At 45.5% G+C, this 57,671-nt stretch carries 58 protein-coding genes and 4 tRNA genes (2 of these 62 cut by a window edge); 20 read left to right on the forward strand and 42 right to left on the reverse strand.

Annotation, left to right across the window (positions count from 1 at the left end):
- From ASC49_RS01710 to ASC49_RS01720, 3 genes are all read left to right on the forward strand, one after another.
- Nucleotides 1-23, forward strand: partial view of a hypothetical protein gene (locus ASC49_RS01710; RefSeq protein ID WP_055461476.1) — the 3' portion only. It extends 505 nt beyond the left edge of the window; 23 of the gene's 528 nt are visible here — the last part of the coding sequence; its start codon lies beyond the left edge, outside the window; the stop codon is at nucleotides 21-23.
- Nucleotides 24-109: 86 nt separating this feature from the next.
- Nucleotides 110-760, forward strand: coding sequence for a 5,6-dimethylbenzimidazole synthase (bluB, locus tag ASC49_RS01715; protein ID WP_055461477.1), 651 nt, complete (start codon nucleotides 110-112; stop codon nucleotides 758-760).
- 98 nt (nucleotides 761-858) lie between these two features.
- Nucleotides 859-1,059, forward strand: coding sequence for a hypothetical protein (locus ASC49_RS01720; RefSeq protein WP_055461478.1), 201 nt, complete (start codon nucleotides 859-861; stop codon nucleotides 1,057-1,059).
- A 241-nt stretch (nucleotides 1,060-1,300) separates the two neighbouring features.
- On the opposite strand, the gene ASC49_RS01725 is transcribed toward ASC49_RS01720, so the two are convergent.
- Nucleotides 1,301-1,783, reverse strand: a complete 483-nt coding sequence (locus ASC49_RS01725; RefSeq protein ID WP_055461479.1) for an FKBP-type peptidyl-prolyl cis-trans isomerase — start codon at nucleotides 1,781-1,783, stop codon at nucleotides 1,301-1,303.
- A gap of 166 nt (nucleotides 1,784-1,949) precedes the next feature.
- On the reverse strand, nucleotides 1,950-2,303 hold the full coding sequence (locus ASC49_RS01730; protein ID WP_055461480.1) for a DOPA 4,5-dioxygenase family protein: 354 nt from the start codon (nucleotides 2,301-2,303) through the stop codon (nucleotides 1,950-1,952).
- A gap of 202 nt (nucleotides 2,304-2,505) precedes the next feature.
- Here ASC49_RS01730 and ASC49_RS01735 point away from each other — a divergent pair, with 202 nt between their 5' ends.
- Nucleotides 2,506-5,973 (forward strand): hybrid sensor histidine kinase/response regulator, encoded by a 3,468-nt coding sequence (locus ASC49_RS01735; protein ID WP_055461481.1) that lies wholly within the window; start codon nucleotides 2,506-2,508, stop codon nucleotides 5,971-5,973.
- On the opposite strand, the gene ASC49_RS01740 is transcribed toward ASC49_RS01735, so the two are convergent.
- The 14 genes from ASC49_RS01740 to ppsR form a co-directional block, all read right to left on the reverse strand.
- The gene (locus tag ASC49_RS01740) at nucleotides 5,970-6,602 is read right to left on the reverse strand and encodes a TetR/AcrR family transcriptional regulator (RefSeq protein WP_055461482.1); all 633 of its coding nucleotides are present in this window, start codon (nucleotides 6,600-6,602) and stop codon (nucleotides 5,970-5,972) included. The genes ASC49_RS01735 and ASC49_RS01740 overlap by 4 nt on opposite strands.
- Before the next feature lie 21 nt (nucleotides 6,603-6,623).
- Nucleotides 6,624-7,124, reverse strand: coding sequence for a HugZ family pyridoxamine 5'-phosphate oxidase (locus ASC49_RS01745; protein ID WP_055461483.1), 501 nt, complete (start codon nucleotides 7,122-7,124; stop codon nucleotides 6,624-6,626).
- Between the two features lie 28 nt (nucleotides 7,125-7,152).
- A complete protein-coding gene (locus ASC49_RS01750) occupies nucleotides 7,153-7,530 on the reverse strand; it encodes a DUF2750 domain-containing protein (protein WP_055461484.1) in 378 nt (125 codons plus the stop codon).
- Between the two features lie 42 nt (nucleotides 7,531-7,572).
- Nucleotides 7,573-8,286 carry a pseudouridine synthase gene (locus ASC49_RS01755; protein ID WP_245624605.1) on the reverse strand — a complete coding sequence of 238 codons (714 nt, stop codon included), beginning with the start codon at nucleotides 8,284-8,286 and terminating at the stop codon, nucleotides 7,573-7,575.
- Nucleotides 8,287-8,437: 151 nt separating this feature from the next.
- Nucleotides 8,438-9,055 carry a YitT family protein gene (locus ASC49_RS01760; RefSeq protein WP_055461485.1) on the reverse strand — a complete coding sequence of 206 codons (618 nt, stop codon included), beginning with the start codon at nucleotides 9,053-9,055 and terminating at the stop codon, nucleotides 8,438-8,440.
- 190 nt (nucleotides 9,056-9,245) lie between these two features.
- Nucleotides 9,246-9,701: a hypothetical protein gene (locus ASC49_RS01765; protein ID WP_055461486.1), complete on the reverse strand. Its 456-nt coding sequence runs from the start codon at nucleotides 9,699-9,701 to the stop codon at nucleotides 9,246-9,248.
- Nucleotides 9,702-9,782: 81 nt separating this feature from the next.
- Nucleotides 9,783-10,394 (reverse strand): cob(I)yrinic acid a,c-diamide adenosyltransferase, encoded by a 612-nt coding sequence (cobO, locus tag ASC49_RS01770; protein ID WP_082443658.1) that lies wholly within the window; start codon nucleotides 10,392-10,394, stop codon nucleotides 9,783-9,785.
- 3 nt (nucleotides 10,395-10,397) lie between these two features.
- Complete coding sequence (locus ASC49_RS01775; RefSeq protein ID WP_055461487.1) at nucleotides 10,398-11,018, reverse strand: trimeric intracellular cation channel family protein; 621 nt, start codon at nucleotides 11,016-11,018, stop codon at nucleotides 10,398-10,400.
- A 9-nt stretch (nucleotides 11,019-11,027) separates the two neighbouring features.
- On the reverse strand, nucleotides 11,028-11,609 hold the full coding sequence (locus ASC49_RS01780; RefSeq protein ID WP_055461488.1) for a histidine phosphatase family protein: 582 nt from the start codon (nucleotides 11,607-11,609) through the stop codon (nucleotides 11,028-11,030).
- Nucleotides 11,609-12,382: an adenosylcobinamide-GDP ribazoletransferase gene (locus ASC49_RS01785; protein WP_055461489.1), complete on the reverse strand. Its 774-nt coding sequence runs from the start codon at nucleotides 12,380-12,382 to the stop codon at nucleotides 11,609-11,611. The genes ASC49_RS01780 and ASC49_RS01785 overlap by 1 nt, the downstream gene beginning before the upstream one ends.
- Complete coding sequence (gene cobT, locus ASC49_RS01790; RefSeq protein WP_055461490.1) at nucleotides 12,372-13,427, reverse strand: nicotinate-nucleotide--dimethylbenzimidazole phosphoribosyltransferase; 1,056 nt, start codon at nucleotides 13,425-13,427, stop codon at nucleotides 12,372-12,374. The genes ASC49_RS01785 and cobT overlap by 11 nt, the downstream gene beginning before the upstream one ends.
- A 37-nt stretch (nucleotides 13,428-13,464) precedes the next feature.
- The gene (rlmB, locus tag ASC49_RS01795; RefSeq protein ID WP_055461491.1) at nucleotides 13,465-14,229 is read right to left on the reverse strand and encodes a 23S rRNA (guanosine(2251)-2'-O)-methyltransferase RlmB; all 765 of its coding nucleotides are present in this window, start codon (nucleotides 14,227-14,229) and stop codon (nucleotides 13,465-13,467) included.
- Between the two features lie 30 nt (nucleotides 14,230-14,259).
- On the reverse strand, nucleotides 14,260-16,848 hold the full coding sequence (gene rnr, locus ASC49_RS01800) for a ribonuclease R (protein ID WP_055461492.1): 2,589 nt from the start codon (nucleotides 16,846-16,848) through the stop codon (nucleotides 14,260-14,262).
- A 318-nt stretch (nucleotides 16,849-17,166) separates the two neighbouring features.
- A complete protein-coding gene (gene ppsR / locus ASC49_RS01805) occupies nucleotides 17,167-17,970 on the reverse strand; it encodes a posphoenolpyruvate synthetase regulatory kinase/phosphorylase PpsR (protein ID WP_055461493.1) in 804 nt (267 codons plus the stop codon).
- A gap of 182 nt (nucleotides 17,971-18,152) precedes the next feature.
- Here ppsR and ppsA point away from each other — a divergent pair, with 182 nt between their 5' ends.
- Nucleotides 18,153-20,546: a phosphoenolpyruvate synthase gene (gene ppsA / locus ASC49_RS01810; protein ID WP_055461494.1), complete on the forward strand. Its 2,394-nt coding sequence runs from the start codon at nucleotides 18,153-18,155 to the stop codon at nucleotides 20,544-20,546.
- Nucleotides 20,547-20,678: 132 nt separating this feature from the next.
- Here the strand turns inward: ppsA and ASC49_RS01815 are convergent, their stop codons facing one another.
- The 10 genes from ASC49_RS01815 to ASC49_RS01860 all read right to left on the reverse strand — a co-directional run bounded on the left by ASC49_RS01815 (nucleotide 20,679) and on the right by ASC49_RS01860 (nucleotide 26,527).
- A complete protein-coding gene (locus ASC49_RS01815) occupies nucleotides 20,679-20,945 on the reverse strand; it encodes a DksA/TraR family C4-type zinc finger protein (protein ID WP_055461495.1) in 267 nt (88 codons plus the stop codon).
- Nucleotides 20,946-21,166: 221 nt separating this feature from the next.
- A tRNA-Cys gene (locus ASC49_RS01820) sits at nucleotides 21,167-21,240 on the reverse strand.
- 40 nt (nucleotides 21,241-21,280) lie between these two features.
- Nucleotides 21,281-21,367, reverse strand: a tRNA-Leu gene (locus ASC49_RS01825).
- A gap of 13 nt (nucleotides 21,368-21,380) precedes the next feature.
- Nucleotides 21,381-21,454, reverse strand: a tRNA-Cys gene (locus ASC49_RS01830).
- Between the two features lie 21 nt (nucleotides 21,455-21,475).
- Nucleotides 21,476-21,550 (reverse strand) — tRNA-Gly (locus ASC49_RS01835).
- Nucleotides 21,551-21,688: 138 nt separating this feature from the next.
- A complete protein-coding gene (gene pgsA / locus ASC49_RS01840; protein WP_055461496.1) occupies nucleotides 21,689-22,249 on the reverse strand; it encodes a CDP-diacylglycerol--glycerol-3-phosphate 3-phosphatidyltransferase in 561 nt (186 codons plus the stop codon).
- A 49-nt stretch (nucleotides 22,250-22,298) separates the two neighbouring features.
- Nucleotides 22,299-24,116, reverse strand: a complete 1,818-nt coding sequence (gene uvrC / locus ASC49_RS01845) for an excinuclease ABC subunit UvrC (protein WP_055461497.1) — start codon at nucleotides 24,114-24,116, stop codon at nucleotides 22,299-22,301.
- 8 nt (nucleotides 24,117-24,124) lie between these two features.
- Nucleotides 24,125-24,766 (reverse strand): response regulator, encoded by a 642-nt coding sequence (locus tag ASC49_RS01850; protein ID WP_055461498.1) that lies wholly within the window; start codon nucleotides 24,764-24,766, stop codon nucleotides 24,125-24,127.
- 215 nt (nucleotides 24,767-24,981) lie between these two features.
- Complete coding sequence (locus ASC49_RS01855) at nucleotides 24,982-25,785, reverse strand: replication protein P (RefSeq protein WP_245624606.1); 804 nt, start codon at nucleotides 25,783-25,785, stop codon at nucleotides 24,982-24,984.
- Nucleotides 25,694-26,527 (reverse strand): DnaT-like ssDNA-binding domain-containing protein, encoded by an 834-nt coding sequence (locus tag ASC49_RS01860; RefSeq protein ID WP_055461500.1) that lies wholly within the window; start codon nucleotides 26,525-26,527, stop codon nucleotides 25,694-25,696. The genes ASC49_RS01855 and ASC49_RS01860 overlap by 92 nt, the downstream gene beginning before the upstream one ends.
- Nucleotides 26,528-26,774: 247 nt before the next feature.
- On the opposite strand from ASC49_RS01860, the gene hpf reads away from it, so the two are divergent.
- The 6 genes from hpf (at nucleotide 26,775) to ASC49_RS01890 (ending at nucleotide 29,326) form a co-directional block, all read left to right on the forward strand.
- Nucleotides 26,775-27,092, forward strand: a complete 318-nt coding sequence (gene hpf, locus ASC49_RS01865; RefSeq protein ID WP_055461501.1) for a ribosome hibernation-promoting factor, HPF/YfiA family — start codon at nucleotides 26,775-26,777, stop codon at nucleotides 27,090-27,092.
- 144 nt (nucleotides 27,093-27,236) lie between these two features.
- Nucleotides 27,237-27,893, forward strand: a complete 657-nt coding sequence (locus tag ASC49_RS01870; RefSeq protein WP_055461502.1) for a Bax inhibitor-1/YccA family protein — start codon at nucleotides 27,237-27,239, stop codon at nucleotides 27,891-27,893.
- Nucleotides 27,894-27,972: 79 nt separating this feature from the next.
- Nucleotides 27,973-28,365 carry a sulfurtransferase complex subunit TusD gene (gene tusD, locus ASC49_RS01875; protein WP_055461503.1) on the forward strand — a complete coding sequence of 131 codons (393 nt, stop codon included), beginning with the start codon at nucleotides 27,973-27,975 and terminating at the stop codon, nucleotides 28,363-28,365.
- A gap of 1 nt (nucleotide 28,366) precedes the next feature.
- Nucleotides 28,367-28,708, forward strand: a complete 342-nt coding sequence (locus ASC49_RS01880) for a DsrE family protein (RefSeq protein ID WP_055461504.1) — start codon at nucleotides 28,367-28,369, stop codon at nucleotides 28,706-28,708.
- A 10-nt stretch (nucleotides 28,709-28,718) separates the two neighbouring features.
- Nucleotides 28,719-29,003: a DsrH/TusB family sulfur relay protein gene (locus tag ASC49_RS01885; protein ID WP_055461505.1), complete on the forward strand. Its 285-nt coding sequence runs from the start codon at nucleotides 28,719-28,721 to the stop codon at nucleotides 29,001-29,003.
- Between the two features lie 8 nt (nucleotides 29,004-29,011).
- Entirely contained in the window at nucleotides 29,012-29,326 is a 315-nt protein-coding gene (locus ASC49_RS01890) for a TusE/DsrC/DsvC family sulfur relay protein (protein WP_055461506.1), read from the forward strand.
- 34 nt (nucleotides 29,327-29,360) lie between these two features.
- Here ASC49_RS01890 and cobA read toward each other — a convergent pair whose 3' ends face one another.
- The 7 genes from cobA to ASC49_RS01925 all read right to left on the reverse strand — a co-directional run bounded on the left by cobA (nucleotide 29,361) and on the right by ASC49_RS01925 (nucleotide 37,660).
- Nucleotides 29,361-30,128 carry a uroporphyrinogen-III C-methyltransferase gene (gene cobA / locus ASC49_RS01895; RefSeq protein ID WP_055461507.1) on the reverse strand — a complete coding sequence of 256 codons (768 nt, stop codon included), beginning with the start codon at nucleotides 30,126-30,128 and terminating at the stop codon, nucleotides 29,361-29,363.
- Between the two features lie 67 nt (nucleotides 30,129-30,195).
- A complete protein-coding gene (gene serS, locus ASC49_RS01900; RefSeq protein ID WP_055461508.1) occupies nucleotides 30,196-31,491 on the reverse strand; it encodes a serine--tRNA ligase in 1,296 nt (431 codons plus the stop codon).
- A gap of 54 nt (nucleotides 31,492-31,545) precedes the next feature.
- Complete coding sequence (gene crcB / locus ASC49_RS01905; RefSeq protein ID WP_055461509.1) at nucleotides 31,546-31,917, reverse strand: fluoride efflux transporter CrcB; 372 nt, start codon at nucleotides 31,915-31,917, stop codon at nucleotides 31,546-31,548.
- On the reverse strand, nucleotides 31,917-33,266 hold the full coding sequence (locus ASC49_RS01910) for a replication-associated recombination protein A (protein ID WP_055461510.1): 1,350 nt from the start codon (nucleotides 33,264-33,266) through the stop codon (nucleotides 31,917-31,919). Before ASC49_RS01910 ends, crcB begins: the two co-directional genes overlap by 1 nt.
- A 3-nt stretch (nucleotides 33,267-33,269) precedes the next feature.
- Nucleotides 33,270-33,875 carry an outer membrane lipoprotein chaperone LolA gene (gene lolA / locus ASC49_RS01915; RefSeq protein ID WP_055461511.1) on the reverse strand — a complete coding sequence of 202 codons (606 nt, stop codon included), beginning with the start codon at nucleotides 33,873-33,875 and terminating at the stop codon, nucleotides 33,270-33,272.
- Between the two features lie 24 nt (nucleotides 33,876-33,899).
- The gene (locus ASC49_RS01920) at nucleotides 33,900-36,677 is read right to left on the reverse strand and encodes a DNA translocase FtsK (protein WP_055461512.1); all 2,778 of its coding nucleotides are present in this window, start codon (nucleotides 36,675-36,677) and stop codon (nucleotides 33,900-33,902) included.
- A 104-nt stretch (nucleotides 36,678-36,781) separates the two neighbouring features.
- Nucleotides 36,782-37,660: a hypothetical protein gene (locus tag ASC49_RS01925; RefSeq protein ID WP_055461513.1), complete on the reverse strand. Its 879-nt coding sequence runs from the start codon at nucleotides 37,658-37,660 to the stop codon at nucleotides 36,782-36,784.
- A gap of 449 nt (nucleotides 37,661-38,109) precedes the next feature.
- Here ASC49_RS01925 and aat point away from each other — a divergent pair, with 449 nt between their 5' ends.
- Both aat and infA read left to right on the forward strand, forming a co-directional pair.
- Entirely contained in the window at nucleotides 38,110-38,895 is a 786-nt protein-coding gene (gene aat / locus ASC49_RS01930; protein WP_245624607.1) for a leucyl/phenylalanyl-tRNA--protein transferase, read from the forward strand.
- Nucleotides 38,896-39,022: 127 nt separating this feature from the next.
- On the forward strand, nucleotides 39,023-39,241 hold the full coding sequence (gene infA, locus ASC49_RS01935; protein ID WP_055461515.1) for a translation initiation factor IF-1: 219 nt from the start codon (nucleotides 39,023-39,025) through the stop codon (nucleotides 39,239-39,241).
- A gap of 90 nt (nucleotides 39,242-39,331) precedes the next feature.
- Here the strand turns inward: infA and clpA are convergent, their stop codons facing one another.
- The gene (clpA, locus tag ASC49_RS01940; protein ID WP_055461516.1) at nucleotides 39,332-41,593 is read right to left on the reverse strand and encodes an ATP-dependent Clp protease ATP-binding subunit ClpA; all 2,262 of its coding nucleotides are present in this window, start codon (nucleotides 41,591-41,593) and stop codon (nucleotides 39,332-39,334) included.
- A gap of 20 nt (nucleotides 41,594-41,613) precedes the next feature.
- Nucleotides 41,614-41,961, reverse strand: a complete 348-nt coding sequence (clpS, locus tag ASC49_RS01945; RefSeq protein ID WP_072242016.1) for an ATP-dependent Clp protease adapter ClpS — start codon at nucleotides 41,959-41,961, stop codon at nucleotides 41,614-41,616.
- A gap of 271 nt (nucleotides 41,962-42,232) precedes the next feature.
- On the opposite strand from clpS, the gene ASC49_RS01950 reads away from it, so the two are divergent.
- From ASC49_RS01950 to ASC49_RS01975, 6 genes are all read left to right on the forward strand, one after another.
- Nucleotides 42,233-42,478: a cold shock domain-containing protein gene (locus ASC49_RS01950; RefSeq protein ID WP_055461517.1), complete on the forward strand. Its 246-nt coding sequence runs from the start codon at nucleotides 42,233-42,235 to the stop codon at nucleotides 42,476-42,478.
- A 103-nt stretch (nucleotides 42,479-42,581) separates the two neighbouring features.
- Nucleotides 42,582-43,286, forward strand: coding sequence for a pseudouridine synthase (locus tag ASC49_RS01955; RefSeq protein WP_055461518.1), 705 nt, complete (start codon nucleotides 42,582-42,584; stop codon nucleotides 43,284-43,286).
- Nucleotides 43,231-43,608, forward strand: coding sequence for an NUDIX domain-containing protein (locus ASC49_RS01960; RefSeq protein ID WP_245624608.1), 378 nt, complete (start codon nucleotides 43,231-43,233; stop codon nucleotides 43,606-43,608). Before ASC49_RS01955 ends, ASC49_RS01960 begins: the two co-directional genes overlap by 56 nt.
- An 85-nt stretch (nucleotides 43,609-43,693) precedes the next feature.
- Nucleotides 43,694-44,803 (forward strand): tRNA 2-thiouridine(34) synthase MnmA, encoded by a 1,110-nt coding sequence (mnmA, locus tag ASC49_RS01965; RefSeq protein ID WP_055461520.1) that lies wholly within the window; start codon nucleotides 43,694-43,696, stop codon nucleotides 44,801-44,803.
- Between the two features lie 25 nt (nucleotides 44,804-44,828).
- Nucleotides 44,829-45,458 carry a high frequency lysogenization protein HflD gene (gene hflD / locus ASC49_RS01970; protein ID WP_055461521.1) on the forward strand — a complete coding sequence of 210 codons (630 nt, stop codon included), beginning with the start codon at nucleotides 44,829-44,831 and terminating at the stop codon, nucleotides 45,456-45,458.
- A 244-nt stretch (nucleotides 45,459-45,702) separates the two neighbouring features.
- Nucleotides 45,703-47,922: an NADP-dependent isocitrate dehydrogenase gene (locus ASC49_RS01975; protein WP_055461522.1), complete on the forward strand. Its 2,220-nt coding sequence runs from the start codon at nucleotides 45,703-45,705 to the stop codon at nucleotides 47,920-47,922.
- A gap of 175 nt (nucleotides 47,923-48,097) precedes the next feature.
- Here ASC49_RS01975 and gbdR read toward each other — a convergent pair whose 3' ends face one another.
- The 4 genes from gbdR to ASC49_RS01995 all read right to left on the reverse strand — a co-directional run bounded on the left by gbdR (nucleotide 48,098) and on the right by ASC49_RS01995 (nucleotide 53,344).
- Nucleotides 48,098-49,198, reverse strand: a complete 1,101-nt coding sequence (gbdR, locus tag ASC49_RS01980) for a choline metabolism transcriptional regulator GbdR (protein WP_055461523.1) — start codon at nucleotides 49,196-49,198, stop codon at nucleotides 48,098-48,100.
- 389 nt (nucleotides 49,199-49,587) lie between these two features.
- On the reverse strand, nucleotides 49,588-50,298 hold the full coding sequence (locus ASC49_RS01985) for a 3'-5' exonuclease (protein ID WP_055461524.1): 711 nt from the start codon (nucleotides 50,296-50,298) through the stop codon (nucleotides 49,588-49,590).
- A gap of 9 nt (nucleotides 50,299-50,307) precedes the next feature.
- Nucleotides 50,308-52,188, reverse strand: a complete 1,881-nt coding sequence (locus tag ASC49_RS01990) for a DUF294 nucleotidyltransferase-like domain-containing protein (protein ID WP_055461525.1) — start codon at nucleotides 52,186-52,188, stop codon at nucleotides 50,308-50,310.
- Nucleotides 52,189-52,210: 22 nt separating this feature from the next.
- The gene (locus ASC49_RS01995) at nucleotides 52,211-53,344 is read right to left on the reverse strand and encodes a hybrid-cluster NAD(P)-dependent oxidoreductase (RefSeq protein ID WP_055461526.1); all 1,134 of its coding nucleotides are present in this window, start codon (nucleotides 53,342-53,344) and stop codon (nucleotides 52,211-52,213) included.
- A gap of 315 nt (nucleotides 53,345-53,659) precedes the next feature.
- Here ASC49_RS01995 and ASC49_RS02000 point away from each other — a divergent pair, with 315 nt between their 5' ends.
- Nucleotides 53,660-54,931 carry an aromatic ring-hydroxylating oxygenase subunit alpha gene (locus ASC49_RS02000; protein ID WP_055461527.1) on the forward strand — a complete coding sequence of 424 codons (1,272 nt, stop codon included), beginning with the start codon at nucleotides 53,660-53,662 and terminating at the stop codon, nucleotides 54,929-54,931.
- 102 nt (nucleotides 54,932-55,033) lie between these two features.
- On the opposite strand, the gene ASC49_RS02005 is transcribed toward ASC49_RS02000, so the two are convergent.
- From ASC49_RS02005 to ASC49_RS02015, 3 genes are all read right to left on the reverse strand, one after another.
- A complete protein-coding gene (locus ASC49_RS02005) occupies nucleotides 55,034-56,905 on the reverse strand; it encodes an Lnb N-terminal periplasmic domain-containing protein (protein ID WP_141656770.1) in 1,872 nt (623 codons plus the stop codon).
- 50 nt (nucleotides 56,906-56,955) lie between these two features.
- Nucleotides 56,956-57,435 (reverse strand): DUF3015 domain-containing protein, encoded by a 480-nt coding sequence (locus ASC49_RS02010; RefSeq protein WP_055461529.1) that lies wholly within the window; start codon nucleotides 57,433-57,435, stop codon nucleotides 56,956-56,958.
- A gap of 227 nt (nucleotides 57,436-57,662) precedes the next feature.
- A protein-coding gene (locus tag ASC49_RS02015) for a BCCT family transporter (protein ID WP_055461530.1) crosses the window boundary here: on the reverse strand, nucleotides 57,663-57,671 show its 3' end. The gene runs 1,569 nt beyond the window's last position; only the last 9 of its 1,578 coding nucleotides appear in the window; its start codon lies beyond the right edge, outside the window — the gene reads right to left on this strand; its stop codon occupies nucleotides 57,663-57,665.

A 57,671-nucleotide genomic window follows, 5' to 3' on the forward strand; every position in this document is an offset into this window, starting at 1 on the left:
TTTGTGACGGTCGCGCTTCTTGAAAGGAACTCAGTAGTAAGCGCTAAACTCTCATTTGCGCCGCCAACACTTTTTCCTGAAAATATAGGGCTTCAATTCGGAGCCCTTTATGCATTTCCAAGCCCACCAGCGTGACGCCTTATACGATATTATTTTTAACCGTCGCGATGTACGTCGAGATTTCCTACCTACCCCCGTTCCTGAAGACGTCGTTCAACGTTTGCTAACCGCCGCACACCACGCTCCAAGCGTTGGGTTTATGCAACCGTGGGATTTTATTGTGATAAAAAATCACGCCACGCGAGCCAAGATCAAAAACGGCTTTTTGTCTGCCAATGAAGCATCAGCACAGATGTTTGAAGGCGAACGTCAAACGCTATACCGTTCGTTGAAATTGGAAGGCATTGAAGAGGCACCACTGGGTATTTGCATTACCTGCGACAGGTCTCGAACTGGGAATGTGGTGCTAGGTCGCACCATCAAACCTGAAATGGATCTCTATAGTGCGGTGTGTGCCGTGCAAAATCTATGGCTTGCTGCGCGTGCGGAAAACCTTGGTATGGGTTGGGTAAGCATTTTAGAAGACCAAGTTCTGTATGACACACTCAATATCCCTGAGCATCTAGATATCATCGGATATTTCTGTATTGGCTACGTAAAAGCTTTTCAAGCCAGCCCAGATTTAGAGCAAGTAGGTTGGCAAAATCGTCGCTCACTTGAAGATGCGATTCATTACGAAAGCTGGCAACCAGATAGTTGAGTTTTTTTCAACAAACCAGCAAATTTATATCGTTTGTGCTAATAAAGCCCCTTATCTATCATAGGTACTGTAAGTTAAATCCTTAAAGGAGCTATATTATGAAAGCCAAAACTCTTATTGAACTACTAGACTCAATCGACACTTCTTACCTAACAGAATCAGAAAAAGCAGAAGCGATTGCTCGCGCTCAAGCTGCCGAATATACCGTTGAATTGATTGCTTCAGCCTTTGCTTGGGTTAAAAAAGCACTCGTTGGCAATCGCACTGTCATGAACACAGCTAATCATTCTCACGCTTAATCCGCTACGGCTTAACGATTAGGTTATAGGCGCTGAAAATAATATAAAAATGCGCTTACCTAGCCTCTTCTTTAATATCTTTTCCTTTTCTTCTTTATTTCTTCTTCCCTAAAATAGCACCTTCCATCTTGTCTATTTCAATAGATCGTTACGTTACCACGATCACCCGTGATTACATTTACTATTTCGCGCATAAAAAAGGCCACCTCGTGAGGCAGCCCTTCTTATCGATCATACGATCTTAGTGGTGGTGACCACCTTCGCCGTGTACGTGACCGTGCTGAATTTCTTCTTCAGTTGCTTCACGAACTTCAACGATTTCAACTTCAAAGCTTAGTGGCTTACCCGCTAGTGGGTGGTTACCATCCAATACAATACCGTCTTCTTCAACACCTACTACCACAACTGGTTGTTGACCGTTTGGTGTTTGCGCCATGAACTGCATACCAACTTCGATAGAATCAACGCCTTGGAAGTTTTCACGTGGCACTTTTTGGATGAGTTCTTGATGAACTGGACCGTAACCTTCTTCTGGTGTTACGTCTACTTTCAATGCATCGCCAGCTGATTTGCCTTGTAGTGCGTTATCTAGACCATCAATGATGTTGCGTGCACCGCTAAGGAATACTAGAGGCTGTTGGCCTGCAGATGAATCTAGAACTTCACCTGATTCATCTGTCAAAGTGTAGTGCATGCTCACAACTGTGTTTTGCGCGATTTGCATTGTTTTCTCCTAAGTTAGATTTCAGGAACAAAATCTGATAATGCGAGCTAATACCTGCCTTAACAGCTCTTTTGAACCCTAAGTTTGAATACAACACCATGGTAACTAAGCCAAACTTAGATGACCACCATCTAGGGCGTTTTCTCTTTAAAATCTGCATATTTGCTTAGATTTTAGGCAAAAATTGGCGTATATCCAGCTCATGAGACTTGCCTAGCCAAGACGCCCCTTGAGTATGATCATACAACTCATCGCCACTTAGTGGATGAAATAACACATCCAGATCACCACGATTAATCATTAACCATGGAATCACTTTTTCAAAAATATCTGCTGTAAAAGCAATTTGTACGCTCCACATCGGATGTGGTCCGACCTTTTTCTCGTGAAAACGACCAATGGTCACGTCAAACAAAGAGGACAGTTGCTGAGCAATCTGCTGTGCAAAGGCGCGCCCCTCTTGATCATCGTAATAAAGGTGGGCATGGTACGCTTTGATATCTTCAACCTTCATAGTCATCACTTCTCTTCTAGTCTCATCTTTCAAACGTTCTATAGAGCTATCTTAACATTCCCATTAGAGGAAACAGACAGGAGAGCAAGCAACTCAGTATTTCAATTACTGAAATGTTAAAGTCACGACCATAGTCTAAAGGCAAGCCCCTAAGGCTGTGCTAAATTAAGCGGAATATCATTTAGTTACTGACGATAAGAGTGCCAGCATGACGGCTTTTTGGGTAATACTCGCCATTCTTTATATCTTAGGCCTGTTTTGGATTGCTAATTGGGGCGATAAAGACAGTCCGATTGCTCAACGACTGACTCGTCATCCCTTGGTGTATAGCTTGTCACTGGCCATATACTGTACCGCTTGGACTTTCTATGGCGCTATTGGTGAAGCAACCCGTTCGGGCTGGAGCTATTTGCCGATCCTACTTGGCCCTGTACTGCTTTATGTGTTTGGCTTTGGTCTATTGCGCAAGATGATCTTCGTCAGTCGCAGACAAAACATTACTTCCGTTGCCGACTTTATTTCTTCCCGTTACGGAAAGCGACCACTGACAGCACCCGTTGTCATCCTGATCTGTATGTTGGCAGTCATTCCTTATATTGCCTTACAGCTCAAAGCTATTGGTTCGAATTTCGCGTTGTTTGTAAATCAGGATGAAAGCTCAGCTAGCCTAGTGGTCTTTATTGCAACGGTTCTAATTGGCATCTTTGCCATGCTATTTGGTACGCGAAAAGTGGAGGTCACCGAATACCGATCCGGCATGATGCTAGCCATCGGTAGTGAGTCTTTATTTAAGCTTATGGCGATTATTGCAGTCGGTATTGTAGCGATTTTCGCCGTGCCTCATAGCAGCTTTGAGGAGTTCTTTGCCAGTGCCAATTTAGAGGCTTGGGACATTAGCACCTTTTCCTCCTTCCCATTTATTATGCAAACCGCGATGGCGGCCGCAGCGGTTATTTGTTTACCACGTCAATTCCACGTTACTGTGGTCGATCATCAAAATGAGCGCCAATCGAATACCGCACGCTGGATCTTTCCACTCTATTTAGCCATTTTTGCAGCACTGATTCCCCCCATTGCCATTGCTGGCCAAAGCCTGTTCAACAGTAATATCAATGGCGATACCTATGTTATTCAATTGGCCTTGGAATCCGAGAACCTACCATTACAAATTTTGATGTTTCTAGGTGGCATGTCCGCGACCACCGCCATGGTCATCGTCGCGACATTCGCGCTAAGCATCATGATCAGCAATGATGTGATCCTGCCTCTGATGCTGGCGCGCAATAATAACCAAAAGCAGGGTCTACCCACGTACAACCGCAAAATACTGCAGGTACGACGTATCGCCATGCTAGGAATTTTGGCCCTATCGTTTGTGTACTATCAAGAAATGGCCAATAGCGAATCCCTATCTAGCACCGGTCTTATTGCCTTTTCCTTAGTATTTCAGCTCGTTCCGGCCGTCATTGGTGGTTTATATTGGAAACGTGGACACGCCTACGGTGTCTATGCTGGCTTAACGCTAGGCTTTCTATGCTGGTTCTTATGGATGCTATTACCCATCACCGGCAACAGTGAGCTTACCTTGGGTAATTATGAATCTCGTGCCGAGCTCATCAGCTACGGAGCGTTAATTAGTCTAATTGCCAACATCATCGGCTATGTATTTGGCTCCTTACTGGCGAATGAACGCCTTGTGGATCGCATCCAAGCCACAGCATTTGTTACCCCCACATCCGAAGTGGAAAGTCGTTTCTTTAAGCCAAAGAGTAAGGCGATTAACAGCGATTTATTTGTTTTGTTAGAAACCTTCTTAGGCCAACAGAAGTGTGCCGAGGTGATTAATAACTTTAAACAAAATTATGCGGAAGAATTACCTAATCACCAACGCCCTACTCGCCTCTTTATCGAATACTGTGAACGGGTTCTCGGCGGGGTATTAGGGGGCTCTTCCGCACGTACGATTATCAATTCACTACTAGTCGACAAGCAGATCAAGGTCGAAGAAATGGTGACGTACTTGGATGAAGCGACTCAGGCAATCCAGTTTAACCAAAACCTGCTGTTTATCTCGTTAGATAATCTCGATCATGGCATCAGCGTAGTGGACAAAGAGTTACGTATGGTGGCTTGGAACAAAACCTATACTTCACTTTATCCATACCCTGAGGGCATGCTCAAAATTGGCCTGCCAGTTGAGGAGTTGATCCGCTTTAATGCGGTCAATGGTGAGTGTGGTGTTGGTGAAGTGGAAGAGCTGGTCAATAAACGACTTGAGCATTTACGCAAAGGTACAGGGCATCGTTTCTTACGACGACGTGCAAATGGACGCGTGATTGAGATGGTTGGCAACCCGCTTGCCAATGGCGGCTTCGTTACCAGTTTCACGGATGTCACAGAACATATTGAAAGCCAACAGGCCTTGAAAGATGCCAACATAGATCTAGAAAAACGTGTTGTGGCTCGAACACAAGAAGTACAAGGTATCAACCAAGAGCTGATGCAAGAAATCGAGCGACGTGCTCAGGCGGAGCAAGAATTGATTGATGCCAAAGCCGAGGCCGAGCGTGCAAATGCTTCCAAAACTGAGTTCCTAGCGTTAGCTAGCCACGATATTTTACAACCCCTCAATGCAGCCAAACTTTATCTTGGTGCGCTGCAGGACAGCGATTTCCCAGAAGACTCAGCGAAAACACTCAATAAGCTTAGCGACTCCTTGGAGTCAACCGAAACCTTAATTTCAACACTTTTGGAAATAGCTCGCCTTGACCAAGGCGCAATCAAGCCCACACTGATAGATAGTGACATCCAGCCAATCATCGAGCCCATTATCGCTGAATTTGGGGTTATTGCCGAAAGTAAAGGACTCAAACTGAGCACTCATATCCGCCCAAGTCGAGTTCATACTGACCCAATCTATCTGCGTCGAATCATTCAGAACTTCGTTTCTAATGCGGTGAAGTACACAGAGAAAGGTCGCGTGCTGATTTCCGTTCGCCCAACTAAACAGCATGTACGCATCCAAGTTTGGGACACTGGTGTCGGTATTCCTGTTGCAGAGCAACAAAAAGTATTCGACGACTTCTACCGTTGGGAAAATAATCGCGAGCCGGGTATGGGCTTAGGCTTAGGCTTAGTGCGTCGTATGCAAAAGCTACTTGGGGTGTCCACACAAGTGCGATCAACACCACATAAGGGAAGCTGTTTCACTATTTTGGTCCCCAAAGCGCGTCAACTGGCACAACCTGTAGCCAAAGCAGAAACCGTCATCCTACCGAAAATCAATAAGGCCCTAGCAATGTGCCATATCTGGTGTATCGATGATGATCCGAATAACCTAGAAGCCATGAGCGCTTTGCTAGATAAATGGCATTGCACATATCGAACCTTCAATCGTTATGAAGATGCTCTAAATGCCGAAGACGATATCACGCCCGAATTGTTGCTGATGGATTATCAGTTGAACGACCAACAAGACGGAATGGAGTTGATTGAACGCTTACGTGAGCGCTTCAGCCGCGATATTGCTGCGGTACTAATCACTGCGGTCCGCTCCAATGAGCTCGCAGAGTTATGTGAAAACAAGCGGGTTTCTTATATGCCAAAACCAGCAAAGCCCGCGAAATTACGGGCTTTGGTACAGCATATCATCACCCAAAGAAGCCAAGCCGACTAGGCTTGGCGCACAGGTGGGGTTAAACCACAGCCGCGCAGAATGATTTCGCTTAAGGTATCGCCAACACGGTTCAGATCCGCATCGTCATATTTTTCTTTACCCGTTAAAGCAAAGATTTGCGCTTCGAAATCGGCGTAATGCTGAGTCGTTGACCAAATCATGAAAATCAGTGCCACGGGGTCCACTTTGCGCATCTTACCCGTGTCGATCCACTGCTCAATCACACCCACACGCGATTGCAACCAAGGACGTAGGTCTTCTTTTAGGTAATCGCCGATGTACTGAGCACCTTGGATCACTTCTTGGGCGAAAATACGAGACGAGCGGCCATTTTCAAAACTCTGACGTAGTTTGGTGCGGATAAAGCTATCTAGTACTAGCGCAGGGTCATCGCTCGCCGTTGCTTTATCAAATAAGTCATTCCAACTATCAGCGATATTATTTAGCACTTGCTTGTATAAATTCGCCTTGGAGTGGAAATAGTAAACGATGTTTGGTTTGGGTAATCCGGCGCGCTCTGCGATGTGCTGCAGACTGGCCCCCCCAAAACCTTTTAGCCCAAATTCAATTTCAGCCGCTTCTAAAATACGCGAAAACACTTCTTCACGGTTGGCCTGACGCTTACTCATGAGTCTTTATATTCCTTCGATTTAACCACGTATATGATCAAGTTGATCGGATACGAGAGTGTTAGGGGCCAGCTCGTAAGCTCGCCCGAAACCTTTTACAAAACGCCCACTACGTGGGCTTAGCTTAAACATTTGAAAGTCACCCAATTGTAACAGCTGCGCTACAATATCACCGTGACGTTGCAACAGTGCATCTCCGATGGTTTGCCAGTGTTCGCTGTCTCGAATCACAGGCTCAACGACCAAGTCGTACTGTAAACGTCTTCTGGCGTATACAGTATCGCAATCGGCTTCATCATCTATGATCAAGACCGACGCATTGTTAGCATTTTCTAATGCTGCCGTGTGATTTGCGAGTGAACTCACCAAAATGTATAGAGCGCCTTGATGCGCCACAAACGGAGCATAAGAAGCAATAGGCAGACCCTGTAGATCAACCACAGCCAACATCAGAGACTTCTTAGCCTCTAAAAACGCAAATATTTCTTGCTCTAACTCTGCTGCTAAGCGCTGATTTTTCAAAGTCTACCTCACTATTTTTAACTCAACCTTATGCGTCCGCTAGCAGCGCTTTTAGTTCGGCAGCACTGCTTAATTTGCCTTCGTCTTCAATGTTAGGGAAAACGGCAAGCGTAATGTTGTCCTGCTCAAGGCTTGGTAACCACATGCTCTGGAACGTCTCTAGAGACACTTCAACAGGCTCGCAATCATCCCATTCATCAATCGCCCACTGGGCTGCAAAATCCGCATCAGGCCAAACCATAACGCAATCGCCTTCGTCGGTTTCAACCATCACAAAGCCATCTTCGTTACTTAAGCTCCAAACAACTTTGCTTTCTTTAACACTCTTGACGAAATACTCCAGACGTACATCATCAGGAGAAGCTAAAAGCTGAATTCGTTGATCTAGGCTCAATTCTTCGCTCATTTTGGGGTCTCTACTAAATATTATTGAATCAATGTATCAGGATTAAAACTGGGCAATTTCATCTTCACTAAGAGATCGATATTGACCTTCTGCCAAGTCGCCTAAGGCCACATTGGCAATGGCTTCTCGATGAAGACGTTCGACTTTGTTACCCGTGGCTGCCAACATACGTTTTACTTGATGATATTTGCCCTCACTGATGGTCAGCAAAATCTCATGGCTACCGATACGTTCGGCTTTAGCAGGCTTGGTCAAACCGTCTTCACTTTTCAGCTGAACGCCCTGCTCCAGCTCACGTAACGCCGCATCACTGACCTCATCAACGGTCCAAACACGATAACGTTTTGGACAGTCACTCTTCGGTGAAGTAATGCGATGCAGCCATTGACCATCTGTGGTCAGTAACAAAAAGCCGGTGGTATCCATGTCCAAACGCCCCACCACACGAAGATCTTTTTGCTCATGGGCAGCGATCAAGTCTAACACCACAGGATGTTCGCCATCCTCCGTGGCACAAACATAGCCCGCAGGCTTATTCAGCAAAAAGTACTTGTCTTGGGGCCAAGCCAACAACTCATCACGATAATAAATAACGTCTGTTTGTTGCACTGATTGGCTGGCTTTTTTAACTTGTGCGCCATTGATGGTGATCTGCCCCTTGCCAATGATCACTTTGGCTTCTTTTCGGGACAACCCTAGGGTATGGGACACATAAAAATCTAAACGCACAACGGCATCGGTGAAAGGCTTTGACATAGGAATTTGGCTGGCTCATTCGATTGGAATAAAAAATAACACGTGATGTAGCCACGCTTAGCCGCCATAAAGCGACATTACGGGTCATAACAGCATGATGACAATCATACCTGACCCGCAACGTTTAAGAAATGAAGATTAGATGCCGTCTTTAGAAGCTAACACTGTAACGACCTGGTTTGTGGTTCATCACGAGCATAAAGTTCAGAATAACTGCCCCCATAATAGAGATAGCGATCAATTCAATATCAACCACGAAAATGGAAGCAAAGACTACAGAGCAATCCACTACCATCATAAATTTGCCAATCGGCACGCCACGTGTTTGGAACAAATAGCGAGCTAAAATATTTAAGCCACCAAGGCTTGCGTTATGACGAAACAACACCACAAACCCAACCCCAATCAAGAAGCCACCAGTAATGGTTGCGTACACAGGGTTAATATCCTGTAGTTGTAAGAACATAGGCGTAATGTCAGTAAACGCCGACACCAAAAAGACCGAGGCAAAGGTTTTTAGGGTAAACTCCCAGCCAATGCGACGAATTGATAACCAGTAAAACGGTAGGTTAATGACGAAGAAAATTTGGCCAAAAGTGAACGAGGTCAGGTAATTCAATAAGAATGCAATGCCAGCTGTACCACCAGTGATTAGGCCAACTTGGCTGTAAAAGTTAATCCCTAACGCGATCAGCATAGTACCTGTAAGAATGCCTTGCACATCCTCTAACTTAGTATGCCGCTGAATATTCGCCAGAGCTGATGACATGGAAACCTCACATTCAATTAATCGAAAGAGCGTGTAGTTTAGTCGCAGAGGTACTCGTACTCTATGGGCGTTAGAACGACAAAATGTATTTGCTGACAAAAAGTGTCTATTATTATGTACAGTCAATTAGAACTGAATCAAATGTACTATTTGCCAGCAAAGTAGAACTGAAAGCACAAGCATAAGTACATCAGTAACCATAGCCAGCCTGCCATTGAGGCTCTAATTGAGCATGTTGTTTGAGCCAGTTAATACGATGGTTGCGCTTCGCTAGCGCCAGCTTACTACCATAAGTCTGAGAAAAGAGCTCCCATTCAAAGCGAATATGGCTAGCCGTTTTCTCGATTAACTCACGATGCTCTGGCTGAAGATTCGGTGCAACGATGATACTTTGTAAAAAATGCACCCCTCGTTCAAAGTAGGCGTTGGCCACGAGCCACTCTTTCATAGAAATAGAGATTTCAGCTAGATTCAAATAGCTGACAATCACTGCCGAAACGGCTGACTCTGCATCGTTAGCAAAGTCATTTTTAAAGGTTGCTTCAGCACAAGCTAGAGCCTTACGAGCCAACTCTAGGGCATCGGAGTATGCGGCCTGTGAATGCGCTTCATTTGCTTGACGAGTTAGATGCTGCCAGTAAATCATGGAACCCTCCTTTTCTTTTGATAGGAATGATTATCAACTAGAAAGAAAGGATTGTCCACTCAAATAAGAAGCATTCTCATTTTACCATTCAATACCTGGCTGTGCTTTCACTCCCCCCTCAAAGGCATGACGCTCATTGGCAATTTTACTGTGCGTATCCACGCTATCCAATAACTCCCGTGGAGCAGTACGACCTGTCATCATGACATTTTGATGGGCTGGACGGTTCTCTAAGGCTTCGATCAAATCGGCAACATTGAGATAACCGTATTTGTACATGTAGGTAATTTCATCCAGCAAGACAAAGTTGATCGCATCATCTTCCAGCGCTTGTTTCGCCACGTCCCAAGCTTGATTCGCGGCCTGTTGCTCTAACTCTGGATTACGAGTTTCCCATGTAAACCCGTGGCCCATCACATGGAACGACACCTGCGGATGTTGACCAAAAAATAGCTGCTCGCCCGTTTCTTTGCGGCCTTTGATAAACTGCACTACGGTGGCTTTTTGGCCATGGCCTAGAGCTCGCGCCATGGTTCCAAAAGCACTGGAGCTTTTCCCCTTACCATTGCCTGTTAGCAAAATCGACACGCCGCGCTCTTCTGTTGCCGCGGCAATCTTCTTGTCGACGACTTCTTTTTTCTTCAAGCGCTTTGCCATATCAATTTGCGCTTGCTGCTCAGGGGTTCTCTCCATTTTTTATGAATCTCTTTTTTTGAATAGTAACCAGCTTGGATAATACAAGCCCTTATGAATCGCGAGGATTCTCAGTATAAAGATAAGGAAGGTGGCGTAAATCGAGTTATATTCATGCCAAGGTATATTTTGCTCTAGTAACACCACTAATAAAGCACCTAAAAACGCCGGTGTGGCGTAAAATTCTTTCCCCAGCACCAAGGGCGCACGATCACTTAACAAGTCCCGAATAATGCCGCCAGCAACGCCGGTGATTACTCCCATAGAAATAGCGATAATCGGTGAAAAACCTTGGCTCAATACTCTTTCTGTCGCAACAACGGTAAACAAGGCTAAACCGAATGAGTCGGCATAATGGAAAACCTGCTGGCGGTTTTCGATCACACGAACACCAAAAAAGGCGAATATAGAAGAGCCAATTGCTACCCATAGATAGGAGGTGTCTTCTACCCAATAGACGGTATCTATTCGCAGCACGACATCACGAATGGTACCGCCGCCAAGCGACGCAACCATCCCCAATAGCACAATGCTGAAGATATCCATGTTACGTCGTCCAGCAGAAATAACCCCAGTAATGGCAAACGCGGCAATACCAATCATTCCAAGTATGTAAGGCAGCATTATAAGTCCCTATTTCACCCAATCCCCTGCACCTAAACGGTTGAGCATGGCAAAGTCCGGCCCAATGTCCAGTTCGGTGATGCTTGAGTAGGATGGATTAAAACGAAAACATTGTTCTAATGGCATATGACAAAGCGCCGCTAACAGCACCTTAATCACTCCCGAATGGGTTACCAACACGGTGTCTTGATCTACTTGTCTAATTTGCTCAAACCAAGCCATCACACGCTTAAGCAGCTCGGCTAGGCTTTCCCCTTGGTATGGCGCACTTGCCACCAGGTCGTCCAGCCAATCATCAATTTCTACTTTGGGAATGTCACTCCAAAGACGATTTTCCCATAAGCCAAAGTCCACTTCTCTGAGCGCGTCAACAGCACTAGAATCTGAATTAAGCGCCTGTGCTAAGCGTCGCGTACGCTGTAATGGGCTGTGATAAAACTGCCATGACTTGTCTGGGAAGTGATGATCCAACCAAACTTGTATCGCCTCTGCGTCTTGTTGCCAAGCATCGACAATCGGCACATCGGTCTGCCCATAACACAGGCCTTTTGCAACATTCGGCGCAGGATGTCGAATCAATAACAACTTCATCAAGCCTGCCATCCCAACAGAGTAAACAGCACCAATAATTCCCCGATCTGCTCAACCGCACCCAAGCTGTCACCGTTATAGCCATTAATGCGACGCCACAGATACAAGCCACAAGCGATGCCCGCCATCACCAGGACAGATAGGATAGAGAACCATGCACTGATGCCAATTAATGCCACAATAAAAGCCATAGACAAGGCAATCCATACCGCTCCGCGCAGCTCAACCTCAGCAATCATAGACTTTGCTTTGCTTTGCCCAAGGCTGACGTAATTCATGCACGTCATGATTCCTAAGGGCAACCAACGAGCGGCCACATGGACTGTAATCCACCCCAACAACACAAACAGCAAACCGTCCTGCCATAGAGATTTAGTGATCCATTGGCTCAGTAACCACCACTTTATCGCAAAGCAAAAAATTCCCGCTAATACGCCGTAACTACCCACACGGGAGTCTTTCATAATGGTTAGACGCTGCTCCTGAGTCCATCCTCCAACCAATCCATCGCAGGCATCCATCAAACCATCTTCGTGAAAAGCACCGGTTAATAGCACTGCGCTCAACATCATGAGTAACGCTTGGAATTCAGGCGACCAACCGCTAAGCAGCAAAGGCCAAGCACTGATCACTGCAACCAATGCACCTACCCACGGTAAAAAGCACACGCTAGGCGTGTGCTTTGTTGGTGATTCCCATTGAATGTTTATCGGAATCCTAGTGTAGGTAGCAACGGATCGTTTAAAACCTTGCCAATCCTGCTCAAGTTGCATTTGTCACTCCAGCCGACTCAAAACTGGCCATTTCATTAAAAAAGACCACTGCACTTTTAATAATGGGGTAACTCAAAATTGCACCTGAACCCTCACCTAAGCGCAAATTCAACTTCAAAATCGGCTCTGCTTTGAAGTGCTGCAATAACGCCTGATGGGCTTGCTCATCGGACTGATGGGCAAAGATGGCGTAATCCGTGACCGCCGACTGCAATTTACTGGCGAACAACAGCGCCACGGTGCAAATGAAACCATCTACCACAAACGGCTTACTTAATTCTGCTGCACGCAACATAGCGCCAGACATGGCGAGGATTTCCAAACCGCCAACTTGAGTTGCCACTTCCCATGGCGCCCATTCTCCCATCGGCTTATTCAACGCTTGTTCCGCACGTTTCAGCGCGCCAGCGATAATCTGTGCTTTCTTAGAAACCCCTAACTCATCCAAGCCGGTACCGCGTCCAGAGGTTTGTTCGGGCGTTTGTCCAGTCATCGCACTCATCATGCAAGAAGAGACACCAGTATTGCCTATGCCCATTTCGCCGAATAACAAGAGATCTACCTCTTGGCAAGCATCCACTTCCTCTGCCCCAGCCGCCAGCGCTTGATTGACTTCATCCAGCGTCAATGCAGCCTGCTCCGAGAAATCTTGACTGGCGTAGGCTACTTTTCGCTTCGACAGCAAAGGGTGATCCGGCATATCTACTTTGACGCCTACATCGACCACTTTAAGCGCTACATTATGCTGTTTACAAAACACGCTGACAGCCGCACCGCCTGCAAGAAAGTTCGTTACCATTTGGGGCGTCACTTCCTGTGGAAAGGCACTAATTCCTTTGTCCACAGCACCATGATCCGCAGCAAACACCAACATCTGGGCACGTTCTAGCTTGGGCGCCAAGGTGCGCTGAATACGTGCCACTTGAAAAGCGATACTCTCCAAACCGCCAAGAGAGCCCGGTGGCTTGGTTTTGAAATCGATTTTGTGTTGGATATCATCGTCTAATTCATTGCTCAAGGGAGCAACTTGAAAGGCTTTTAACACAAGGACCTCACAAACATATTACTCATAAAAAAGCAGGTTATAAACCTGCTTTTACAGCACGCTGACGTACCACCTCATAGAGACAAACACCGGTCGCAACCGATACGTTTAAGCTTGTCACCACCCCAGCCATTGGCAGCTTGATTAAGTAGTCACACTGTTCACGAGTTAAACGACGCATACCATCTCCTTCTGCGCCCATCACGATTGCCGTAGGAATGGTTAGATCTTGTTCGTACAAGGTTTGTGTGGCTTCACCCGCCGTACCAAAGATCCATACTCCAAGGTCTTGGAGCATTTTCATAGTACGCGCAAGGTTGGTCACCGAAAACACTGGCATGCTTTCCGCTGCGCCACAGGCCACTTTACTAACAGTTGCATTAATGGAAGCCGATTTGTCTTTTGGGATCACCACCGCATGGGCACCCGCTGCATCGGCGCTACGTAAACATGCGCCCAAATTATGGGGGTCGGTAACTCCGTCCAAAATAACAATCAATGGCACTGCATCAAGGTTTTTAACCAATCGCTCCAGATCTTTCTCGTCACCAGTTTTGGTGACTTCTGCCAGTGCCACCACACCCTGATGAACGATACGCTCTTTGCTTTTGCTAAAAAGCTGGTCCAAATCACGGCGTGGTACCTGATTCACTCGAATCTTCTGAGACTGACACAACTTAATAATACGTTGCATCTTTTTATCATCGCGCCCTTCCTGTAGGCGCACTTCTTTCACTTTACCGTCTTGGCCTAGCGCGTTTTCTACGGCATGAATACCGTATACCCAATCTAAATCTGCCATTTGGCTAACACACTCTTTCTATTGGTCTAATTAATCGCGAACACGCGCTTTGGCGTTACTCTTTTTCTTTTTAGCCTTCGGCTTAGCGTTTTTAGCTTTGGTTCCTGTTGCTTTTTTGGTAGTAGCAGGTTTTTTACCATTGGACGCAGCCGCTTTTGACGATTTCTTAAAACGCGTTTTCTTGCCTTTAGAGTCGTCTTTCTTCTTACTCGACTTTTTCTTTGGCTTATTACCCCACTCTTCATCCGCTGGCGCTTTTTGACCTTCGCGATCACCTTTTGCCTTTGGCTTAACGCGGCCACCAAGCTCCATCGGCGGCAACTGTGCTAACTGCATTTCAAGCTCAGATAACTCATCACGATTCATGCGTTTCTTCGGCGCTGGGCGGCCTTGTCGCATTTGCAGATCGATCTTGCGTTGTTCTAGATTAACACCCGATACGGTCACTCGTACTTGTTCGCCTAGACGGTAAACTTTGCCGGTACGCTCGCCAATCATCGCTTGATGTTCTGGGTCATGAACAAAGTAGTCATCCCCTAAACCAGATACATGTACCAAGCCATCCACATAAAGGCCACCAAGCTCGACAAACAAACCAAATGGCGTTACCGCCGTGACAATCCCATCGAACTCTTCACCAAGGTGCTGCTCAACATACTGACATTTCAGCCATGATTCCACATCGCGCGTGGCTTCATCAGCACGTCGCTCGGTCACCGAACAGTTTTCACCCAGTTCGTCCATTGCCGCTTCGTCATAGCCGTAAATCTTGTTCGCTTTTAACGTGACAGAGCCTGGCACTTTATAGGCTTGAGTGACTTTAGGAGCGCCTTCACCACGAATCAAATAACGTATTGCGCGATGAACCAACAAGTCTGGATAACGACGAATCGGTGATGTGAAATGCGTATAAGCATCATAAGCCAAACCAAAGTGACCCACATTATCAGGTTGGTAAACCGCTTGTGACATAGAGCGCAGCAGCATAGTTTGAATACTGCGGGCATCCGCACGATCACGAATCTTATCCGCTAAGTCTGCGTAGTCTTTCGGCGTTGGCTTCAAACCACCACCTAACTCAAGCCCCAACACAGACAAGTAAGTACGAAGAGCCAGAAGCTTCTCTTCTCGTGGTCCTTCGTGAATACGGAACAAGGCCGGAATGTTGGCTTTTAACAGTAGCTCCGCTGAAGCCACGTTGGCACACAGCATACATTCTTCGATTAGCTTGTGAGCATCGTTGCGCTCAATTGGCACAATCTGCTCAATTTTAGCATTCTGATCGAACACCATACGGGTTTCCACCGTATCAAAGTCCATGGCACCACGCTCTTCACGGGAAGCTCGAAGAACTTGATACAAACCGTACAAATCATCGATGTGAGAAACGATATCTTTGTAACGTTCACGTAACTCAAGGCCTTGATCATCTGGCTCAGCTGCGATCATCTTGGCCACTTTTGAATAGGTCAAACGAGCATGAGAGTTGATAATGCCTTCGTAGAACTTGTAACTGCGCATTTTACCACGCGATGTCAAAGAAACTTCGGCCACCATCGCTAAGCGGTCAACATTTGGATTCAATGAACAAAGGCCGTTCGACAAAACTTCCGGTAGCATTGGTACAACACGGCCAGGGAAATATACCGAGTTACCACGTAGGATCGCCTCTTCGTCTAATGCTGAGCCTTTCTTCACATAGTGAGAGACATCCGCAATGGCAACAAACAGCTTCCAACCGCCCGGTGTTTTTTCACAGTACACCGCATCATCAAAATCACGAGCGTCTTCGCCATCGATGGTGACAAACGGCGTGTTACGTAGATCAACACGATTTACTTTATCTTCATCAGCCACCTCAGTGGTGAAATGACGAATTTGCTGCTGTACCTCTTTCGGCCATTCATTTGGAATCTCGTATTGGTGAATCGCTACATCGATTTCAAGACCTGGCGCCATAAAGTCACCTAAGATCTTCTTCACAATCCCCTTCGCCGCTACATGACGCTCAGCGTAACTAACGATCTCAACCAATACATATTGACCGTGTTTTGGTGATAAACCAGAAGACTGCTCAATCATGATGTCTTGAGAAATACGTGGGGTCTCAGGCGTGACGAACGCTGAACCACTTTCTTCGTAGTAACGACCAACCAAGGTACTGTGCTTACGCTCTTTGATTTCCACCACGACGCCATCTAAGCGGCCTTTAATGGTCTTGCCCGATAAGCGGACAACGACTAGATCGCCATCCATCACCGACTGCATCTGACGCGGGGATAGGAAAATATCATCGGCGTCTTTACGCAGTAGGAAACCATGGCCGTCTTTTTGCCCCTGTACGTAACCTTCGATCAGGTCGCTTTCAACAACAGGAGAATAAGCATCGTCAAAATTGCTTACCAATTGGTGATCACGGCACATGGCTATTAAACGGCGACGCGCCGCTTCTATAGAATCGTCGTCTTTTAAACCAAACGCTTCGCATAATTCAGGGTGAGTAACAGGACGACCCACCGAGGCAATGTGCTCTAGTATGTATTCGCGACTCGGAATGGGGTTGTCATATTTAGAAGCTTCCCGATCTCGAAAAGGGTCTTGAATGTTGTTTTTACTCAAACGGTACCGTCCTATTAAGTCGAAGCACGTCTTTGCGCACTTCTTATTGTGTGTTTATTCATGCGGGTAAGTATAAGTTATTCTTAAAAAATACTCTCTAACCAGCAGTATAATCTTCATCATAGCTGCAACTTCGATCAACGATCATTTTTGTAATAACACTACAAATCATCAAATTGACTTAGCTCTTACCCAATTGCGTCTTATTCAAGAGCGTTTTTTGTAACGGTTTTATTACTAAATTCACTTAATTTAGAACAAAAAACACTCAAATCAATCAATCGATCAGTTTTTTAGATGGTTTCAGCTACCTAAGATTTAACCGCGATTTCGGCTCAAATGCATATCCGCCATGATTCTGGTGGAAATTTCTTCCACCGACAGTCTGGTTGTATTCAAGAATGGAATACGCTCTTGGCGATAAATAGCCTCCACTTCATCTAATTCATAACGACACTGACGTGCCGAGGCGTATTTGCTCGCGGCCATCCGTCCTGTTCGAATCTGATGCAACCTTTCTGGGTCAATTGTTAACCCAAATAGTTTATGTTTGTGAGGCTTCAATACCTTAGGCAACCCCACGGTATTAAAGTCATCTTCTGTGAGCGGATAGTTCGCCGCTTTAATGCCATATTGCATGGCCAAATATAAACTGGTCGGTGTTTTACCAGAACGAGAAACGCCCAGTAGAATGATTTCTGCCTCGTCATAGTTTTTAACCGAGGCCCCATCATCATTGGCTAAAGCATAATTAATGGCATCAATTCGGCCATCATAAATGCCTTCTTTTATACCATGGGCTTTTTGCGCATTTGGCTGAGCGGGTACCCCTAATGCCTTTTCAATTGGCGACAACAAATCGCCAAAGATGTTGTAACAATGGCTCTCACACCCCTCAATTACAGCACGAATTTGTGGATCAGATATGGTGAAAAACACTAAAGTGTTCTCTCCTTTTTCGGCTTCTTCTTGCAATTGCTGACAAAAGCCATAGGCCTTATCTAGAGTAGATAAAAACGGGACGCTTTGCTGCTTAATCGTGACATCGAAGAAAGATAACATGGCTTGACCAAAGACCTCTGCCGTGATCGCCGTGCCATCGGATACAAAATAAACTTTCACAAATCACCTCCAATTTGGTGTAAAGCAACTACATTAAAAAAGCTGATTGAAATAAAACAACATCGAATAATCGATTTTATTCATTGATCTGCCTCTTCTTACAATGAATTCAAATGCTTAGCTTTAGCAAGCAAAGAACAGCGACTCGATAATAATTTTAATGTAACAAGCTGAGGTACATTGTGAGCAATTTTATTAAGTGGTTTAGTGATCTGCGCCTAGACGATGTAGGTGAAGTTGGTGGAAAAAATGCGTCTTTGGGCGAGATGATTTCCAACTTGGCAGAATTAGGCATTCAAGTGCCAAACGGGTTTGCAACCACTGCTTATGCTTATCAATCTTTCCTAGAAGAAAGCGGCCTAAACCAGAAAATCCACGACCTGCTCGATTCTTTAGATGTTGATGACGTACATGCTCTCACTCAAGCAGGCAAGCAAATTCGCACCTGGATCGAAGAGGCTCCCTTCTCAGACGAATTCAACCAAGAAATTGAACAAGCTTACGCTCAGCTGTCAAAAGACAATCAAGGCGCTTCCTTTGCCGTGCGCTCATCCGCAACCGCAGAAGATTTACCCGATGCCTCTTTTGCCGGTCAGCAAGAAACATTTCTCAATGTACAAGGACTTGATAACGTTAAGCTAACCATCAAACAAGTGTTTGCTTCTCTCTTCAACGACCGCGCAATTTCTTACCGCGTACACCAAGGCTTTGAACACAAGGGCGTCGCCCTATCGGCTGGCATACAAAAAATGGTGCGCAGCGATATCGGTGCATCGGGAGTCTTATTTACCCTAGATACGGAGTCGGGGTTCAACGACGTGGTATTTATCACCGCCGCCTACGGCCTTGGCGAGATGGTCGTACAAGGTACTGTGAACCCAGATGAATACCACGTGCACAAAGGCACGCTAAAATCAGGTCGCCCAGCTGTGGTACGTAAAACATTGGGCAGTAAGGCGCAAAAAATGGAGTACGCCGATGCTGAAAGTGATGACTTTGTTAAAATTGTACCCGTCAGTCTAGATTTACAAAACCAGTTCGCACTGAGCAATGAAGAAATCGAAGATCTAGCTCGTCAGGCGATGATCATTGAACAACATTACCAGCGCCCAATGGACATTGAATGGGCGAAAGACGGTATAGATGGCAAACTTTACATCGTACAAGCGCGACCTGAAACCGTACGATCTCAAGCAAATACCCAAAGTATGGAACGCTACAATCTAAAAGAGACTGGTCCTATTTTGATCACAGGTCGTGCCATCGGTCATAAAATTGGCTCAGGCAAAGTGAAAGTACTCAGCTCAATCACTGAAATGGATCGCATCCAAGAAGGTGATGTACTCGTCACGGACATTACAGACCCTGACTGGGAGCCGATTATGAAAAAAGCATCGGCTATCGTCACCAATCGTGGTGGCCGAACCTGTCATGCCGCCATCATTGCCCGTGAACTTGGTATTCCTGCTGTCGTAGGCAGTGGCGACGCCACCACCCTCAAAGATGGACAAGAAGTTACCGTTTCTTGTGCTCAAGGTGATATGGGCATGGTGTACCAAGGAGCGCTGACATTTGAGGTGGTGACATCTGAAGTGGGCAACATGCCTAAACTTCCAGTTAAGGTAATGATGAACGTCGGCAATCCTAACCGTGCCTTCGACTTTGCAATGCTACCGAATGATGGTGTAGGGCTTGCTCGCCTTGAATTCATCATTAACCGCATGATTGGCATTCATCCTAAAGCGCTATTGAATTTCGACAAAATGGATGCAGGGCTCAAAGAAGAGATCACCTTCCGTACGGCAGGCTACGCAGGACCAGTGGAATTTTACGTCGACAAACTGGTTGAGGGCGTAGCGACTCTTGCTTGCTCTTTTGCGGACAAGCCAGTGATTGTGCGCCTGTCAGACTTTAAGTCCAATGAATATCATAACTTGGTGGGTGGGCCACAGTTCGAACCGGACGAAGAAAACCCAATGCTAGGCTTCCGTGGAGCAGCGCGTTATATCGACGAATCTTTCCGCGATTGTTTCGCCCTAGAATGTCAGGCTATGCGCCGAGTGCGCGATGAAATGGGCTTCACCAATGTACAAATTATGATTCCGTTTGTACGCACCCTTGAAGAAGCAAAACAAGTCATCGACTTGCTCGCGGAGCATGGTCTAGTACGAGGTGAGAACGGCCTCAAAGTCATTATGATGTGCGAACTGCCATCTAATGCCCTGTTGGCTGATGAATTTCTAGAATTCTTTGATGGTTTCTCTATCGGCTCTAATGACCTAACACAACTTACACTCGGTCTTGACCGTGATTCAGGTTTAATCGCGGACAAATTTGATGAACGCAACCCTGCCGTGAAAAAACTACTGAAAATGGCGATCGAGGCATGTAAGGCGAAAGGCAAGTACGTCGGTATTTGTGGTCAAGGGCCCTCTGACCACGCTGACTTTGCTGATTGGCTGGTTGCACAAGGCATCGAAAGTGTCTCGCTCAACCCAGATACCGTAGTTGAAACATGGCTGCATCTTAATGAAGTAATTATGAAAAACACTTCATTAAGTCAGAACGCTGTTTAATCGCAGCACTCTCTGGTTCTTAGCCCCGCCCAACGCGGGGCTTTTTTTGCTAGTGCCCTCTTCTAGAGACGAGCAACACAAATAATCAGCATCTTTTCATTCAATCTATATTGAGCGGAACTGGAAACGCGTTTAACGCAGCTGGCTATCTTTACTTCCACTGCGGTTATACATGCTTTTGGCTTTATCGTGGTTTTCAAATTCAGATTGGCACGCAATGCATAAGCGAACACCAGGGATTGCCTGACGGCGACGCTCAGGAATTTCAGCATCACATTCCTCGCAAAACTCCAAACTATCACCCACCGTCAAACGGCTTCGCGCACGCTCTACTGCCGAATTCACAGTTGCATCAATTTGATCTTGCACCGCACCATCGTGCGCCCAACCACTTGCCATATATACTCCATCAAGCACTCACATCTTGAACTGAGTATAGGAAGCAACCAAACACTGAGCAACACTAGGCTATTGGGATTTTTGAATTTAGTACAAAGTCATCAATAATTCGTCGCTAACAAACAAAACGAAAAAATGATCGATAGAATTCTGCGGCTACATTAATAACTGAAGAGAGTTAAGCTTGAATTACAAAGAAAAGATCTTAGAGAAGGGAACTATGGAGGCCGGAGTCGGAATCGAACCGGCGTACACGGAGTTGCAGTCCGCTGCATGACCACTCTGCCATCCGGCCTCAATATATTTTCTAGCCTGAAATAAAAAAAGGCACCAAATGGTGCCCGGGACCGGAATCGAACCGGTACGATATTTCTATCGCAAGATTTTAAGTCTTGTGTGTCTACCAATTTCACCACCCGGGCTAGAACACTGAAATGGAGGCCGGAGTCGGAATCGAACCGGCGTACACGGAGTTGCAGTCCGCTGCATGACCACTCTGCCATCCGGCCTCAATCAGTAATCTTAAGAGATGGAGCGGGAAACGAGGCTCGAACTCGCGACCCCAACCTTGGCAAGGTTGTGCTCTACCACTGAGCTATTCCCGCGTCTCAAAAGATGGAGCGTATTCTATAGAATTAGATCTTCACGTCAAGGGATTATGTTAAATAAATTGCTCTATTCGCTACTTTTTTAAGAATCGTTTAAATTGCAACCAACAGAGATTATTCCTTATACAACAATAACTAACCTTTACTTGAATCGCTGGCATTTAACTCCGGCCATGCAGCCTTGAGGTAAATATACATAGACCAAAGCGTCAGCAATGCAGCAATGACTAAAACGAACAGTCCGAAGGATGCCCAACTTGTATCTGGAGCGTTAGAGAGCAGAATAAAGATCGCGACCATTTGCATAGTCGTTTTGATTTTACCGACAAAAGACACTGCGACGCTCGCACGCTTGCCCATTTCTGCCATCCATTCACGTAATGCTGAAATGACAATCTCACGACCTACAATCACAGCACTGGCTAATGTCATCAATACACTGTCGTATTCGGCAACTAAGATAACAAGCGCTACCGACACCATTACTTTATCTGCAACAGGATCAAAAAACGCACCAAACGGCGTAGTTTGATTCAATGCGCGGGCGAGAAAGCCATCCAACCAATCGGTAATCGCTGCAATACCAAAAATCGCGGCGCTGGCATAGAAGCGCCCCTCCCAAGGGAGAAAATACACAACTACTAAAACAGGGATAAGAAAAATACGCAGCGACGTAAGAAAGTTTGGAATGTTCATTAAAAGCCTTTTTTAAAAAGAATGCCCAACACTTAAGGATGGGCTTAGCTTAACTTTTATGAAGGTAGAGGTATATCTCTTGCGCTTTATTTCCACCGATACCTTTGACTTTGGCGATATCTTCTTGTGATGCAGCCAATAATTCTTGATAGCCGCCAAAAGCGGTTAGCAGATCCTTCCGGCGTTTAGGACCGATGCCTGGGATATTTTCCAGCGCGGAGTGTCGACGTTTTTTATCGCGACGACGACGGTGATTCTTCACCGCAAAACGGTGCGCCTCATCGCGAATATGCTGAATCAAATGCAAGGCTGACGAGTCAGGTGGCAATACCACCTCATCCTCTTTCGAGCCAATATAGAGCGTTTCTAAGCCTGGCTTACGGGTATCACCTTTCGCCACGCCTAATAAGAAAATATCAACTAAGCCAAGCTCTTTTAAAACAGTCTCTGCTTGCGATAACTGCCCTTTACCACCATCGATCAGCAAAACATCTGGAGCCGGAATTTCACCCTCTTTAACGCGCTTGTAACGTCGGGTTAAGGCTTGACGCATGGCGCCATAATCATCACCCGGTTCCACACCTTCAATATTGAACGAGCGGTAGCGCTTTTTATCAGGACCATCTGGGCCAAACACTACACAGGAAGCAACGGTTGCTTCGCCACTGGAATGGGAAATATCAAAACACTCCATATGAAGCGGTGGCTCTTTGAAGCCCAATACTTTCTGAAGCACGGCGATACGGCTGAAATGGTTGCGCTTATCTGTTAATCGAGCCTGAAGCCCCTGCTCCGCATTAAGCTTAGCAAGATCTAGCCAGCGAGCTCTTTGACCACGAACACTGCTCGTGACTTCAATTTTCTTTTGTGTCGTTTCAAATAAAGCGTTTTCAATGACTTCTTGATCTTCGATATCATGGCTCAAGATAAGCGACTTAGGTAAATCTTGAGCGCCTCCGATATAAAGCTGAGCAATAAACGAAGACAGCAACTCGGACTCATTGATCTCGATCGGCATTTTCGGATAATGACTTTTACTACCGATCACTTTACCCTGTCGCACCATCATTACGTGCACACAAAAACCACCAGGCTGTATCAGGGCGGCAATGACATCAGCATCACCGCTTTGACCATAAACATGCTGCTCTTCTTGCACATGCTTAAGCTGGATAATTTGGTCACGAAGTGCCGCTGCTCGCTCAAACTCCATATCCGCCGCCGCAGTTGTCATCTGCGTCGTCAACTCAGATGTTAACTCTTGGTTCTTACCCTGCAAAAACATATGTGCATGACGCACGTCTTCCGCGTAATCCGAATCGCTGATAATCCCAACACACGGTGCCGAACAACGTTTTATCTGATATTGCAAACAAGGGCGTGTGCGATTGCTGTAAACCGAGTCCTCACATTGACGCACACGAAACACTTTTTGCATGGCAATCAGGCTCTCTTTTACAGCCAAACCGCTAGGGTATGGACCGTAAAGTTTGCCTTCTTTGCTTTTGCCACCTCGGCGAAACAGGATTGCCGGATGCTCATGATTGGAGATCAGGATATAGGGGTAGGATTTATCATCACGTAATAGAATATTGTATGGCGGACGATGCTGTTTAATCAGTGTCTGCTCAAGTAACAGGGCTTCCGTTTCACTCTTAGTTACAGTGATTTCAATGGCGTCGATGCGACTCACCAATGCCATCGTTTTAGTCGTTAACCCTGTCGCGCGAAAATAGCTGGATACTCGATTTTTGAGATTTTTCGCCTTACCAACGTACAACAATTCACCTTTGCCATACATACGGTATACGCCAGGGCGTGTGGTGAGGTTTTGGACAAAATGTTTAGGGGCGAAATCTTGAGACACTCATTTACCTATACGAGACCTAAAACATTATAGCGCATCGCCAAACGTGCTAGCTCAACGTCACTTTGAATTTCCAACTTGTCAAAAATACGTCTACGAAAAGTACTGACGGTTTTATCTGATACATTTAGGCGATCAGCGATTTCTTTCGTTTTCACGCAATCTACAATCATCTGCGCCACTTGAAGCTCACGTTCAGACAGTTCACCAAATGGTGAATCTGAGCTATTTTTACTGGTTTTAGATAACGCCACTTTTTGCGCTACAACACGAGAGAGGTATTGCTTTCCTTGAAATACAGTTTCCAGCGCTTCGAGTAATTCTGATTGATCGGACCCTTTTGCCACATAACCGCTTGCACCCGCTTCCATCATTTTCGCTGGGTACGGTGCATCATCAATCGCGGACAATGCGATCACCTTAGTATTTGGGTGTAAACGCGCAATTTCTAAGGTAGCTCCCAAGCCGCCGATCCCAGGCATATGTACGTCCATCAAAACAACATCAATGTGCTCTTTACGTAGCACTTTTAGGGCTTCTTCGCCGCTGTGGACACTGCCCCACACAAGCACCCCAGGAATGTCTTCAATGACACGCTTTATCCCTTCACACACCATGGTGTGATCATCGACGATCAGAACTTTACGCATCTTTACCTCATTTAAAGCATATAACTAAGCACAATTTTATAGGTTACGAATCTTTGCGAAAAGCAATAATCAATTACTTAGCGTAGCTATTTGTAAGGGCGTGCAACTTAAAGACGAATCACCCAACAACTTTGTCAGTAACCCTTAACTCACTTTGTAGCGTTTTGTAATTTTTATAACCAAAAGTTATTTCACCAATCAATATTCGCGTACCTTTAGTCAGGTAGGCCTCCTTTATAACCAAGCTTTTTCAGTGCTTCTAACGCGTGCTCACGATACTGCGCCCGGATCTTTGTTCCATGTGTTTTGTATAAGTAGTACAGATGTGGCGCCACATCACTTTCGCTAACCTGCAATTCAGTAGCGATTTCTGAAAGCAAAGACCCTAATACCGGCGCTGACTTATCTTCAATCAACACGGATTTAGGAATAACAAGCTTCTCTCCATTGATAACTTTATCAACGTATACTGTGTAATGCTTTTCAAAAACTGGCCAAGAAGTACGTTCATCTTCCGTACTTAAGAAGTGCCATCCCGTTTCCGCACCCGCAAAGTAAACCGCAGGATGCGACCAAGCTTTTTCTTGGGGCTTGTGGCGGCAACTACAGGCCTCCATATAGGCCCTACGTGGCTCAGGTAGCCCATAAGCGCGGTAGGCCGTTTGGATCACCGACAAGAATTCAGAGATGGTTGGCGGCCAAGCGTACTTCTCTTTGGTACGCTCTACTGCATACGCAAGTAAAGGTTCCTGAAAGCCTTTTAACGCAATCGCCCACTCACGTTTTGCCAGCTTCACCTCCTCAGTGGAAGCATACGCTGATGCAAACTTATGAGTATAGATTGCTTTAAAGCGCGCAAACAGCATATTCACCAACACTCGCGTACGCTGCTCAGCCTCTTGCTGAGCTTGCGTTGGTTCGCGCTCACTACCAGTCTGTGTCGTGGATGTTGGTGAGGGCGCTGCTAACTTGCTCGCGATTGGATTTATTATTTGCTGTATAGGTTGCGGTTCCTTCATAGGATTGACGATCCGATTGCTTATATTGCCATTGACGTTTTACGTATTTGAAAAATTCGCTGTTCCAAGTACGAACATTTTTGCGCTGCTCTTTAATACGCAGGAGAAATTCAGCCAACAAAGACTCTGCAAATGCACGCTCAATACCCGCTTGCTGAATTTGTTCAAAGGTAGCGTCTTCTGGCAGCCATTGATCTGGCTGTCGCGTACGTTCCTTTGCTTCTAGGTATAGATCAAAATCAGACAATCCTCGACGATCACTGGTGGCCGCTGGCATCACAGGGGTTGGCGCATCTACCGCATTATGAGTACGCGAACGTTGGGTAAACTGAGCTTGAGGAGCGCTTGATTTATCAGACGCCTCACTCTGCAAACGCGACAATTTATGCATCAGATCATCATTTTGACTAGCTGTTTGCGGTGTAGTCTCGACATTGCGAGTACGAGTTGCCGAAGGCGTTGAGCGTTGTGCATCCTGTTGCTCTAGTAGTATCTCCAAGCCCGCTTCAGTACGTCGAAACTGTAAAGCTTGCGCCATTTGCAAACTACTTAGTAGACGCACGATATATGGCGCGTTCCAAAACGGCAACATATCGACCAGCTCTCTATGAGAAATTTTCATCTGGCGATTACTGAGATGATGGGCTTTTTGTTGTAGGTAAGTCAGTAAAACACTTTCCTCAAGGCCAAGTTCACAGGCTAAGTTAAACGAGACGGGTAACAAAAAATCAGGGGCAGCCATAGATACGACCATTTCATTCGGGATGCTTCAGTTTATCAAACGACAAAGCTTTTGGCACGATAACTCGCTTTTTAGGAATGAATCAAGCACAAAAATATGGGCACTCACAAAACTGTGACCAATACATTTCTTTACAATGAAATCCTGTTGACAGCGGTTTTTTAGACTCCTATGCTGAAATTGTGCCGCGAAGTTAGACGCCTTTCTGGCTTCAACAATCGGCCAACTTTACTGAGGAGAAAGTTGTATGTACACAATAAATATTACTGGTCATCACGTCGACATCACTCCAGCTATTAAAGATCACATCAACGAAAGAATGAGCAAAATTGCAAAATTGAGTGATCAAATCACCTCTGTCAACGTGACACTTATTCAGGACAGTAAAGAACAGAAAGCAGAAGCACGAATACATTTGCCAGGCAAAGAACTGTTTGCCACTGCATCTTCTGAAGATCGTTTGTTCCATGCAATCGATGGCATGATTGAGAAACTTGCCCGCCAAGTGGATAAACACAAAACCAAACAAGCCTCAGGAAATCATAAAGCGGCTGTCGCTTCATAGAGATACAGCCTATCTGACAACTTACACGCCCGCTTAATGCGGGCGTGTTCGTTTCTGAAATAGATTTATTGATTGAACTTTGGAACTTCCGCCCGCATAGTCTGTCATAGGTTTCAGGATAATCTAACTAGGAGAACCTTTATCATGCGTTACACAGATGCCCTTTCGACACATACGTCACAAGCGGCCAATAGGACGCTACGCAATACGTATGGCTTACTTTCGCTGACTTTGCTTTTCAGTGCGTTTACAGCTGGTATTAGCATGGTCTTCAATTTACCTCACCCTGGGTTAATTTTGACCTTAGTGGGTTTCTACGGTTTGCTTTTCCTAACGTACAAATGCCGCAACAGCGCGATGGGGCTGTTGTGCGTGTTCGCATTGACTGGCTTTATGGGCCTAACCCTTGGACCAATCTTAAATGCTTATCTGAGCATGGCTAATGGTGCGACCTTAATTATGAGCGCATTAGGTATGACCGGATTGTCTTTCCTTGGCCTATCTGCATATGCTTTGGTGTCAAAGAAAGACTTTAGTTTTCTAAACGGCTTCTTAACGGTTGGTTTCTTTGCTTTGTTGTTTGCCATGATCGCAGGCTTCTTCATTCAGTTACCAGCACTACAGATTTTTATCTCTGTCGGCTTCACGTTATTTTCTGCTGCAGTGATCCTACTTCAGACCAGTGAGATCGTTCGTGGCGGTGAAACCAACTACATTATGGCAACGGTGAACTTGTATGTCGCCCTATACAACATGTTCCTAAGCTTGTTGTCTCTGTTTGGTATGGCCAGCGACGACTAATCGCTAACGCTGTTTTTAAAAGGCCGCAGACTGCGGCCTTTTTTATGTGTAAAATTTATTTTATTTACTCAAGAACAGCATGAACTACTCACTTTTTATTACTGGTAGCCCAACCGCAAGTCGCGCTTGCCATACAGCTCTGGACTTTGCCGAAGCGTTATTGTCTGATGGCGCACATCAAATACATGGGGTTTTCTTTTACGAGGAAGCCGTCGCCATTGCCAACGCTTTAGCTATGCCTCCTCGCGATGAATGTAATATCCGAAATGAATGGGTCGCCTTCGCAAAACAACACAGTGTCCCACTATACATTTGCATCGCCGCGGCCCTGCGCCGCGGAGAACTGAATGAAGCGGAAGCGAAACGCCATGAGGTAGCAAACCATAATCTAGCTGAGGGGTTTCTTTTAGAAGGCCTAGGCAGTTTAATCAGCTTGACTTCAGAGTCTGATCGGATGATGAGGTTTAAATAACATGAGCACTCTAATTTACCTATCAAGCTCCCCCTATAGCAGTACCACCATTAAAGAAGCTTTAGACCTTGCACTGGTGTTCGGTACTTTTGGACAAGACATTCGCCTAGCGGTTACAGGTGAAGCTTTGGCGTTATTAATCGACAATCAAACACCGAACGCACGCCAAGGAAAGCACCTTCATAAACTGCTGGATGGCCTTGAGTTCTACGATATTGAACAAATCTATATTAAGCAAGATGAGATCCCAGCAGCGACCTCGCTGTGGTCGGGGGTGACTGCACTTGATTCAGAAGAATGGCTTAATATGCTCAACCAACACCAATACATCTATCGTTTTTAACGGGGTTTCTATGAAGCTATATCAGGTCAACCAATACCAGTACCCCAAAAGCGTCGAAGATGATTGGATTAACTCACTATCTGCTGGCGATGCCGTTTTATTATTGGAAGCAGGTGTTTTACGCGCCCTATCGCAGCCTAAGCTATTCAACACATTACAGGAAAAACAGGTCAAACTTTTCTGGCGCCAAACCGATTTGAAAGCTTATGGTATTCAAGCCATTACGGGTGAAGCTATTTCCGACTTGGAATGGGTCGAACTGACTCAAGAATATTCAAAAATCGTCGCTTGGTAAGGTGTCCCATGGCAACAATCGAATTTGATGAAGAAGGTTACTTACTGGATCTAAGCCTGTGGAGCGAAGCTCTGGCAGAAGACATTGCCAGAAAAGAAGGCTTGATCTTAACTGCAGCTCATTGGGAAGTGCTACGGGTATTGCGCGACTTCTACGAGCAGTTTGAAGTCTCACCAGCCATGCGGCCATTAGTAAAAGCAGTGACTAAAGAGCTAGGCCCAGACAAAGGTAAAAGCATTTACTTGATGAAACTTTTCCCTGGCAGCCCACCCAAGCTGGCCGCAAAAATTGCTGGCTTACCTAAACCCGCCAATTGCCTGTAATACCATCCTTCTAGCACCTACTAAAAAGGCAGCTTCAGCTGCCTTTTTGCTCTATTAAACACGACTTGCCAAACCAAGACAGCTTATCTTGTAGCGCCACTACCTCACCAATGATTAATAGCGCTGGAGATTTCACTTCATTCTGCAACGCGATCTGATGAATATCCTTAATCGTTGAAGTAAACACGCGCTGATCTTTTGAAGTCCCCTTCTCGACGATCGCCACAGGCATCGAAGGTCGCATACCAAAACGAATCAACGATTGACTAATCGACTCAAGCCCCGTTAAGCCCATATAAATGACAAGAGTTTGAGCCGGATGCACCAATTCATTCCATGGTAGTTCCGTAGTACCATCTTTAAGATGGCCAGTTAAGAAACGTACCGATTGCGCATAGTCACGATGCGTTAGTGGAATACCTGCGTAAGCGGCACAACCTGCGGCAGCTGTGACGCCAGGTACCACTTCAAAAGGCACCCCTTCCTGCACCAGCTCTTCCAGCTCTTCACCACCACGTCCGAAGATAAATGGATCGCCACCTTTTAAGCGCACGACCACTTTTCCTTCTTTTGCTTTTGTCGCAAGTAAGGCATTAATTTCTTCTTGAGGCAAACTATGCAATGATTTCGCTTTGCCGACGTATAGCTTTTCCGCTGTTGCAGGAATCATGGCAATGATCTGCTCGCCCACTAGACGGTCATAAAGCACCACATCCGCTGCAGTCAAAAGGCGATGAGCCTTCATCGTTAACAAGTCCGGATCCCCTGGCCCTGCACCGATTAGATATACTTTACCAGTCATATATTTCTTATCTCAAATAGAAAGGCCCCGCAAGCGGAGCCTTTGAATGCATATTGCAAAAACCGAATTAACCGATTAGCGTCTTGCCACCCATGTAAGGTACAAGCACTTCAGGTACAGTCACTGTACCATCAGCATTCTGGTAGTTTTCAAGGATCGCTACCAAAGTACGACCCACCGCTAGACCAGAACCATTCAAAGTATGTGCCAACTCAGGCTTACCTGTTTCTGGGTTACGCCAGCGTGCTTGCATACGACGCGCTTGGAAATCCCACATATTTGAACAAGAAGAGATTTCTCGGTACTTCTGCTGACCAGGTAACCATACTTCAATGTCGTAAGTTTTGTGCGCAGAGAAACCAAGATCACCACCACACAGCACGACAGTACGGTAGGGAAGGTTTAGCTTCTGCAAAATTGTTTCCGCATGGCCAATCAATTCTTCTAGTGCTTCGGTCGAGCGATCTGGGCGACAAATATGCACGAGCTCTACTTTCTCGAACTGGTGCTGACGAATCATACCGCGCGTGTCACGACCGTAACTGCCCGCTTCACTACGGAAACATGGTGTGTGCGCCACAAATTTTTGGTGCAGATCAACATCATTTAAAATCTCATCACGAGCGATGTTGGTCACTGGCACTTCCGCTGTCGGAATTAGGTACAAGTCGCTGTTACCACTGTCTTTGTCGACTGGCACTTTGAACAAATCTTGTTCAAATTTCGGTAGCTGGCCCGTTCCACGTAACGATGCTGCGTTCACTAGGTAAGGCACATAAATTTCAGAGTAGCCATGCTCTTCGATATGCGTATTCAACATAAATTGAATCAAAGCGCGATGAAGACGTGCCAGGTCTGAACGCATCACGGCAAAACGTGACCCCGTGATCTTAGCCGCCATTTCAAAATCTAGCATGCCTAGAGCAGCCCCCACATCTACGTGATCTTTCACTTCAAAATCAAACGTGCGTGGCTCTCCCCAGCGACGAATTTCAACATTGTCGTCTTCGCTGGTGCCTTCTGGGACAGATTCGTGTGGAATGTTAGGAATACTCTCTAGCAAAGCATCCATTTGCGCTTGCACTTCTTCCAATTGCGCTTTTGCTGCCGCAAGATCGTCGCCCAATGTCGCAGTTTTTTCTTTAAGCTCGTCAGCTAGCGCTTTGTCGCCAGCTTTCATCGCTGCGCCGATTTCTTTTGAAACCGAGTTGCGGGACTGTTGCAGAGTTTCTGTTTCAATTTGAATTGCTTTGCGACGCTCTTCCAAACTAGAAAAAGCCGCCACGTCTAAATCAAAGCCTTTTTTCTTCAATAATACGGCAACCGCTTCTGGGTCTGCCCTTAGAGCTTTAATGTCTAACATTGCTGCAACAAAACCTTATGTAATTAAATAGATAAAAACTGCTTTGAGTTGGGCTCAAAAGGCACGCGCTAATCCAACACCGGCGGCCAAAGCCAAAATTCCTAGCAAACAACTTAATGATAAATAGCTTAGGGCACTTAGCCAAGCCTGCTGATTGATTAGAGAGACAATTTCTAAGGAAAAAGTCGAGAAGGTAGTAAAAGCCCCCAGAAAACCAATCATAATCAGCGGCCTTAGAAGCTCTAGGCTCGGTACTCGCTCGCTTATCAGCACAAATGCCATGCCCATCAAGAAACTGCCCACCGCATTAATAGACAAAGTAGCCATCGGAAACTGTGCTTGCCAAAAGCTGTTCACCCACTTACCTACGGCAAAACGCGACAACGCCCCCAACGCCCCACCTAGAGCAATCATAAAATAGATCATCACCAACCGTCCTCGTCTTGATAGCGTTTTAACGGACTCATTTGGTCCTGCTGTTCAAGCCAAGCAAGCTTCTCGCCAATTTTCTTCTCTAAACCACGATCCGTTGGAATATAGTAGCGTTCATTGGCCAGTTCGGGGGGCAAGTAGGACTCCCCTGCCGCATAAGCATTCGGCTCATTATGGGCATATCGATAATCTTCGCCATGACCCATGTCTTTTGCCAAGCTAGTGGGAGCATTTCGAAGATGATTGGGCACTTCCAAACTCGGCTGATGTTTAACATCGCTCATCATCTGGTTGAAGGCTTTATACAATGCATTACTTTTTGGGGCGCAGGCCATATAAACGGCCGCTTGAGCGATCGCTCGATTGCCTTCGTAAGGACCAACGCGCTCGAAAATATCCCAAGCGTTTAAGCCGATTTGCAATGCTCGTGGGTCGGCATTACCAATGTCTTCGGAAGCAATCGCCAATAGGCGCCTTGCTATATAAAGCGGATCGCAACCGCCATCGAGCATGCGCGCCATCCAGTACAAGGCACCGTCCGGTGACGAGCCACGCACCGATTTATGAAACGCAGAAATCTGATCGTAAAAGACATCCCCGCCCTTATCGTAACGGCGAATACTGCCTCCTAGAACATCTTCTAGCTGTTTGTCAGTAACAGCTTCACCATCCTCAACAAAATCAGCCAGAATTTCTAAGAAGTTCAAACTACGGCGAACATCACCATCGGCAGCCTGTGCCAATATAGTCAAATAATGATCGCTTATTTGAATGTTACGGTGTCCTAATCCTCGCACAGGGTCTTGCAAGGCTCGCTTCATTGCCACCAACAGATCATCCACCGTCGGGGGTTGCAGACGATACACGCGCGCGCGGGATAATAATGCAGAATTCAATTCAAACGCGGGGTTTTCCGTGGTCGCTCCCACAAACAAAAATGTGCCATCTTCAATATAGGGTAAAAAAGCATCCTGCTGAGACTTATTAAAACGATGCACTTCATCAACAAATAGTAGTGTGGCTTTTTGTGTCATTAAGCGCCACTGTTTCGCCTCTTCTACCGCCGCACGAATCTCTTTAACGCCGGACATCACGGCTGACAATTCTATAAATTTGGCATCTAATGAGTGAGCAAATAGCTTGGCAAACGTCGTTTTACCTATACCGGGCGTGCCCCACAAAATAAAAGAATGTCCTTGGTGACGCTCAACCATTTTGCGCAGAGGCTTACCCTCACCCACTAGATGCTGCTGCCCAACATATTCATCCAATGTCTTCGGTCGCATACGCGCAGCCAATGGTGCCATCGGGTTAATGTCTTCTGCGGCAAATAAATCATCCATTTATTACTGCTCTATCATTAAATCAACAGATTCAGGTAAGTCGATATGAAAGTTTTGCTCTGACACTCCGTCGTGAACCTCAAGACTTGAAAATTCAATAACGGTAGTTTGTCCTAATACATCTTTAATGCTCATCGCACTGATGAATTTCTTATCAAAAGACAAAGTAAGCGTATCAAACAAGTCTTCCTGCTCTTTAGGCTCAAGTTTAAAACGATCTTGCCCAATCCCAGTCACCGTATAGTGACTCAAGGCGTCGTCTGAGGAGCTTCCTAGCAATGCCGCAGGTGAATTCCCTACGGTTCCTGAAAAAGGCTTACGTGTCGCTTGTTCTAAATCCACATCCCAGATGGTGACCCATTCTCCATCAGAGACAATGCGCTGGGGAAAGGGAGTCACCGTATCCCAAACAAACCGATTTGGCGCAGACAACAAGAAGATGCCTTCACTGTTTTGCACTTCGTCACCCCGTTCGTTGTAGGTGACTTGTCTAAACTCGCCCTCAACATTACGGTTATAGTCTAGTAAATGACTTAACTGAGTCGCTGGCGCCTCCGCCCATGCGTTAAATGCCACCAACAACCCCAAGCTATAAATGATACGTGCCATGACTACTCCTATTGAGTCGGGACCTTATTCTGGTATCAGAATCTCACGTTGACCATTAGTTCCCATTGGCCCGACCAGTCCAGCAGATTCCATTGCCTCTACTAAGTTTGCAGCTCGGTTATAGCCAATTTTCAAGCGGCGCTGAATAGAGGAAATAGAAGCTTTACGGGTTTCTAGCACTATTTTCACAGCTTCATCATAGAGTGGGTCTTGGTCTTCACTGCCACCAGAGGTTAACTCTTCGGCGCTCACCGTGACATCATTGATGTATTCTGGCTCACCACGTGCTTTCCACTCCTCTACCACAGCGTGCACTTCTTCATCTGAGACAAAGGCCCCATGAACACGAATGGGTGTCGGAAGTCCTGCCGGCAAATACAGCATGTCGCCCATACCGAGAAGTTGATCCGCACCGCCTTGATCCAAAATGGTTCGCGAGTCAATTTTGGATGATACCTGGAACGCCATACGAGTTGGAATGTTGGCTTTGATCAAGCCAGTGATCACATCCACCGAAGGACGCTGGGTAGCAAGAATCAAGTGAATACCCGCCGCACGAGCTTTTTGGGCGATACGCGCAATTAACTCCTCTACTTTTTTACCAACGATCATCATCATATCGGCGAACTCATCGACGACAATAACAATGTAAGGCAAAGGCTCCAAATAAGGCACGGTTCGGGCAACGCCGTCCTCAGAGAACATGGCCATTTCTGGCGTCCATAATGGATCTTCAATTGGCTGACCGGCAGCCGCCGCTTCACGGACTTTTTTATTAAAGCCAGCAATGTTACGTACACCAAGCTTGGACATCAGCTTGTAACGACGCTCCATTTCATCCACTGACCAACGCAAACCATTTGCTGCGTCTTTCATATCGGTAATAACAGGCGTCAACAGGTGTGGTATGCCTTCATAAATAGAAAGCTCCAACATTTTCGGGTCCACCATGATCATACGCACTTCATCAGGCGTTGACTTGAGTAACATGCTCAAGATCATGGCATTCACACCCACTGACTTACCAGAGCCCGTCGTACCCGCCACCAGAACATGTGGCATTTTCGCCAAATCCACGACGACAGGCTCACCCGAAATATCGTGTCCTAATGATAATGTTAGGGGCGAGGATGCATTGTCATACATCGGAGTGTTGATCACTTCGGAGAAGTACACTGTATCGCGATGTTGATTTGGAATCTCAATGCCAATAGTGGACTTGCCTGCAATGACCTCTACAACACGCACACTCATCACACTTAATGAACGAGCTAAATCTTTTGCCAAGTTGGTGATCCGCGAAACTTTCACTCCAGGTGCAGGCTGAATCTCAAAACGCGTAATAACTGGGCCTGGGTTGACTTCTACTACTTCCGCTTTGACCCCAAAGTCTAGCAAGCGTTGCTCCAGCAAAGCAGATAGGTCAAGCAACTCTTCTTCCGTGTAACCACCCTGCTTAGGCTTAGGCTGGGTCAGCACACTGCGATCAGGCAGCGTATAAGCGGCCTCAGCTCGTTCGATCTCGGTAGATGGACCGGCTAAACTTTCTAAGCGTTTCGCTTCGGAGAGCGTTTTTACAGCTGGCTTATGAGTCTGCATATTGAGCTCTGGCTGTGGCGCTTTGGCGGTTGATATTGGAGCTGCTGTCGACGGCGAAATAGCAATTTCATCTTCGTCATCCATTTCATAATGACTCGAATGATCAGGCTTTGGCGCAACGGTAGGCTCTGGGCTAGGCTTAGAATCTCGCTCTGCAACACGATTCACTGGCGCCTTTGTTTGACTGGCTACAGGTCTAGTTGGTGGCTTGTCCCATACATCGCCAAAGTCGATTTCATGGGCATCATCTTCCACATAAAGCGTATCGGTAAAAGCAAACTTATCGTCTTCAAACGCCACATCATCCAAGCCGCCAAAGCTAGGCTCTTGATGCTCTAAACGCTGTTTTACTGGCTGCTCGATCTCGTCGACATCAGACTGGCGAGTAAACTTACTTTTAACTTTTTGCCATAAGGAAACTTTTTCTGAGTCATCTTCGTCAAACAGCTCATCAGACTCTGCCTCAGGGGAAATGTCCTCTACTTTCTTTTTCTTACGGAAAATAGCAGGCTTTTCTAAGTCATCGTTAACGACTTCTTTAGCCTTGCCCTTACGACTAGAAGCTGAATCTTCTACCTGCTCCTCATCAGAACGGCTAAATTTCTGTGCAAGCCATAGATATGAAAGCTCAGCCTTTTCGCCAATAAACTCCAATGATTGCGACCAATGAATCTGCGCCAGTAAAGTGAAAGCCAAAACAACTAACGCCAAGCTTACGAGGGTTGCGCCATCATAACCAATCCAATGATAAAGCAGCTGCCCTAACGATTGCCCAAGAATCCCTCCTGCGCCAAACTGCAAGGCTGTACTACCAACAGTGTGGAGGAAACAAAGCGTTGCACCAAAGCTTAAATATAAAATACTGCCAACACAGCACAAAATGGCATTATTGAGAGGAATCATTTGGTGGGGGTTACGCCAAATGATATAAGCAACTAATAAGAATAATAGGGGTAATGAGTAAAACAAATTGCCAAAGAAAGCCGACAATAAGTCCGAAAGCATTGCGCCAATCGTCCCCATTGAGTTTTGCGTGGCACCACCACTTCCAGAATAAAACCAGCCTGCATCATCTGGATTGTAAGAGTAAGTCGCGAATGCAAAAAATAGAAAAAACAAAATAGCTGCGATAAATGCCGCCTGCTTCGCAAAAGTTCCCCAGACCAGTGATCGTACAGACTCACGCTCTGCTGCTTGTGTCAAAAGCCACCTTCCAATGTTATTAACCAATGATTAGGCTGCAAGCTTACCATAAAAAAAGCCAGCCCGAAGGGCTGGCTTTCGCTTTTACAAAGATAAGAGGAATCTTAGAAGTAAGCTTTCACACCAACGATGTTCTGCTCATCACCAGCATAGTCACCGTTGTAGTTTTCGAAGTAGTAAGTTAGGTCGCCAGCAGCGTATTCAGCGATGAAGTAAGTACCGTCATCGTCTTGACCAACAACATCTTCAAGGTTTTTAGCGTATTGAAGAGTTAGCGTTAGTGCTTCAGTTGCCGCAAATTCGATACCAAAACCAGCTTCTTCAACATCTTTAGTTGCTGGATCAGTACCTTGCTCACCAGTACCGTAGTTCACAGAAATTGTAGCAGGACCTGCGTTGAATTGTGCACCAACGTTTACAGAGTGAGCATCACCAATCGCGCCACCAGAGATACCTAGTTTGATACCATCTAGATCAGCGATGTAAGAGATCGCACCACCAACATCTGAGTCATCAGAAGTGTTAGTTGTCGCTTCAAGAGCTACTGTTAGGCCTGGTGCAACTTTGTAACGAATACCAGTGTTATCAGTGTCACCTTGTGCAGTTTTTAGATCAACACCAGTCTCACCGATCTCATCCATACCCATGAATGCGTTAGCAGATACTGAACCGTCGAAACGACCGAAAGATACAGCACCTTGTTTCACGTATAGTTTTTCAAAGTTAAAATCTGTGCCTTCGTCAACGCCTGTTGTTTTAACTTCAAGCTCAGCGTACACAACGCCTGTATCAACAGAAAGCTCGATCTCACCAAGATCAGTACCGTCTGCTAGATCGTTGTTGTTTTTAGCATTGCCGTAGTAACTAACATACTCAACACCGGCTTCACCGTGGAACACTGGCTCAAGTGCAAAAGTAGATGTAGAAACAGCAGCCGCTACTGCAGATACTGCGAAAACAGAAGCAAGTTTAATCGCTTTCATTCAAGATTCCCCTTTAATTTTATATGTTCGGTCTCAAGACCTTTTTGATTGGCTTTAAGCCTATTTCCAGCGAAGTGCTGAAGTAACTCGTCGACAGGCATACTAAAACCAATCAATTTCAGTTTCGTGACAATCACACGACACAGAAAAATTTTTAGTCCGTTGTTTGCAATCAGTTTATCCGCTGTAGTGCTCTGGACTGACTCCGATTAAAACCAAGTTTTCCTTGACTGGTCAAGCACTACGAGCACTTTTTTTGAATTTTTTTTGCATTTTTTACTTTTTTTTCATGTCTGAGGCATGAATTATTTATATAGACCGACTCAAAAATGCAACTTCATGGCGATTTGTGTACGCTATCGTCACAAAGAAATTAGCAATGGTGCATATTGTTTATCAGCACTGGTTACATAGGGTAAACAATGTGGATAATAGGATCACTAAAGCTTGTGAAGTCAGTATTTATCATGCCTAAGAACCGCCCCAATCAAACCGAGAACCGCCCCGAATTAGTTCTGCTAACTGAGTCTGTTTTAGACACTCCAGACCCTTTCAAAGCATTACTTGACCCCGAAGGTTTATCGGCTGTCGGTGGCGATCTAAGGCCTGAGCGATTAATTCATTTGTATCAACATGGGTTCTTCCCTTGGTACAGCGACCCAGATCCCATTTTGTGGTGGCACCCCTTAGAACGCTGCACTCTTGTGCCAAGCAAGTTTCACGAAAGTCGCTCGCTCAAAAAAGCACTTAAAAAAAATGAATGGACTTGGAAGATCAATGCAGACTTCTCACGCACCATCAATACTTGCAGTCAGTTACGTGCAGATGCTGAGGGAACTTGGATATCAAACGATGTTATCAATGCCTATTGCACACTGAATCAGCAAGGCTACGCATTTTCGATAGAGGCTTTTCTTGATGGTGAGCTAGCAGGTGGGTTTTATGGTGTTGCGATGGGGAAAATGTTTTTTGGTGAATCCATGTTTTCCCTGAAAGATAATGGCTCAAAAGTTGCTTTATGGCAGTTTTGTCGGCTAGCTCAAGAACTTGGGATTGAATTAATCGACTGTCAGGTTTATTCTGACCACCTAACATCGCTTGGGGCACAAATGATGTCGAAAGCAAGCTTTGTCAGAGCTTTGCAGGATCTAATACCTACCCCAACCCAAAATCATAGACTGATCGCAGTTGCAGGCCTGAAAACAGTCATGCCAATCACTTATGTTGCGGTCTAAATTTGCTTTTTTGGGCCATTTTGGGCAAAATACCGCCGAATTTTTAGCAAACTCGCCAATCACAAGCCTATTTCTAGCCTAAATAGCGAGATCATGCTTAACCTTAATTAAGAACAGGACACTGATTGTGGCAAAAGAAGACAGCATTGAAATGGAAGGTACGATTGTCGATACCCTTCCAAACACTATGTTCCGCGTGGAACTTGAAAACGGTCACGTTGTGACAGCGCATATCTCAGGTAAGATGCGTAAAAACTACATTCGTATTTTGACTGGCGACAAAGTAAAAGTTGAACTGACTCCTTACGACTTATCGAAAGGTCGCATCGTTTACCGTTCTCGTTAATATCTACTAGAACGCGATAACAAAAAGGCCGCTTAACCAATGGTTAAGCGGCCTTTTGTGTTTAGGGCTTCTGTAAGCCCTAATCATCATTTAGCAGCTCACTGCCTCTTTGCGTACAGAGAAAGCGAGTTCATCCTTCTCTTCGTCCAAGGATACAGACACCACTCCACCTTCGGTTAGATCACCAAACAAGATCATATTCGCTAATGGTTTTTTCAAATGCTCTTGAATGACACGCGCCATTGGACGAGCCCCCATTTGACGATCATAGCCTTTATGAGCTAACCAACCGCGAGCCGTATCACTCACTTCAATCAGCACACCCTTAGCATCCAACTGCGCTTGCAACTCAACCAAGAACTTGTCAACCACATTGAAAATCACTTGCTCATCCAATTGTTTAAACTGAATCACAGCATCCAAGCGGTTACGGAATTCCGGCGTGAAAGTTTTATTAATCGCTTCCATACCATCCGTTGAATTATCTTGCATTGAGAAACCAATCGAACGTTTTGCAAGCACTTCAGCACCGGCATTTGACGTCATAATCAGAATCACATTGCGGAAATCTGCTTTGCGACCGTTATTATCCGTCAAAGTACCGTGATCCATAACTTGTAGCAGCAAGTTAAAGACTTCAGGATGCGCCTTCTCAATCTCATCTAGTAGCACAACACTGTGTGGATTCTTGGTCACTGCTTCAGTCAATAAACCGCCTTGATCAAAGCCCACATAACCTGGTGGCGCACCGATCAAGCGCGATACAGCATGACGCTCCATGTACTCAGACATATCAAAGCGAATCAACTCAAGACCAAGGATCTTTGCCAGCTGTCGCGTAACTTCGGTTTTACCCACCCCTGTAGGGCCTGCCATCAAGAATGAACCAATCGGTTTTTGTTCAGCTTTTAGGCCAGCACGAGACAGTTTAATGGCATCAGAAAGCGACTCAATCGCTTGATCCTGACCAAACACTACCATTTTCAGGTTACGCTCAAGATTGCCCAAGACTTTACGATCCTCAGAATTTGCCGCTTTCACGGGCACTCGTGCAATCTTAGAGACAATATCCTCAATATCTTCAACCGTAATGGTCTCTTTGCGCGTTTCCTCTGGCTGTAAGCGCTGGTAAGCCCCCGCTTCGTCCACCACATCGATAGCCTTGTCTGGCATATGGCGGTCGGGCACATAGCGTTGTGCGAGCTCTGAGGCAGCTTTAAGTGCAGCATCTTCGTACTTCACTTTGTGATGCTCTTCAAACGAGCCAATGATACCTTTCAGAATTTCATAGGTATCATCCACACTTGGCTCATTAACATCGATTTTCTGGAAGCGACGCGCCAAAGCGTGATCTTTTTCAAAAATGCCACGAAACTCTTGGAATGTAGTTGATCCAATGCAACGCAGCTGACCAGAGCTTAGTGCAGGCTTGAGCAAGTTTGAGGCATCCATCACACCGCCAGATGCTGCACCAGCACCAATGATGGTGTGAATTTCGTCTATAAAAAGAATTGCGTTAGGCAGCTTTTTCAGCTCCCCAAGCAAATGCTTTAAGCGCTTTTCAAAATCGCCGCGGTATTTAGTACCCGCCAGCAACGCCCCAAGATCCAGTGAATAAACAATACCGTCCGCAATCACATCTGGCACTTCACCGTCTACGATGCGTTTCGCTAGACCTTCGGCAATAGCCGTTTTGCCGACACCCGATTCGCCAACCAACAGCGGGTTGTTCTTGCGTCGACGAGAAAGCGTTTGCACCACTCGCTCAACTTCATATTGACGACCAATCAGGCGATCAATACGACCCGCCTTGGCTTCTTCATTTAGGTTGGTAGCATATTTTTGCAGCGGCGCTTTTGCAGCATCTTCACCATCTTCGTCTTCTTGCTCAATGGCATTATCCGGCGCCGCACCACCCAACTTAGAAATACCGTGGGCGACAAAGTTTACTACATCAATCCGAGCTACATTATGACGACGTAGCAAGTAAACCGCTTGGCTCTCTTGCTCACTAAAAATCGCCACCAAAACATTGGCACCGGTTACTTCACGCTTGCCTGACGACTGAACGTGGAATACGGCACGCTGCAACACACGCTGGAAGCCTAACGTAGGCTGCACTTCACGCTCTTGATCATTTTCTGGTATGAGGGGGGTCGTGCTGTCTACGAACTCTTCTAACTCCTTGCTCAAGATTTCTAATGTGACACCGCACGCTTCAAGCACTTTTGCTGCGGCCGTATTGTCAATCAAAGCCAATAAAAGGTGCTCAACGGTCATAAATTCATGACGTTTATCGCGCGCGGCTTTGAAAGCATTATTCAAGGTTTGTTCTAGTTCTTTGTCTAGCATCGCTTGTCCCTCACTATAAATCAGTCGACTCTTTGCAAGTCGCACATTAGGGGGTGCTCGTTTTGCTCAGAAAACTGCTGCACCATAGCTACTTTGGTTTCAGCTATACCGTAAGGGTAAACACCACAAACGCCTTTACCCTTGGTATGAACTTCCATCATTACATGCTGAGCTTTCTCGGCATCCATATTAAAAAAGCGTTGGAGAACAAACACGACAAAATCCATTGGCGTGTAATCATCATTAAAGAGCACCACCTGATACATGGAAGGCGGCTTTAGCTCAGTCTCATCGGGCGCAATAGCAACCGATGAGTGGCCGTTATCATCGTCCTCTAAATTTAGACTAATTTGCCTCGCTGCAAACATCCCGGACCTCAAACACTACAAATATTCACGTTAATACGTATTTTCTCAATCCCTGGCTTACCAGAAAGTGGAAAACAATAAGAAATTTTACAAATCCACAATAGAGTTCTACTCTCAACTACATGCGGTCAAAAGTTAGACAGTTCAACCCTTGTGCTTTCGTCGCTTGAGTTTAACAGATCTTTGATCCCATAGATTGTACCGAATACATTATCAGCGTTAATTTGCGGTTCGGCTAATCGAGCCAGTAAGAGTATTTAAGGAGTGACTCATGCATCGTGGATCCGTTAAATGGTTTAACAACGCAAAAGGCTACGGCTTTATCGTTTCTGACAGTTTTGAGGAAGATTTGTTCATCCACTATTCTGCAATCAATGTCGAAGGTTATAAGACGCTAAAAGCAGGTCAATCGGTGACATTTGATGTTACGCCCGGTAAGCGCGGACTGCATGCAACAGACATCACTCCTGTCGCCGCCGAAAGCAAAACCGAACAGAGCAGCGCTCAATCCGCGTAGTTGCATCATTTACCGCAACATTCTTTAAGCACCTTTGGTATGATCCCTCATCCTAGAGGTGCTCTTTTGCATCCAAAATTTATCGCTTCAAAGATGCTTTTTCATGCTATTGCTACTAAATAAACCTTTCCAAGTCCTTAGTCAATTCTCAGCTGATGGCGCCAAAGATACGTTAGCAAAATACGTTAATGTGCCTAATGTGTACCCTGCAGGTCGATTAGACTATGACTCTGAGGGGCTGCTACTGCTGACGGATAATGGCGCATTACAACACCTTATTGCTTCCCCTATGTTCAAAATGCCAAAAACCTATTGGGTCCAAGTTGAAGGGGAAGTGACTGAGCAAGCAATACTAGCCTTAAGCAAAGGGGTTGAACTTAAAGACGGCATGACAAAGCCCGCCAAGTGTCGCCGAATGGACGTCCCAAACATTTGGAATCGAGAGCCGCCAATTCGCGAACGCGCCAACATCCCTACTAGCTGGATTGAATTACAAATTACGGAAGGCAGAAACCGACAGGTCCGTCGCATGACCGCTCACGTAGGTTTTCCGACCTTACGGTTAATTCGTGCTGCGATAGGCCCCTATTCGGTTGAAAATACCCCCGTTGGGTCTTATGTAGAAGTAGAGCTCACTGAAACTTTAGTGGAACAGGTACAACATTTTGAACGAGAAAAAGCGCGCAAGGCTGCCACATCTAACCGTCGCCGCCCTAATCGCGGACAAGCGCCGCTACCTCATGGTAAAAGAAATGCAGGACGGCCAGATCGTGCTCAATCAGCCAGCAGGACACGTGGAAAACGGTGAAACCTTACAGCAGGCCGTGATTCGCGAAACTCTTGAAGAATCGGGCTGGCAAGTCACACCGCAAGCAATTCTTGGGATCTATGCCTTTACTCCTTTTGAAGGGGCCGACACCTATCACCGAGTATGCATCATATGCCATGCAGAACAACATATTACGGATGAGTTAGATCCTGATATCTTAGGTTCTGACTGGTTCACGCGAGAGCAAATTGAAGCGTTACCGCAGCGGAGCCCCTTGATTTTGCAGTGCATAAATGACTATGAACAGGGCCAGACACATGACCTGAATATGATTAACAATCGCCATATCGATCCGAATTAAAGACCTAGCCACGACCTTCAGCTACAATACGCCCTTACATTCTAATGACGGGCCTTTACCCCGTTTTCATTATTAGAGAGAGATCATGAGTAAAGAAAACCCAAACGCATCGATTAAAGTCATCGTAGGCATGTCCGGCGGTGTGGATTCATCTGTATCCGCCCTACTTTTGCAACAACAAGGCTACCAAGTGGAAGGCCTGTTTATGAAAAACTGGGACGAAGATGACGGTACTGAATACTGCACCGCGAAGGAAGACTTAGCTGACGCACAAGCTGTCTGCGACAAATTAGGTATCCATCTACACACGGCCAACTTCGCGGCAGAATACTGGGACAATGTATTTGAGCATTTCCTAGAAGAGTACAAAGCCGGTCGTACCCCCAACCCAGATATCCTTTGTAACAAAGAGATCAAGTTCAAAGCTTTTCTAGAATACGCCTTAGAATTGGGTGCGGATTACATTGCGACGGGCCACTATGTGCGCCGTGGTGAAATCGACGATCAACCAGTGTTGTTAAAAGGGTTGGATAACAACAAAGACCAAAGCTACTTCCTATACGCGGTGGGCAAAGATGAAATCGGTCGCACTTTCTTTCCTGTTGGGGAGCTAGAAAAACCTGAGGTACGTCGCCTTGCAGAGGAACATGATCTGATTACTCACAACAAGAAAGACAGTACCGGCATCTGCTTTATCGGCGAACGTCGTTTTAAAGACTTTCTTGAGCAATATCTGCCAGCGCAACCGGGTAATATTGAAACCCTTGAAGGCGATGTGATTGGCAAACACCATGGCTTGATGTATCACACCATTGGCCAGCGCCAAGGTTTAGGTATTGGAGGTCTATCGAAATACCCAGATGAGCCATGGTACGTGGTAGAAAAAGACCTGCAGCGCAATGTGCTTGTGGTAACTCAAGGCGGACAGCATGAGTCTTTATTTAAAACACACTTAATCGCTGATAACTTTGATTGGGTAGCCCGAGAAAAACCCAGCATGCCACTGACTTGTATGGCGAAGTGCCGTTACCGCCAGCCAGATCAAGAATGCACTATCTCGGAACTAGCCGATGGCCGCGTAGAGGTCAGTTTCAAAGAACCACAACGAGCCATTACACCTGGACAATCTGTCGTTTTCTATATCGGCGAACATTGTTTGGGCGGCGGCATTATAAACGCTGCTTTTAACAAGTGAGCACTGCGTTAAAGCGGAGAACCCTATGCAGCATGACATAAAAGAACAAGCCATCGCATTGGCTGCGATCTTTCAAGCAGCAGAATTGGTAGCCAACTTAGCACGCAAAGGCACTTTGGATACCAACTATGCCAAACCCTTGCTAGACAGTATTCTTGTGGTCAATGCCAAAGCCACAGAGGATATTTACGGCGGCCAAGTCAACTGCCAAGGAAATCTTGCCTTAGGCCGACGCATCGCCAAAGAGGTTATGGGGAAAAACCGTGATGCGGTCAACCCCGACACCATTCGCTATGCTCTTAGCATGATTCACCTTGAATCTAAGCTAGGTAAAGAGCCTGAGATGCTATCTGCCATTGGTCAGCGTCTAGGACAACTAGAACGCCAACTAGAGCATTATGATGACGTTATGCATGAAAATGTTGTTGCAGGCATTTCTGGAATGTACCAAGACACATTAAGCAAATTACCATTTCGGATACAGGTGCATGGAGACAGCCGTTTCTTGCAGCAACCTCATATTGCCCACCAAGTTCGTGCGGTCTTAATGGCAGGCATTCGCGCTGCGATGCTTTGGCGCCAAGTGGGCGGCAAGCGCTGGCATTTAATTTTCAAGCGCAAAGCACTCATCAAGCAGCTCGAAGGTCGCTTCTGAGCCTTTCTTTCTTATAAAAGCCAGAAGGTAAATCAACGTTATCTTCTTGCTTTTCACCCTCTATATTCACGACAATCATTCAGATCAATCTTGACTATATTCGAGGTCAATATTTCTCAAGCCCCTTCTTGAGGTAGTATATTGACCAAAATTTTAATCAAATTTGATTTGATTACAGAGAATGGCGGCCAAAAGTCACCTTCTATCCAAGCGGCTAACTTAGCCAGAATGTTAGGGGAATTACATGTCAAAACAAACGATTTACTACACGTTGACAGACGAAGCACCGGCACTTGCAACAGCTTCTCTTCTGCCAATCTTTAGTTCATTTGCGAAAGAAGCAGACATCGAGCTAAAACTTACGGATATTTCATTAGCAGGCCGTATCCTTTCAGCTTTCTCTGATCGACTTCCTGAAGATCAACGCGTAGAAGATGGTCTTTCTTTTCTTGGTGAGTTAACAGCAGATCCAAGTGCAAACTTCATCAAACTACCAAACATTTCAGCGTCTATTCCGCAGCTGAACGCTGCCATTAAAGAGCTTCAAAGTCAGGGTTACGACATTCCAAGCTACCCAGAAACAGCGGAAACAGACGAAGATAAAGACATCCAATCTCGTTATGCAAAACTTCTAGGCAGTGCGGTAAACCCTGTGCTACGTCAGGGTAACTCTGACCGCCGTGCGCCAGCAGCCGTAAAAGCCTACGCACGTAAACACCCACACTCTATGGGCGAGTGGAAGAAAACCTCTCAAACACACGCTGATTACATGCGTGACGGCGATTTCTTCTCATCAGAGCAGTCTGTAACAATGGACAAAGCACAAGACGTGCGTATTGAGTTCGTTGATCAGGCAGGTAACGTAGAGCTTAAGAAAACACTGCCATTGCTAGAAGGCGAAGTTCTAGACAGCATGAACATGAGCGCACGTAAGCTTCGTGACTTCTTTGAACAGTCTCTTCAAGAAGCCAAAGAAGCAGGCATCATGTGGTCGCTACACGTTAAAGCCACCATGATGAAGGTGTCTCACCCGATCGTATTCGGACACGCTGTAACCGTATTCTATAAAGAAGTGTGGGATAAGTTTGGCGAGGTTTTCAAAGAAATCGGCGTTAACCCTAACAACGGTCTAGGCAGCGTTCTAGACAAGATCAAAGTACTACCACAGTCTCAACAAGACGAAATCCTAGAAGCAATCCACGATTGCTACGAGCACCGTCCAGAAATCGCGATGGTAGACTCTGTGCGTGGTATCACAAACCTACACGTACCTTCTGACGTTATCGTCGACGCATCTATGCCAGCGATGATCCGTAACTCAGGTAAGATGTGGGGACGCGACGGCAAAACGAAAGACACTAAAGCAGTGATGCCTGAGTCAACTTACGCTCGTATTTACCAAGAAGTGATCAACTTCTGTAAAACAAACGGCGCATTCGATCCAACCACAATGGGCACAGTACCAAACGTTGGTTTGATGGCTCAAAAAGCAGAAGAATACGGCTCACACGACAAAACATTCGAAGCAAAAGCAGACGGTGTAATGCGTGTGGTAGATGCCGCAGGTAACGTCCTAATGCAACACAATGTTGAGAAAGGCGATATCTGGCGTGCATGTCAAACGAAAGACGCTGCAGTCAAAGACTGGGTGAAACTAGGTGTAACACGTGCCCGTAACTCTAACACTCCTGCCGTATTCTGGTTGGACGAAGAGCGTGCGCACGATAACGAGCTACGTAAGAAAGTTGCACTGTACCTACAGGACTACGATCTTGAAGGTCTAGACATCCGCGTTATGTCTTACAACGAAGCGATCCGTTTCTCTATGGAGCGTATCATCCGTGGCCAAGACACCATCTCTGTAACAGGTAACGTTCTGCGTGACTACCTAACTGACTTGTTCCCAATCATGGAACTTGGCACATCAGCGAAAATGCTATCTATCGTACCAATGTTAAACGGTGGCGGCATGTACGAAACTGGTGCTGGTGGTTCAGCTCCGAAACACGTACAGCAACTTCTTGAAGAAAACTACCTACGTTGGGATTCTCTAGGTGAATTCCTTGCAACAGCGGTTTCTTTCGAAGAACTTGGTATTAAACAGAACAATGCAAAAGCGAAAGTACTGGCAGCAGCATTGGACAAAGCCACTGAAAAACTGTTGGACAACGATAAATCACCTTCTCGTAAAGTAGGCGATATTGATAACCGCGGCAGTCACTTCTACCTAGCAATGTACTGGGCTCAAGAATTGGCAGCCCAGACAGAAGACGCTACGTTGGCAGCGAAATTCGCACCTTTAGCTAAGACACTAACTGAAAACGAAGCGAAAATTGTTGAAGAGCTAAACTCTGTTCAAGGTTCTGCAGCTAACCTAGAAGGTTACTACCACATGAACCTAGAAGACGTTGCTAAAGTAATGCGCCCAAGTGCGACATTCAATGCAGCACTTGAGTCTTTATAATTAGCTGAATAGCCAATAAAGCGATACCCAAGAGCCACTTGATGAAAATCGAGTGGCTTTTTTATTTCCGCTTATCTGAACGAAACACTCAATATCAAGCGGTGTTTTAAAAGGAACAAAAAAGGGAGTCTTATTCAGACTCCCTCTTCTTATCACCAACACAGATGATTGAAGATTACACCGCAATGGAACCAAAACTTGGTTCAGAATGTGCGTTATTGAGCGCATGTGTTGAGTGCGGCATGTATACCAAACTACCGACACCTTGCTCAGCAGGTGTGATATTACCCATCCAAGCAACTTTACGCTCATCACGAGGTGAAATACCCAAATGTTTGCGGTAACAACGACTAAAGTGCGGCGTCGAAATAAAACCACAAGCCGCAGAAATCTCTACAATCGACATACTAGACTGCTTCAATAACTGGCGTGCACGATCCAAACGTAAACGCAAGTAGTAACGTGATGGTGAGCAATCTAGGTACTTGTGGAACATGCGCTCAAGCTGACGACGTGATACATCAACAAAAGCAGCCAGTTCGTCTAAGTCGATTGGTTCTTCTAGGTTGTTTTCCATCAACTCAATAACATCCACAAGCTTGGGCTTACAACCGCCCTTGTTAAGCTGACGTAGAGGAACGCGTTGCTGATCGAACTCGCTACGAATACGATCACAAATAAACATGTCTGAAACAGCACCAGATAATTTAGCGCCATGCTCTCGAGCAATAATGGTCAAGAACATATCAAGCGGTGCACTTCCGCCAGTTGCGGTAAAACGGCCTTCATCCATAGAGAACAGTCGGTTATTACAACGCACTTTCGGGAAACTTTCCTGCAAAGCGGTCATACATTCCCAGTGAACGCTACAATTGTAACCATCCAACAAACCTGCATGTGCAAGTACGTACGCTCCTGTACAAATGCTTCCTAGCGTAACTCCTTTACGCCCGCGCTGTTGCAGCCAACTAACTTGCTTAGATGTAAATGCGCGAGTGATGTCTAAACCACCTGCAACAATAATCATATCAAGCTCTGGGCATTCAGCGATTGAGGTATCGGCAGACAAACTCAAACCATCACTGGCAACCACAGGTTCGCCAGATTCAGAAATCATATGCCAATTGTACAACTCTTCTCCGTATAACTGGTTTGCCATACGCAGTGGTTCAAGAGCTGAAGCCAACGCTATCATTGTAAAATTATCTAGCAATAGAAAACCAACTCGAGTGATTTTTTTCTTACTAGTCGCTGTAGTAGGGGAAGATGAGACCATGAATGTGCCCTCTTATACGTGATATATAGCGCAAGCAATTAGTAGGCCAATAAGCTATAGAACACCATTTTTATTATGACGGACCGACAGTAGCTGTTGGGTGAACGCCTCTTCACTTTAATTCTGCTTTAAGGCATAAAATTGCCTCAAAGTGAAGCCCGTATAATAATTGACCTTTGCGTTATGAATATCACACCAACGACAGCAATAAAACCTTTTTTGACAAAAAACGACAAACGATTATTCTGACCAAAACGACAAAACAAGTCGCATTTAGTACCAATTGCTCTAAAAATTGTCCTTTCTGCGCCATAATTGCCTTCTTTTAGTGCCTTTATCAATCACTTAAGCACCAAAAAAGATCAATCTTAGTTTTTTCTGCTAGTGTGCTATAGCCATAATTGTGCAACGGGAGTCTCCTCAGGGAAACGATGCCGCACCTGTGCCTGCAACAACTCAGCCGTTGCAATCGCATCAGTCATTGCGCTGTGCATATGATATCTAGGCAAGCCGTAACGAAGTCGACTATCCACTAGACGAATGGAAGGAAGTTTACCGCCCAATAAACGTTTCAATTTGCATCGCCAGCCTGAACGATGCTGCTGAGCCTCAATATGCATGGTATCAACCATGGGGAACCACATCTCTTCACCAAGCTCTCTTACTACCGCACTATTAAGAAACTCACTTTCAATGTAGCGATAGTGCACCACGACAATTTTTCCGTACAACTCTTGAATGACTTCTTCAAGCACTTCAGCAATAGGAGGAGCATTCATAATCTCTGAGTGAGTAATGCCGTGTATTACGATTGAATCATCTTTCAACTGACATTTTGGTCTTACGATCCAATGTTTGGCCTTCGCCACCTTGATTCTCTGCATGGTGAATGGCACTAGACCAATACTGACAATCTCGTCATTACGCGGATCTAGCCCAGTCGTTTCAAAATCCAGGGCAACAAATTCAGCTTGATCAATGGTCATGTCCTCAGGAAAATCCTGCGAAACAAAGAACTCTTTTAGTAAGCTTGTTTGACTATCCATTGCCTGCTGACGCAGATACTCATGCCAAGAAAACGAATCAACAACACGAGCCATGTGGTGCTCTCACGAAAATGGGTAACGGTATTTTAGGAAACGCTGACTATTGCTTAACACATTGAACGCTTCTTTAAGGTTTCTACGCTCAATATCTGACAAAGTATCAGGCTCAATATTGTTATCAGGTTCACGACTCTCTTCGACATCTTCAACCTGATGGCGAATACGTACCATCGCTAGGTACTCCATTGCATACTTTAGCTCTTGACCACGTTTATCAGGTAATATTCCTGCCTTTATCACATCATCAAGGCGATCGATCGAATTTCGCGAGGTCGAGCCAACTGCTAAAGCGTGCACACGAATTAAATCTGCAAGAGGTGCCGTACCACGACGTTTTAAATTAATGGTACGACGATGTTCACCATCCTGCTCCATCACGAACTCTTTAAAGAAGCCAAGAGGCGGCGTGCGCAATAAAGCGTTACGGGCTAAGCTGGCTAGGAACTTTGGTGAATTTTTAGCGCGATTTACAATAAAGCGGTAGAGATCTTCCGCCCACTCTACCTTGCCGTATACCCCTTCCAGATCAAAGAATACAGAACTGTGTAGTAGCGCATCAGGATTTGGATGGTCAATCCAGTCCGCAAAGCATTCACGCCATTCAGTAATAGTTTTACGCCAACGAGGATTTGTGGCCATGATGCGCCCTGTACAGAACGGGTAGCCACATTTATCTAAACCTTCTGAGACGAACTCAGATAAGGCTTCAAAATACTCGCCATGTTTTGCCGCATCGTATTCATTGGAAAGGATTAAGGCGTTGTCTTGATCGGTAATCAATAGTTGCTCATCGCGAGCCATTGAGCCAAGCGCTAAAAAACAATAAGGCACTGGCGGTGGTCCGAGCTTTTCCTCAGCAATTTCTAATAGGCGCTGTTTAAAACTGCGACCAATTACCGACATAGCACTACCAATCATATGCGCATTAGATTCTTGATGAACCATACGTACAAAGCATGACTGTATGTCTTTAGAAACCGTTATCAATTCTTCAACTGTATGTTGACGATGTATTAAGCCAACAATAAACAAACTGTTTTTCGATTCGTAACGGACAATATCGGAAATGGCGATCACCCCTAAAGGCTCATCATTTTCGACCACAGGTAAATGATGTAGATTGAAACGCAGCATAGTAAGCATGGCTTCAAATACATAGGTTTCTTTATCTAATGTTTTTGGTGAATGGGTCATCACCGATGACACGGGCTGATCCAGATCGATGCCTTGGGCAACGACACGAGTACGCAGATCCCGATCAGTCAAAATCCCAACCAGCTTATTTCGACAATCACCATCGTCCTCAAGAGGTGCTTCTTCATTCACAATCAGTAATGAGGACACCGACTCATGTGTCATTTTTAAAGCTGCTTGTCGAATGCTAGCATCGGTCGAAATCATCACTGGCTGACGCACAATCAACGAGGAGACTTTCACACTAGAAAGAGCACTCTCCTCACGCTGTTGCTGAACTTCTTTATTCATTTTGCGTTTGTCGTCGATTTCGACAAAGTAGGCAAACTCTTCGAAGTTATCACACAACTCGTTAAAGACCGCTTCAGGAATGAAGTAAATCAAGGAGTCTTCTAACGCACGTGAAGGCAATCGAATACGGTTTTTCATCAGCAAGCCAAGCTGACCAAATACGTCACCAACGCTGAGCCGATTGTATAAGTTACCGTTTCGACGATAGATCTCAATAGATCCACTACGAATGACACATAGGTCGTGAATTTCATCACCAAATCGGTACACATCTGCACCTTGGCGGAAATAAGTTATCTCAACCGATGTCGCAACACGATTAAGTGTTTTTTCTGGTAGGAAAGAAAATGGGGGATAGCGCCCTAAGAATTCAGCTATCTCGATTTGTTCTGCTTCCATTAGGGCGCCCTTTAGTCAAAGACTAGTATTCAATAACGACGTCTGTTTTAGCAACTGTACAGCAAGAAAGTACGTAACCTGCTGCAACGTCTTCTTCTGTGATACCGCCGTTAGCTTCCATTTGAGTTTCACCTTCCTTCACCAGCACTTTACAAGTACCACAGATACCCATACCACATGCTTTTGGAATATGAAGATTTAGTTTAGCTGCCGCCGTGTGAAGAGTCTCACCAGGCGCAACTTGAACACTCATGTTCATGCCTTTATTGATGACTTCAACACGAAGCATGTCTTCGGAAGTCAGTGCATCTGCCGCTTCTTGAGCCACTTCAGCATTTTCAATTGCTTCTTCTTTGATGTCTGCCGGTGTAGGACCGAAGGCTTCTTCATGGTAACGAGACATGTCGAAACCTTTTTCTTGAAGAAGCTTCTTAACCGCCGACATGTATGGCGTAGGACCACAGCAGAATACTTCACGCTCCATGAAGTCAGGCGCAATCATTTCTAGTTTGATAGCATCCAAATAACCACGGTAGCCGTGCCAAGCTTGGCCATTTTCAACACGCTCAACGATTAAATTTAGGTTGAAGTTGTTGACGCGTGATGCCATATGGTCAAGTTCACGAGCGTAGACTAGGTCGCGCGGAGTTCGCGCACTGTGAATAAATACCATGTCCACTTCAGCATTGGTATCAAACCACCAGCGAGCCATAGACATAACAGGCGTGATACCAACACCACCGGAAAGTAGCAACACTTTATCGGATGGGAAATCGATACAGTTGAAATTACCAACTGGGCCATGAACGGCCAGCTCATCACCTTCTGTCATATTGTCATGTAGCCAGTTCGACACCAAGCCACCTGGAGCACGTTTAACAGTGATAGAGAAACTGTAAGGAACGGATGGTGAGCTAGAAATCGTGTATGAACGCATTACTTGCTTACCGTCGATCTCTAATTCCAACGTCACAAACTGACCAGGCTTAAAGAAGAACATTACTGGCTGTTGAGCCATAAAACAGAATGTGCGCACATCCCAAGACTCTTGGATAACTTTTACACAACGCACGTTGTGACGGCCATTTACCCAAGTTTGAGTATTTACAGGTGCTAAGTAGTCTGCACCTTGTGCGACTGATGAAGGAGTAGTCATGGTTATTCTCTCTTAGATGGCGTTGACGTTTCACCGATTTGAGCAATTGTCGTTCGACTGCTAGTATTTCAGTTGACCTTTTACGACATCAAGTTGCTCATAGAAACCAAGAAAATAACGCTAACTATCTGATGTAGCAAGAAGAGTCGATTTATGTATGTGATAATGTCGCAATTAGTCATTTCGCTAAACCTGACTTAGGTGAGGATAGCGTCATTATTACAACGACAACGGGAAAGCTAAGACTTACCCACTTATGTTGCTCCGACGAGGGAAACAACATCAACTCGGCTTTTGTTATTGAGGATCACTCAAATGAATCAAAATGATCTACTGAACATGCGTTACTCTACTATCCAAGAAGCGCGCACAGAAATGTCTAACCTGTTAGAAGCTCGCCCTGCGAACTACTCTCTAGACGCGCCTCTGTACAACGACCCACTTATGTTCCGCGTGGACGTAGAAGAAGTATTCCAAAAAGAGTGGTTGTTCGTTGGTATGACGAGCGAAATCCCTAACCGTGGCGACTACTTCACTGTAGAAATCGCACAAAACCCAGTAATGGTTATCCGCGACGCTGACGGTTCTGTAAACGCATTCCACAACACTTGTCGTCACCGTGGTTCACGTATCTGCCTTGAGCACCGTGGTAAAGTAGCTAACCTAGTATGTCCTTACCACCAGTGGACTTACGACCTTAAAGGTAACCTATTATTCGCTGGCACTGAAATGGGCGAAGGTTTTGACAAGTCTCAGCACGGTCTTAAGAAAGCACACTGCAAAACTGCAGGCGGCTTCATCTTCGTTAGCCTAGGTAAAGAAGAGCCACAAGGCGATTTCGATCAATTCCTAGCAACTCTTGAAGAGTACATGGCGCCTTACGACGTAGAAAACACGAAGTTGGCTGTAGAATCTAACATGTACGAAAAAGCTAACTGGAAACTTGTTATCGAAAACAACCGTGAGTGTTACCACTGTGCGGGTAGCCACCCTGAGCTACTAAACACTCTTCTAGAGTGGGATGACACGAATGACCCACGTGCACCACAAGACTTCCTAGATCACTACGCTGATCAAGCAGCTAAATGGGACGCTGAAGGCATCCCACACGAGCACCAAAGCTTCGGTCCAGGCAAACGTAACCGTATCGTTCGTATGCCACTGAAGAAAGGCGTTAAAGTAATGACGCTTGACGGTGAAGCAGGCTGTAAGAAGATGCTAGGTCGCATCCAGAACCCAGAACTAGGTTCTATGCGTATCCTTCACCTTCCAAACTCTTGGAACCACATGCAATCAGATCACTTCATCGTGTTCCGTGTACTGCCAATCTCTGCTCAAGAGACAATGGTTACTACTAAATGGTTCGTACATAAAGATGCTGTTGAAGGTGTAGATTACGATCCAGCTCGTCTACGTCTAGTATGGGATGCTACTAACGACCAAGACCGTATCCTTGGCGAGCAAAACCAACTAGGTATTAACTCTGTAGGCTACCAGCCAGGACCATACTCTGAAACTTACGAGTTCGGTGTAATGAACTTCCTAGAGTGGTACACAGACACTATCCAGAAAAACCTTAAAAAATAAGGTTTGATCACCTGAGCAACCAGCTCAAATCATTGAAAAGCCAGCGAAAGCTGGCTTTTTTTATGGCGCAACAATAATTAGAAAATTATTAAAGATTACACCTTAGAAATAGCGGAATAATGATAGCTGGATACTGTTCCATTCATCGCTCTGCGCGTGAATGTATTCATTAGACAGACGCCACTGCCAATCCTTGGCAAAATCATAGCTTATGGACAGCGCTGCCTCATGTCGCTCAGAGTCAAACTTGTTGAGGTCAATCAAAAACTGATAGCTGGCTGAAACATTAGCTCTATCACCATTCCATAGCCATTTTAGTTCCGGACCAGATTGCACTAAGTATCCCTTTGCCAAATCAGAATCAACAGATAAGCGACCATTCCAAAATCCTGACAGTAATGAGTTTTCGGACCATCGAGCCGTTACGCCAGCCCCACCATGAAAACGGAACAACAAATTATCATCGTAGACCGCATCACGAAGCAGACTGGCATTTATGTGCCAAGATTTAGGGGTCATCAAAGCATTAGTTGGGGCCATGGAATGGATATTAACGAAATTAAAGTGATTCAGCTTAATATCATCTTGGAGTCGTAATGAGCCACTAAACATAGACAACTCTGCTCCGCGCAGATACCCTCCTTGCGGATCAAGCACATCATGATACGACGGGCGATAATCGATTACACCGAACGATTCCCCTTGACGATGCAGCACGCCCCCCCCTATACGAGAAGTACTATGCCCTTGGTCGTCTCGCAGAGCAGGCTCTTTCACTGACGCAAAAACATTGTCCACTTTTAGCTTACTTCGCAAAGATAAAAGCTGTATGGAACGCGCACGAAGATGTGAAAGCTTTGATTTCTTTCTAGCAGACAAATAACGACTATATTCATAGGCAACATCTAACACTTGGGCTTTTTCTAGCGGCTCAAGTTGTTCTAGCGCAGTTATGTCAAGTTCACTTGGCTCTACTAAGTTAATCGCCAATGCCACTTGCTGGTCATTAACCTGAGCTAACATATTCTCTATTTTGTTAAGTGATGACGAACGATAAGTTGCTTCGCCCAGCACACCTTGATAACCAATTTCTCGCACGGTATCGGAAGGGATCGCCCAAACCGAGAACTCGCGAGCTAGATTAAGACGTGAACTCGATGCATCCAGCATGGTTAGCAATTGATAAGAGCAGTTTTGAGAAAAGAAATAATACGGCATAGATACATTTTTCATTTCCCAAATATGACGCACAAATTGATCAACTTCATTATCAGTCAAAGCTAACTCGTATTCCCACATATCACGATTTTCAAGGAAGTTATATTCCTTGACCTTTTGATAGTAGGGCATGACAGAGAATACACCCGGGTAGCCTCCTGTTAAGCCTTTATAGCTAAAGACCAATTGGTTATCCGTTGGATCCGTATTAGCAGCATAATTTACCGCATAGTCCAAAAGTGGCGTGTCATTACCTTTTTTCTTAACACGAAACAAAGTATGACCATACATGGAAGAAGGACTATTTAAATAAGCAGCAGGGAAAACTAAATACACTTTTTCAGCGTTAATTTTCGACTTCCATTCTTCAAAATCAGGGCACTTTAAAGAAATTAATGCGTCGCTACCAAGATTAGAGGAAAGCCAAGCAAAACGAGATGGAAAGCGACATTGGGCTGCTTGATTTGGATCTACTACATCATCACCTTGAGTGAAAGCCTTTATCGTCGCAACTAATTCATCTTGTGCAGATACACGCCCTTGCGGAGATAAGAAAAAATCTTCATCTTGAATCAAACTCCCTTGCTGCCTTACCAACCCGATCTGATCGTAATGCAGCATACTTAACCACTGAGGATCAGATGCAAGTTCAGAAATTTTTTGATCGCTGAATGCTAATGCAGGCGCGCTAAAGGAAAGAGAAAAAAAAGACAAACAAAAGGAAAGCGGCAAAGGTCTCATAAAAGTCCATTTCAATAAAAAGAGCGGGCTATGCCGCTCTTTTATATAAAGATATCAGGCGGGTATTAACCCAAGTACTTAGCTAGCTCTGGAGATTTCTCCATTACTTTTACGATATCTTGGTATGCAGTTTGTGAAGTAACGTTTGCAGAAGCAAAAATCACATCAAAGTTAGATTGCATTTCTTGGTTGAATTGCGCTTTATCAGCGGCATCAACACCAATCAGCTCAGCTAATGCATTCAATGTTTCGCCTTCACCTTTTGCAGAGTCTACCGCTAATGGTTCAAGGTTATCTTCAATGAATAGAGCCACGCCGCCTGCAAGTGGTGCATCAGGCACATCACAACCCAAAGTACCTGAAGTCATACCAAATGTTTGGTTACCAGATGTACCGTTTGTTGTAGCAGCTAGAACATGCTCGTGCCACTCATCAGCGTGTTGGAATACAACAGCAGTACCTAGACCACAACCTGCTGGGCCGTATGCTGCAAAAGATGAAACAGAAGCCGTTGCAAGCATTGCAGACAGAATAATTTTTTTCATAGTTAAATCCTAGAATTCCATTTAAACAAAAACAAACTTAATAAGCATCCAGGCTACTCCATGAGAGATAACCGTAAGTGCAGACTGATTATATCGACTCATTATGATAACTAAAACAAAATCCGATGAATAAATCGACGCTTAACATATTAATTTATAATAAAAAAGCAGTGTTAACGTAAAGTTAACACTGCTTTTTAGTAAACTAAGCTAAGTTAAAATCTAACTTAGTAAAG

The sequence above is a fragment of the Marinomonas fungiae genome (genome assembly GCF_001418205.1).
Classification (GTDB): Bacteria; Pseudomonadota; Gammaproteobacteria; order Pseudomonadales; family Marinomonadaceae; genus Marinomonas; species Marinomonas fungiae.

Coding starts and splice junctions, on each gene's coding strand:
- ASC49_RS01765 (WP_055461486.1), bottom strand. CDS start 9,701: ATGATTTACTGGCAGCATCTAACTCGTCAAGCAAATGAAGCGCATTCA.
- ASC49_RS01780 (WP_055461488.1), bottom strand. CDS start 11,609: ATGAAGTTGTTATTGATTCGACATCCTGCGCCGAATGTTGCAAAAGGC.
- clpA (WP_055461516.1), bottom strand. CDS start 41,593: ATGCTAGACAAAGAACTAGAACAAACCTTGAATAATGCTTTCAAAGCC.
- ASC49_RS01950 (WP_055461517.1), top strand. CDS start 42,233: ATGCATCGTGGATCCGTTAAATGGTTTAACAACGCAAAAGGCTACGGC.
- lolA (WP_055461511.1), bottom strand. CDS start 33,875: ATGGCACGTATCATTTATAGCTTGGGGTTGTTGGTGGCATTTAACGCA.
- ASC49_RS01860 (WP_055461500.1), bottom strand. CDS start 26,527: ATGGCTGCCCCTGATTTTTTGTTACCCGTCTCGTTTAACTTAGCCTGT.
- ASC49_RS01755 (WP_245624605.1), bottom strand. CDS start 8,286: ATGTCAAAGCCTTTCACCGATGCCGTTGTGCGTTTAGATTTTTATGTG.
- ASC49_RS01870 (WP_055461502.1), top strand. CDS start 27,237: ATGCGTTACACAGATGCCCTTTCGACACATACGTCACAAGCGGCCAAT.
- ASC49_RS01990 (WP_055461525.1), bottom strand. CDS start 52,188: ATGGAAGCAGAACAAATCGAGATAGCTGAATTCTTAGGGCGCTATCCC.
- bluB (WP_055461477.1), top strand. CDS start 110: ATGCATTTCCAAGCCCACCAGCGTGACGCCTTATACGATATTATTTTT.
- hflD (WP_055461521.1), top strand. CDS start 44,829: ATGCAGCATGACATAAAAGAACAAGCCATCGCATTGGCTGCGATCTTT.
- crcB (WP_055461509.1), bottom strand. CDS start 31,917: ATGATCTATTTTATGATTGCTCTAGGTGGGGCGTTGGGGGCGTTGTCG.
- ASC49_RS01850 (WP_055461498.1), bottom strand. CDS start 24,766: ATGCGTAAAGTTCTGATCGTCGATGATCACACCATGGTGTGTGAAGGG.
- hpf (WP_055461501.1), top strand. CDS start 26,775: ATGTACACAATAAATATTACTGGTCATCACGTCGACATCACTCCAGCT.
- cobA (WP_055461507.1), bottom strand. CDS start 30,128: ATGACTGGTAAAGTATATCTAATCGGTGCAGGGCCAGGGGATCCGGAC.
- ASC49_RS01760 (WP_055461485.1), bottom strand. CDS start 9,055: ATGTCATCAGCTCTGGCGAATATTCAGCGGCATACTAAGTTAGAGGAT.
- ASC49_RS02000 (WP_055461527.1), top strand. CDS start 53,660: ATGAATCAAAATGATCTACTGAACATGCGTTACTCTACTATCCAAGAA.
- ASC49_RS01985 (WP_055461524.1), bottom strand. CDS start 50,298: ATGGCTCGTGTTGTTGATTCGTTTTCTTGGCATGAGTATCTGCGTCAG.
- ASC49_RS01785 (WP_055461489.1), bottom strand. CDS start 12,382: ATGCAACTTGAGCAGGATTGGCAAGGTTTTAAACGATCCGTTGCTACC.
- ASC49_RS01960 (WP_245624608.1), top strand. CDS start 43,231: ATGCAGGACGGCCAGATCGTGCTCAATCAGCCAGCAGGACACGTGGAA.
- ASC49_RS01720 (WP_055461478.1), top strand. CDS start 859: ATGAAAGCCAAAACTCTTATTGAACTACTAGACTCAATCGACACTTCT.
- ASC49_RS02010 (WP_055461529.1), bottom strand. CDS start 57,435: ATGAAAAAAATTATTCTGTCTGCAATGCTTGCAACGGCTTCTGTTTCA.
- ASC49_RS01735 (WP_055461481.1), top strand. CDS start 2,506: ATGACGGCTTTTTGGGTAATACTCGCCATTCTTTATATCTTAGGCCTG.
- ASC49_RS01750 (WP_055461484.1), bottom strand. CDS start 7,530: ATGAGCGAAGAATTGAGCCTAGATCAACGAATTCAGCTTTTAGCTTCT.
- cobO (WP_082443658.1), bottom strand. CDS start 10,394: ATGGAGAGAACCCCTGAGCAGCAAGCGCAAATTGATATGGCAAAGCGC.
- ASC49_RS01910 (WP_055461510.1), bottom strand. CDS start 33,266: ATGGATGATTTATTTGCCGCAGAAGACATTAACCCGATGGCACCATTG.
- ASC49_RS01730 (WP_055461480.1), bottom strand. CDS start 2,303: ATGACTATGAAGGTTGAAGATATCAAAGCGTACCATGCCCACCTTTAT.
- clpS (WP_072242016.1), bottom strand. CDS start 41,961: ATGTTTGCAGCGAGGCAAATTAGTCTAAATTTAGAGGACGATGATAAC.
- ASC49_RS01975 (WP_055461522.1), top strand. CDS start 45,703: ATGTCAAAACAAACGATTTACTACACGTTGACAGACGAAGCACCGGCA.
- ASC49_RS01995 (WP_055461526.1), bottom strand. CDS start 53,344: ATGACTACTCCTTCATCAGTCGCACAAGGTGCAGACTACTTAGCACCT.
- tusD (WP_055461503.1), top strand. CDS start 27,973: ATGAACTACTCACTTTTTATTACTGGTAGCCCAACCGCAAGTCGCGCT.
- ASC49_RS01890 (WP_055461506.1), top strand. CDS start 29,012: ATGGCAACAATCGAATTTGATGAAGAAGGTTACTTACTGGATCTAAGC.
- ASC49_RS01740 (WP_055461482.1), bottom strand. CDS start 6,602: ATGAGTAAGCGTCAGGCCAACCGTGAAGAAGTGTTTTCGCGTATTTTA.
- pgsA (WP_055461496.1), bottom strand. CDS start 22,249: ATGAACATTCCAAACTTTCTTACGTCGCTGCGTATTTTTCTTATCCCT.
- gbdR (WP_055461523.1), bottom strand. CDS start 49,198: ATGGTCTCATCTTCCCCTACTACAGCGACTAGTAAGAAAAAAATCACT.
- rlmB (WP_055461491.1), bottom strand. CDS start 14,229: ATGGCAGATTTAGATTGGGTATACGGTATTCATGCCGTAGAAAACGCG.
- mnmA (WP_055461520.1), top strand. CDS start 43,694: ATGAGTAAAGAAAACCCAAACGCATCGATTAAAGTCATCGTAGGCATG.
- ASC49_RS01725 (WP_055461479.1), bottom strand. CDS start 1,783: ATGCAAATCGCGCAAAACACAGTTGTGAGCATGCACTACACTTTGACA.
- ASC49_RS01815 (WP_055461495.1), bottom strand. CDS start 20,945: ATGGCAAGTGGTTGGGCGCACGATGGTGCGGTGCAAGATCAAATTGAT.
- ASC49_RS01955 (WP_055461518.1), top strand. CDS start 42,582: ATGCTATTGCTACTAAATAAACCTTTCCAAGTCCTTAGTCAATTCTCA.
- ASC49_RS01885 (WP_055461505.1), top strand. CDS start 28,719: ATGAAGCTATATCAGGTCAACCAATACCAGTACCCCAAAAGCGTCGAA.
- ASC49_RS01775 (WP_055461487.1), bottom strand. CDS start 11,018: ATGCTGCCTTACATACTTGGAATGATTGGTATTGCCGCGTTTGCCATT.
- ASC49_RS01925 (WP_055461513.1), bottom strand. CDS start 37,660: ATGAAAGCGATTAAACTTGCTTCTGTTTTCGCAGTATCTGCAGTAGCG.
- ASC49_RS01855 (WP_245624606.1), bottom strand. CDS start 25,785: ATGAAGGAACCGCAACCTATACAGCAAATAATAAATCCAATCGCGAGC.
- serS (WP_055461508.1), bottom strand. CDS start 31,491: ATGTTAGACATTAAAGCTCTAAGGGCAGACCCAGAAGCGGTTGCCGTA.
- ASC49_RS01880 (WP_055461504.1), top strand. CDS start 28,367: ATGAGCACTCTAATTTACCTATCAAGCTCCCCCTATAGCAGTACCACC.